This is a genomic window from Paenibacillus sp. GSMTC-2017 (genome assembly GCF_016019935.1).
Lineage (GTDB): Bacteria > Bacillota > Bacilli > Paenibacillales > Paenibacillaceae > Pristimantibacillus.
Genome location: NZ_JAECMT010000005.1, coordinates 346,028 through 390,000 on the forward strand (window position 1 = coordinate 346,028; position 43,973 = coordinate 390,000).

Annotated in this window: 42 protein-coding genes and 1 pseudogene (1 of these 43 cut by a window edge); 31 read left to right on the forward strand and 12 right to left on the reverse strand. The window is 42.1% G+C overall.

The window, feature by feature from the left end:
- On the reverse strand, positions 1-8 hold the beginning of the coding sequence (locus I6N90_RS20535; RefSeq protein WP_197937520.1) for a DUF6022 family protein. 487 nt of this gene lie to the left of the window's left edge; the window shows 8 of its 495 coding nt (coding positions 1-8); it begins with the start codon at positions 6-8; the stop codon falls past the left edge of the window.
- A gap of 160 nt (positions 9-168) precedes the next feature.
- Here I6N90_RS20535 and I6N90_RS20540 point away from each other — a divergent pair, with 160 nt between their 5' ends.
- The 13 genes from I6N90_RS20540 to I6N90_RS20605 all read left to right on the forward strand — a co-directional run bounded on the left by I6N90_RS20540 (position 169) and on the right by I6N90_RS20605 (position 14,494).
- Positions 169-873, forward strand: coding sequence for a MerR family DNA-binding transcriptional regulator (locus tag I6N90_RS20540; protein ID WP_197937521.1), 705 nt, complete (start codon positions 169-171; stop codon positions 871-873).
- A gap of 330 nt (positions 874-1,203) precedes the next feature.
- Positions 1,204-1,929, forward strand: coding sequence for a hypothetical protein (locus I6N90_RS20545; RefSeq protein WP_197937522.1), 726 nt, complete (start codon positions 1,204-1,206; stop codon positions 1,927-1,929).
- Between the two features lie 22 nt (positions 1,930-1,951).
- Positions 1,952-2,353 (forward strand): GntR family transcriptional regulator, encoded by a 402-nt coding sequence (locus I6N90_RS20550; protein WP_197937523.1) that lies wholly within the window; start codon positions 1,952-1,954, stop codon positions 2,351-2,353.
- The gene (locus tag I6N90_RS20555) at positions 2,350-3,297 is read left to right on the forward strand and encodes an ABC transporter ATP-binding protein (RefSeq protein WP_232243192.1); all 948 of its coding nucleotides are present in this window, start codon (positions 2,350-2,352) and stop codon (positions 3,295-3,297) included. Before I6N90_RS20550 ends, I6N90_RS20555 begins: the two co-directional genes overlap by 4 nt.
- Positions 3,294-4,196 (forward strand): ABC transporter ATP-binding protein, encoded by a 903-nt coding sequence (locus I6N90_RS20560; RefSeq protein WP_197937524.1) that lies wholly within the window; start codon positions 3,294-3,296, stop codon positions 4,194-4,196. The genes I6N90_RS20555 and I6N90_RS20560 overlap by 4 nt, the downstream gene beginning before the upstream one ends.
- Positions 4,189-5,502, forward strand: coding sequence for an ABC transporter permease (locus I6N90_RS20565; protein ID WP_197937525.1), 1,314 nt, complete (start codon positions 4,189-4,191; stop codon positions 5,500-5,502). Before I6N90_RS20560 ends, I6N90_RS20565 begins: the two co-directional genes overlap by 8 nt.
- Before the next feature lie 259 nt (positions 5,503-5,761).
- Positions 5,762-6,328 carry a dihydrofolate reductase family protein gene (locus I6N90_RS20570; protein WP_197937526.1) on the forward strand — a complete coding sequence of 189 codons (567 nt, stop codon included), beginning with the start codon at positions 5,762-5,764 and terminating at the stop codon, positions 6,326-6,328.
- Positions 6,329-6,518: 190 nt separating this feature from the next.
- Positions 6,519-6,848, forward strand: a complete 330-nt coding sequence (locus I6N90_RS20575; protein WP_197937527.1) for a PadR family transcriptional regulator — start codon at positions 6,519-6,521, stop codon at positions 6,846-6,848.
- 14 nt (positions 6,849-6,862) lie between these two features.
- Positions 6,863-7,729, forward strand: coding sequence for a pentapeptide repeat-containing protein (locus tag I6N90_RS20580; RefSeq protein ID WP_197937528.1), 867 nt, complete (start codon positions 6,863-6,865; stop codon positions 7,727-7,729).
- A gap of 21 nt (positions 7,730-7,750) precedes the next feature.
- A complete protein-coding gene (locus tag I6N90_RS20585) occupies positions 7,751-8,986 on the forward strand; it encodes a serine hydrolase domain-containing protein (protein ID WP_442950976.1) in 1,236 nt (411 codons plus the stop codon).
- Positions 8,987-9,511: 525 nt separating this feature from the next.
- Positions 9,512-10,324: an alpha/beta fold hydrolase gene (locus tag I6N90_RS20590; protein ID WP_197937530.1), complete on the forward strand. Its 813-nt coding sequence runs from the start codon at positions 9,512-9,514 to the stop codon at positions 10,322-10,324.
- Positions 10,325-10,459: 135 nt separating this feature from the next.
- Positions 10,460-11,890 (forward strand): alpha/beta fold hydrolase, encoded by a 1,431-nt coding sequence (locus tag I6N90_RS20595; RefSeq protein ID WP_197937531.1) that lies wholly within the window; start codon positions 10,460-10,462, stop codon positions 11,888-11,890.
- A gap of 708 nt (positions 11,891-12,598) precedes the next feature.
- Positions 12,599-14,494, forward strand: a complete 1,896-nt coding sequence (locus I6N90_RS20605; RefSeq protein ID WP_197937594.1) for a S8 family serine peptidase — start codon at positions 12,599-12,601, stop codon at positions 14,492-14,494.
- A 149-nt stretch (positions 14,495-14,643) separates the two neighbouring features.
- Here the strand turns inward: I6N90_RS20605 and I6N90_RS20610 are convergent, their stop codons facing one another.
- The 3 genes from I6N90_RS20610 to I6N90_RS20620 are packed head-to-tail and all read right to left on the reverse strand — an operon-like array spanning position 14,644 to position 17,822.
- On the reverse strand, positions 14,644-15,726 hold the full coding sequence (locus I6N90_RS20610; RefSeq protein WP_197937533.1) for an efflux RND transporter periplasmic adaptor subunit: 1,083 nt from the start codon (positions 15,724-15,726) through the stop codon (positions 14,644-14,646).
- A 24-nt stretch (positions 15,727-15,750) separates the two neighbouring features.
- Positions 15,751-17,103 carry an ABC transporter permease gene (locus I6N90_RS20615; protein ID WP_197937534.1) on the reverse strand — a complete coding sequence of 451 codons (1,353 nt, stop codon included), beginning with the start codon at positions 17,101-17,103 and terminating at the stop codon, positions 15,751-15,753.
- Positions 17,100-17,822, reverse strand: coding sequence for an ABC transporter ATP-binding protein (locus I6N90_RS20620; RefSeq protein ID WP_197937535.1), 723 nt, complete (start codon positions 17,820-17,822; stop codon positions 17,100-17,102). Before I6N90_RS20620 ends, I6N90_RS20615 begins: the two co-directional genes overlap by 4 nt.
- Before the next feature lie 151 nt (positions 17,823-17,973).
- Between I6N90_RS20620 and I6N90_RS20625 the strand changes: the two genes are divergently transcribed.
- From I6N90_RS20625 to I6N90_RS20645, 5 genes are all read left to right on the forward strand, one after another.
- Positions 17,974-18,156, forward strand: coding sequence for a hypothetical protein (locus I6N90_RS20625; RefSeq protein ID WP_197937536.1), 183 nt, complete (start codon positions 17,974-17,976; stop codon positions 18,154-18,156).
- Positions 18,157-18,672: 516 nt separating this feature from the next.
- Entirely contained in the window at positions 18,673-19,515 is an 843-nt protein-coding gene (locus I6N90_RS20630; RefSeq protein ID WP_197937537.1) for an ABC transporter ATP-binding protein, read from the forward strand.
- A complete protein-coding gene (locus tag I6N90_RS20635; RefSeq protein WP_232243193.1) occupies positions 19,445-20,215 on the forward strand; it encodes an ABC transporter permease in 771 nt (256 codons plus the stop codon). Before I6N90_RS20630 ends, I6N90_RS20635 begins: the two co-directional genes overlap by 71 nt.
- 90 nt (positions 20,216-20,305) lie before the next feature.
- Positions 20,306-21,337, forward strand: a complete 1,032-nt coding sequence (locus tag I6N90_RS20640) for an ABC transporter substrate-binding protein (protein WP_197937538.1) — start codon at positions 20,306-20,308, stop codon at positions 21,335-21,337.
- A 211-nt stretch (positions 21,338-21,548) separates the two neighbouring features.
- The gene (locus I6N90_RS20645; protein ID WP_197937539.1) at positions 21,549-22,721 is read left to right on the forward strand and encodes a MalY/PatB family protein; all 1,173 of its coding nucleotides are present in this window, start codon (positions 21,549-21,551) and stop codon (positions 22,719-22,721) included.
- A 101-nt stretch (positions 22,722-22,822) separates the two neighbouring features.
- Here the strand turns inward: I6N90_RS20645 and I6N90_RS20650 are convergent, their stop codons facing one another.
- The 5 genes from I6N90_RS20650 to I6N90_RS20670 form a co-directional block, all read right to left on the reverse strand.
- Positions 22,823-23,368 carry a methylated-DNA--[protein]-cysteine S-methyltransferase gene (locus I6N90_RS20650; protein ID WP_197937540.1) on the reverse strand — a complete coding sequence of 182 codons (546 nt, stop codon included), beginning with the start codon at positions 23,366-23,368 and terminating at the stop codon, positions 22,823-22,825.
- Positions 23,365-23,949 carry a bifunctional transcriptional activator/DNA repair enzyme AdaA gene (locus tag I6N90_RS20655; RefSeq protein WP_197937541.1) on the reverse strand — a complete coding sequence of 195 codons (585 nt, stop codon included), beginning with the start codon at positions 23,947-23,949 and terminating at the stop codon, positions 23,365-23,367. Before I6N90_RS20655 ends, I6N90_RS20650 begins: the two co-directional genes overlap by 4 nt.
- A gap of 152 nt (positions 23,950-24,101) precedes the next feature.
- Positions 24,102-25,400, reverse strand: a complete 1,299-nt coding sequence (uraA, locus tag I6N90_RS20660) for a uracil permease (RefSeq protein WP_197937542.1) — start codon at positions 25,398-25,400, stop codon at positions 24,102-24,104.
- 184 nt (positions 25,401-25,584) lie between these two features.
- Positions 25,585-26,136, reverse strand: a complete 552-nt coding sequence (locus I6N90_RS20665; protein ID WP_332262486.1) for a chromate transporter — start codon at positions 26,134-26,136, stop codon at positions 25,585-25,587.
- A gap of 17 nt (positions 26,137-26,153) precedes the next feature.
- Positions 26,154-26,765, reverse strand: coding sequence for a chromate transporter (locus I6N90_RS20670; RefSeq protein WP_197937544.1), 612 nt, complete (start codon positions 26,763-26,765; stop codon positions 26,154-26,156).
- 234 nt (positions 26,766-26,999) lie between these two features.
- Between I6N90_RS20670 and I6N90_RS20675 the strand changes: the two genes are divergently transcribed.
- Positions 27,000-28,205 carry an ROK family protein gene (locus I6N90_RS20675; protein WP_332262487.1) on the forward strand — a complete coding sequence of 402 codons (1,206 nt, stop codon included), beginning with the start codon at positions 27,000-27,002 and terminating at the stop codon, positions 28,203-28,205.
- Between the two features lie 320 nt (positions 28,206-28,525).
- On the opposite strand, the pseudogene I6N90_RS24900 reads toward I6N90_RS20675, so the two are convergent.
- Positions 28,526-29,287, reverse strand: a pseudogene (locus I6N90_RS24900) (cupin domain-containing protein); the annotation flags it as partial.
- A gap of 78 nt (positions 29,288-29,365) precedes the next feature.
- On the reverse strand, positions 29,366-30,271 hold the full coding sequence (locus tag I6N90_RS20685; RefSeq protein ID WP_197937546.1) for a helix-turn-helix transcriptional regulator: 906 nt from the start codon (positions 30,269-30,271) through the stop codon (positions 29,366-29,368).
- A 213-nt stretch (positions 30,272-30,484) separates the two neighbouring features.
- Between I6N90_RS20685 and I6N90_RS20690 the strand changes: the two genes are divergently transcribed.
- The 11 genes from I6N90_RS20690 (at position 30,485) to I6N90_RS20740 (ending at position 42,480) form a co-directional block, all read left to right on the forward strand.
- Positions 30,485-31,330, forward strand: coding sequence for a sugar phosphate isomerase/epimerase family protein (locus I6N90_RS20690; RefSeq protein ID WP_197937547.1), 846 nt, complete (start codon positions 30,485-30,487; stop codon positions 31,328-31,330).
- 34 nt (positions 31,331-31,364) lie between these two features.
- Positions 31,365-32,408: a Gfo/Idh/MocA family protein gene (locus I6N90_RS20695; RefSeq protein ID WP_197937548.1), complete on the forward strand. Its 1,044-nt coding sequence runs from the start codon at positions 31,365-31,367 to the stop codon at positions 32,406-32,408.
- Positions 32,409-32,622: 214 nt separating this feature from the next.
- The gene (locus I6N90_RS20700; RefSeq protein WP_197937549.1) at positions 32,623-33,363 is read left to right on the forward strand and encodes a GTP pyrophosphokinase; all 741 of its coding nucleotides are present in this window, start codon (positions 32,623-32,625) and stop codon (positions 33,361-33,363) included.
- A gap of 183 nt (positions 33,364-33,546) precedes the next feature.
- Positions 33,547-33,927: an ATPase gene (locus I6N90_RS20705; protein WP_197937550.1), complete on the forward strand. Its 381-nt coding sequence runs from the start codon at positions 33,547-33,549 to the stop codon at positions 33,925-33,927.
- A 154-nt stretch (positions 33,928-34,081) separates the two neighbouring features.
- Positions 34,082-34,369 carry an Asp-tRNA(Asn)/Glu-tRNA(Gln) amidotransferase subunit GatC gene (gatC, locus tag I6N90_RS20710; protein ID WP_197937551.1) on the forward strand — a complete coding sequence of 96 codons (288 nt, stop codon included), beginning with the start codon at positions 34,082-34,084 and terminating at the stop codon, positions 34,367-34,369.
- Between the two features lie 35 nt (positions 34,370-34,404).
- Positions 34,405-35,862: an Asp-tRNA(Asn)/Glu-tRNA(Gln) amidotransferase subunit GatA gene (gene gatA, locus I6N90_RS20715; RefSeq protein ID WP_197937552.1), complete on the forward strand. Its 1,458-nt coding sequence runs from the start codon at positions 34,405-34,407 to the stop codon at positions 35,860-35,862.
- 42 nt (positions 35,863-35,904) lie between these two features.
- Positions 35,905-37,344 carry an Asp-tRNA(Asn)/Glu-tRNA(Gln) amidotransferase subunit GatB gene (gene gatB, locus I6N90_RS20720; RefSeq protein ID WP_197937553.1) on the forward strand — a complete coding sequence of 480 codons (1,440 nt, stop codon included), beginning with the start codon at positions 35,905-35,907 and terminating at the stop codon, positions 37,342-37,344.
- Between the two features lie 123 nt (positions 37,345-37,467).
- Positions 37,468-38,211 carry an MgtC/SapB family protein gene (locus tag I6N90_RS20725; protein WP_197937554.1) on the forward strand — a complete coding sequence of 248 codons (744 nt, stop codon included), beginning with the start codon at positions 37,468-37,470 and terminating at the stop codon, positions 38,209-38,211.
- Positions 38,193-40,112, forward strand: coding sequence for a DUF4097 family beta strand repeat-containing protein (locus I6N90_RS20730; RefSeq protein ID WP_197937555.1), 1,920 nt, complete (start codon positions 38,193-38,195; stop codon positions 40,110-40,112). Before I6N90_RS20725 ends, I6N90_RS20730 begins: the two co-directional genes overlap by 19 nt.
- 74 nt (positions 40,113-40,186) lie before the next feature.
- Positions 40,187-40,618, forward strand: a complete 432-nt coding sequence (gene perR, locus I6N90_RS20735; protein WP_197937556.1) for a peroxide-responsive transcriptional repressor PerR — start codon at positions 40,187-40,189, stop codon at positions 40,616-40,618.
- 125 nt (positions 40,619-40,743) lie between these two features.
- Positions 40,744-42,480 carry a glycosyl hydrolase family 18 protein gene (locus tag I6N90_RS20740; protein WP_197937557.1) on the forward strand — a complete coding sequence of 579 codons (1,737 nt, stop codon included), beginning with the start codon at positions 40,744-40,746 and terminating at the stop codon, positions 42,478-42,480.
- Positions 42,481-42,548: 68 nt separating this feature from the next.
- On the opposite strand, the gene I6N90_RS20745 is transcribed toward I6N90_RS20740, so the two are convergent.
- Entirely contained in the window at positions 42,549-42,911 is a 363-nt protein-coding gene (locus tag I6N90_RS20745; protein ID WP_232243214.1) for a YgzB family protein, read from the reverse strand.
- A 155-nt stretch (positions 42,912-43,066) separates the two neighbouring features.
- Here I6N90_RS20745 and I6N90_RS25310 point away from each other — a divergent pair, with 155 nt between their 5' ends.
- Positions 43,067-43,945: a nucleotidyltransferase-like protein gene (locus tag I6N90_RS25310; RefSeq protein WP_197937558.1), complete on the forward strand. Its 879-nt coding sequence runs from the start codon at positions 43,067-43,069 to the stop codon at positions 43,943-43,945.
- Positions 43,946-43,973: the final 28 nt, after the last annotated feature.

A 43,973-nucleotide genomic window follows, 5' to 3' on the forward strand; every position in this document is an offset into this window, starting at 1 on the left:
TCTACCATCCAATTCTCCTCCTCTTTTTAACATTCAAAATAATTGTACTACATTGAAGCCAATTGCAAGGTTTTATGTTAATGTGCTATATAATCGTATTTTTTTGTATAAAAGTTTATATATTAGATTTAATGTTTGAAGGAAATCGAATCAGGGGATGTTTTGAAAATGCGACCGATAGATATTGCAAGAAAACTAAACATCAGTACAAGCACATTAAGAAATTATGAAACACAAGGAATTGTTCCACCTACGGAGCGACTGTCTAGCGGTTATCGCATTTATACAGAAGAACATGTTGCTTACTTTGAATGTATACTAGCGATGGCACCAGGGTTTGGAATGGAAGTAACGTCAGAGGTTTTACGGAAACTTCAGGTCAAAGATATTCATTACGCACTTTGGATCGTTAAAGAAAAGGAAGCCCAACTATATGACGCTCAATTGATGGCTAAGAGGGCCATTGAAAGCTTACAATCTCATGAAAATAATAGTGGGGATAAGTCTTTGAATGAAAAGTGGATGACAATTGGTGAAGTCGCAAGGGAGACCGGTATTCCAAGCTCGACTATTCGTCACTGGGAGAAGGTAGGTCTTATTACGCAGTCGCGCGATCCGAAAAACGGATACCGCAAATTTAACAGTTCTCATGTTCGTAAAATGATGCTTATCCTAACATTGCGTTCCTCGGTATACTCGTCTGATTTGGTTAGTCTTAAAGGAGCCATTAAGACTCTAGATCATAACAATATGGAACAGATGAAAGAGATTGCAATTCATTCACTTGAGTATCTGAACAACATGACCAAATTACAATTACGCGGTATGCATTATCTGTACGTTCTTTGCAAAAGGCTGAGCTTGTTGGACTAGCATGCTCGCACGGTCCCATTACTAGCCCTCAATAAAGCGGCAATATACCTAAAGTTAGAAATGGCAGTACAGTGATAACCTCCCTAGAACCGCTATTTCTTTATTTTGCTCATTTCTCATAAAGCGAGCTGTCTCCTGAAGTAAGTAAACTTACTTTAGGGACAGCTTCTTTTTTTATGAAATATTTTACTGAATTGTATTGACAGTTAGCGGAAGTCTGCATATACTGTGTATATAGATATATACAGTATACAAACAGAGCACAGTATGCACAGTAAAATACGAAGCGGCAATTATGAAAGACTTGATGAATATAGGAGGATCTAGCGTATGAGCACATGGCGGGGAGCTTTCTTTTTTGCCAAAGAGGAATTAAAAAAGGTTCGATGGAAGCATTTACTTACGTTATTCTTTATTGGCTATATGGTCATGTTCATGATGCCAATGTTCACAGATGCAATCAAAGGTGAGAATGGCGAGGCATTTAATTGGGCGATAGATTTCATTACACTTTCAGTGCTTCCAACACTAGGATTTATGTCAACACAATCGATGGGATTTTATTGGAAAACAGATGTATTTACTAAGAAGTTGGTCGTTTGGAGAACAATGCCAATACCAGTTAAACAAATTGCACTCGGAAGGTTTTTGATCTTCATAACGATTTTGCTTCCTGCACTGATCCTATATTTTATTCTCTTTTATGTAATTTTAAAATTTACTATTGATGAAATATCATTGTTGCCGTTTATTTTGTTCGCAATATTTTGGATAGGTTATGCAATAACAATCGGTTTGATTTATCTCTTTTTCGAGCTAACGCAATCCGGGAAAGTTTACTTCTGGTTTTGTATGCTATTAGTAATCGGTTACTTAGCTATCATGGTTGCATATACGTTTACCACTAAGCAGAGTGTAGTCATTATGAGTTATAACACATTCATTCAAGGAAATTGGTGGATCGCACTTATTTCCGTACTCATATCCGTGTTAGTTACTTTGATCATGATTCCGAAAATTACAAAAAAATTAAAAACACGAAGTTATATTAGTTAACTGATTGAAAGCAGGTGAAATGATGCAACTGCCCATACAAATAAATGAGCAAAGTGCAGAGCCGCTCTATCAGCAAATTGAAGTTCAACTTAGAGCTTTAATTGTGAGCGGACAACTGGGTGAAGGCACGTTGCTTCCATCCATTCGAGAGCTTGCTCAAACCGTTAAATGTAGTGTCATCACCGTAAAACGTGTATATAGCGACCTTGAAGGAGAAGGACTGCTTCGTACAAGACAAGGTACGGGAACATATGTAGCCCGTGTTGATAAACAAGAACGGGATCGACATAGACTTGCTACCGTTATTGAAGCGCTGGAGCAAGCAGTTATATCAGGCAAGCGGATGCAATGTTCGGAGGATGAGCTTAAGGAACTGTTTATGGAAGTGGTTAGGAAGCAATATGATCAAGGAGGTAGTACATGATGCATGATATGGATAGTGAAGTAGCGATACAATTCGATGACATTGGACTGCGGAAGCCAAATTTTAAGCTTGGCCCTATAACACTTGATATTCCAAGCGGATTCATTACTGCAATTGTTGGACCTAACGGAAGCGGAAAGAGCACCTTGTTCCGAATGGCACTTGATTTAACGAAGCCGGATCAAGGCTCAATTACTATGCTGGGACACAAAGTAGGTCATGGCGACGATGAAGAAATGAAAGGGAAAATCGGTTATTTAGCGGAAGAACCGTTTCCTCATGAAGACAATATGAAAGCATATGACAAAGCAAGCTTTAATAGTTATTGGTATAAGAACTGGGATGTGAACCGATATCAAGAACTTCTGCACATTTTGCAGATCAATGATAATAGCACATTAGGCAAAATGTCCAAAGGAATGCGACGAAAGTTTGAGCTCGCTCTAACATTATCGCATAGCCCAGAGCTATTATTGCTTGATGAACCTTCATCAGGACTCGATCCACTAGCATGGAAGTCTATGATTGAAATTCTCCATCGCTATATGGAAACTGGGAACCGAACGATTTTAATGACGACACACATCATTGATGAAGTAAAACGTCTTGCGGATTACATCGTATTTATGGCTCAAGGACGTGTACTCGGTGTGTATGAGAAAGATGAATTGTTTAGCAGTTGGTTTACCCTTTATATAAATGGTGATGGATTGACTGCTACAGCCGCAGCTAAGATGCCAGGTCAATGTGGTGTTAAAAATGCAGGAGGAACAACTTACGCTGTAATTACTAACAAAGCATTGGAAGCTGAACTATGGTGCCAGCATGAAGGGCTTGAAATTGTAAGTAGGCAAGCGCTAGAGCTAGACGAAATTATGCAAACGCTACTTCAGCAAGATGGACTTGGAGCAAAAGTACATGAAGCGAGGGGAAATAACAAATGAAACCATTAGTAGTTGAGAAGGTAATGAAGCAATACGGAGACAAAACAGCTGTAAACAACATCAATCTTGAAGTTAGTCAAGGTGAAATCTACGGACTGCTTGGTGCAAACGGAGCAGGAAAAACAACAACAATGAGAATGGTGCTGGGACTTATTTACCCAGATGGCGGTAATATTTTGTACAACGGAAAGCCCTATAGCAATGATATTCTTAGTAAACTAGGCTACTTGCCAGAAGAAAGAGGCATGTATCCAAAAGTTAGTGTAAGCGACCAGATACTCTATTTATCTCAGCTTCGCGGCATGTCGAAAAAGGACGCCGATAAAAATTTGAAATATTGGCTTGAGAGATTTGAAGTCCCTGAATATTACAACAAAAAAGTAGAAGAGCTATCAAAAGGTAATCAACAAAAAATTCAATTTATTGCAGCAGTTAACCATAAACCAAGTATCGTAATTCTTGATGAAGCATTCAGCGGTCTTGACCCTGTCAATGTAGAACTGTTGAAATCAACGGTAAAAGAGTTAAGAGACTCAGGAACTAGCATTTTATTCTCAACTCACCGCATGGAGCATGTAGAGGAGTTATGTCGCAATATTACAATACTACATCGTTCTAACACAGTATTAAAAGGTAGTTTAAAAGAGATCAAAGGTCAATTCCCGAGAGAGAAAGTGCTGTTAAATACAGATAAAGAAATTAGCGGTTTGGATAAGTTAGTTGGCGTTAATAAAGTGACTCGTCTTGAAAATGGTTATGAGATAGCCATTCAGAAGGAAGAAGTAGGCGACGATATTTTACGACTGGCAATGTCGCAAGCTAGAGTTAGTAAATTTGAGATTAAAGAACCAACTTTAAACGAAATCTTTATAAAAACGGTGGGTGATAAGCATGAATAGTTTATGGACAGTAGTAGGGTTTACAATCAAAAACAAAATTAAAGGTAAAGCATTTCTTATTACAACGTTGATCATTGCTATCGTACTTAGTATCGGAGCTAACGTGCCTTATATTATTACTCAATTTGATAAAGGTGAGAAGATTACTAATGTCGGCTATATACAAGTTGCCGGAGGAGAGCTGGCAGCAGGGGCTGTAACGGGAGACAGTTTAAAAGCTTACTTCGAGGGACAAGAGAAATCAACGATCAAGATGATACCTTTCAAAGACCAAGGTAGTGTTGAAGCAAATGAAACGCAGCTTAAAGATGCAATTGAAGCAAAAGACATTAAAGGTTACTTAGATTTTGAAAAGCAAAGTGATAGTGTTTTCCCAAAAATGACTTATAAATCAGAGAAACTAATGGAGTTCTCGATAACTGGTAATCTGCAATTTGCTCTTGAAAAGATTCGGCAAGACGATGTTCTCAAAAATGTAGGCTTAACCCCAGAGCAACAGAATCTTCTTAATGCACCGATTAAGATTGAAACAGTACAGATCTCATCTGCGAGCGGTGGAGGAGAAGCAGGTGGAAAGACACCTGAAGAGCAAGGTGTCAACATGGGTCTTATCTACGTCATACTATTCTTCCTCTTTATGGCTATTATGATCTCTGGTCAATTAATAGCATCTGAGATTACAGCGGAGAAAAGTTCGCGTGTAATGGAAATATTGATTACGAGTGTATCACCACTTAAATCTATGTTTGGCAAAATCTTTGGAATGTTTGTAGTCGTTCTATGCCAAGTGGCCGTATATGCTATCGTCATCTTCATAAACGCATCTTTGCCGCATAACAAAGAAACACTTAAAACGTTCGATATCGATCTGTCCTTAATCGATCCTGCACTACTCATATACGCTGTTTTATTCTTCCTGACAGGTTTCTTCTTATTTGCAACGCTATACGCGGCAGTTGGCTCCATCGTAAGCCGGACTGAGGATTTAGGCCAAGCAACAATGCCAATGACGATTATCTCGCTTGCAGGATTTTATATCGCAATTTTTTCACTATCGAATCCAGACAGTATGTTAGTAAAAGTATCATCTTTTATACCACTGTTCTCACCATTCGTGATGATGCTTCGCCTAGGTTTGACTGATGTTCCACTATGGGAAGTACTCCTTTCCTTCGGTTTGTTACTTGCAATGATCTATATCGCGGTTTACACATCAGCTAAAATCTACCGCACAGGCGTACTCATGTACGGCAAACGCCCGAGCTGGAAAGAAATTCGTAAGGCGATGAAAGCTTATAAGATTTAATAGATAGACTGATTAAGATTGAATTTTTGATAAAATGGAGTAATCTTATAGTAAAATATCGGTATTAGTAAAACCCACTTGCAGTTTTTCATCGCTGCGATTGGGTTTTTTTTGTGAGCATGTGATCTTAATGTCGAAAAGCCCTTTTCTCGTTCGTTGTCTTTATAGCGGTGAAGTTCAGCTGACCCTGGAAGAAGGACATCCAGGAGTAACACAGTGTTCGGAATCGACCGCACGACACGAAAGGACGGTTAAAATAATGGGAAAAATCATCATGCAGCAATTCATTACGATGGATGGTGTCATACAGGCGCCGGGCGATCTTGATGAATTCGAGTATGGAGGCTGGCAGCGGCCATATGTTGGCGAGGAGCACCTGGCTCTCATTGTCGAGCAGGCCTACGCAGCGGAAGCGCTCCTTCTAGGACGTAAAACGTACGAGAGCTTCGCGGCAACATGGCCGTCAGCGACCGGCATGCGAGGGCTGGCCGATCGTATGAACTGCATGCCGAAGTTCGTGGCTTCGAGATCCCTGAGCCATGCGGAGTGGAATGCCACTATTGTCCATGGCGATGCGGCCGAAGAAGCAGCGAAGCTAAAGCAGGAGTTCAGCGGGGACTTGCTTGTTGTAGGCAGCGGCGATCTTGCGCAAACGCTGATGAATCATCATCTCATCGACGAATACCGGCTCTGGGTCCACCCTTTAATCTTAGGTCGCGGACAACGGCTGTTCAGAGAGGGGATCGAGATGGCTGCTATGCGCCTAATGGACTCCAAAACACTAAGCACAGGTGTTGCGATTCACATATACCAGCCCGGCAATTAACAACAAAGCCATCTGAATTCATCCAAAAGAAGAGTCTCCATCATCGCTGTGAAAGCCAGAGAAGGGGATGTCTTTTGCCTATTAAGATAGCGATATGAATGAAATAACCCCCCAAAAAGATACTATAACTAAAATATTACCTTGACAGTCATAGTAGTGTATTGTAGTATTCAATTACGGGGGCGATTAAATGAGTGAGAACAAAATTACTTCCGATCTGTTACGCGGCCATACCGATACGATGATCTTACGGCTCTTAACCGAATCTGACCGCTACGGGTACGAGATCGTCAAGTTGATTGCAGAGCGATCAAGCGGTGGGTATGAGTTAAAGGAAGCAACGATGTACTCCAGCGTCCGGCGGCTTGAAGTGGAAGGCGATATCGAGTGGTACTGGGGCGATGAATCTCAGGGCGGACGGCGTAAATATTTCAGGATTACCGGGAAAGGCAAGCTGACTTACGCCCGGAATAAAACGAACTGGGAGTATGCAAAACGCGTACTCGAAAACTTACTATAAGGAGTGTTGAGGTTATGAATGAGAAATTAAACAACTACTTGAACAGCGTTTTCGCACCGTACGATGGGGTGAAAAGCGTCACCGAATTAAAGGCTGACCTGCTCTCCGATTTGCAGGAGCGGTTCCATGAACTTAAAGCCGAAGGCAAGGACGAGGAAACCGCATTGGAGATGACCATTGACAGTATCGGAGACATTGAGCAAACGGTACGAGAGGTCGCTAACGTCACCCGTTCGCTGGAACGGCAGGTGGTGACAAACTTAAGTGCGAGCAACCTGGCCAAGAGCGACTTTGCGGGAGTTACCGCGCATAACGGGAAATTTACTTCAAGCGCACTGCGTGGATCCGACTTTACGAACGCGGACTTGACTGGCAGTTCGTTTGCCAGCAGTGACGTGCGAGAAGTCCGTTTCGACGGCGCAAACCTGACTGACTGCAACTTGTCCACCCTTGACATTGCGAATGCCAGCTTTAATAAGTCCATCCTTGTTCGCACCAACTTCAGTAAGTCGGGTCTGAACGAAACAAAATTCAAGGATGCAAACCTGACCGACGTCAACCTGACTATGACCGATCTCAGAAAAACCGTTTTTGAAAACTGTACTTTCGACGGGGTGGACTTTACCTCTACCGATCTGACAGGGCTGCGTTTTGATGGCCAAACCTTCATCGGAGTCAAGTTCGACAAGGCGGCACTGAATGACGTTTCGTTCAAAGGCGCGACACTCAGGAATGTTTCGTTCTTGTCTGGCTTTACTTTGTCCAAGAAGTATTACCGTGCCATCAAAACCGTCTGCTTTGACGGAGCGTTCATGGATAAGCTGACCTATGCCACGCTTAAAGGCATAGAGGCCGATTTATCAAATGTTTCAATTCGATAAGGGGGAAACAAAATGAATAAGATGACAACAGAACAAAGTGACAGAGGCTTCTCCGAAACAGGGCTACGCAGAATGCGCGAAGTGCTGGCACAGCATGTCGAGTCTGGGAAGATTCCTGGGCTTGTCGCCTTAGTTAGCCGGAACGGTGAGACACAAGTCGAAGCGCTCGGCACGATGCGCCATGACGGTGGCGCGCCGATGCGCCGGGACACAATCTTCCGAATGGCTTCCACTTCCAAGCCACTCGCGGTCGCGCCAGTGATGATCCTGCTCGACGAGTGCAAGCTACGGTTGGACGACCCGGTAGATCAATGGCTGCCCGAACTCGCCGATCGGAAGGTACTGAAACGGGCCAATGGCCCACTAGATGATACCGTGCCTGCACGACGGCCGATCACCGTACGTGACCTGCTGACCTCCACGTTCGGGCTGGGAGTAGAGATGACATTGCTGGGATCCCCTATCCTGAATGCGATCTTCGCGCAGGGAATATATGACACACCAGGTGTGGAGTTGCCCGAACCGGACGAGTGGATGCGCCGACTAGGCACACTACCGCTTAGCTACCAGCCCGGAGAGCGGTGGCAGTACCACGTCAGCAACGAAGTACTTGGTGTATTAGTTGCTAGGGTCACGGGTAAGACGTTCGAGACGTTCCTGCGCGAACGTATCCTCGATCCGTTAGGGATGAAGGACACCGGCTTCTACGTGCCCGCTAACAAGATTGATAGGTTGCCACCTGCCTACGCACCCGATCCGCAGACTGGGCAATTCATCGTATGGGACGAAGCCACAGGGGGACGTTACAGCCAACCTCCGGCGTTTCAAGCAGGCGGCGGTGGACTGCTATCAACCGTCGACGATTATCACGCATATTTAGGGATGCTGCTGAACGAAGGGATGCATGGGAACGAGAGGATCCTGTCCCGGCCTGCCGTCCAGCTTATGACCACCAACCACCTCACTCCTGAGCAACAATCAGTCCGAGACGCCATGGCCAAAAACAACGTTCATTTGTCGCACGGCCAAGGTCAGCACGGCGGCTGGGGCTTTGGGATGGGGGTGCGCACCTACCGCGGAGATTACGCGCCAATCGGTCAGTTCGGCTGGGACGGCGGTAGCGGTACCTCGACTTACGCCGACCCGGATAACCAGCTCACCGGAATCCTGCTCACCCAAGTAGGGATGACAACCCCGGATTCAGCGCGGCTAATCCACGACTTCTGGACGACGGTCTACCAGGCAATCGAAGACTGACACTGAGCCAGCAGTTCGTTGATCGTTTAAAAATGCCCAGCAATCATATAACGAGGTCTTTAATAAATAATTCCCGATTTAATTACATCTACATAGCGGGTGGTGTCGGCTTCGCTGGTACTACCCTTACACCATAAAATTAAGCCGGAGTACGATCGGGATCATTGAGCAAAATATCTCGTGCAACACTTATTGTGACCTTGAACTTCTTGCAGTTGTTAAAGATTAAGAGTGAGATTTCGAGCTAAGCTATGCCAAAAAAGCAGCCACTTTTATCAGTAGTTGCTTTTTTTACATTCAACTCCATCCAATTACCCCTGATAACAGCTACGTTGATACTACCTCAATATAATTCGCACTGACTGCTAAAGAGACATATGGGTTCACAAGGTATCAAAAAAAAATTTCGAGTGTGTCGAATTTGCCGTTATCGATTCGTCGTCTAATTAGAGGCTTAAATATCCGCCCGCGAGGGAATGGAGAATCTCAAAATAAAATCAGTAATAACTGAAAAGGAGACTTACGATGCACACAGTAACTTCAAAAGATGGTACTAAGATTGCCTATGATAGAGTTGGCCAGGGGCCGTCACTCATTTTGGTAGGGGGAGCGTTCAGCTATCGCAAATTCCCCGGACTGGTGCAGTTGGCAAATTTGTTGTCAGCACATTTCACGGTCTACAATTACGACCGCCGAGGTCGCGGCGATAGCGGAGATATACTGCCTTATGCCATAAATCGCGAGATGGAAGATCTTCAGGCCATGATTGATGAAGCCGGTGGTTCGGCCTATGTTTGGGGATTGTCAGCTGGGGCGGTTCTGGCTCTGCAGACGGCAGCGACGGGGGCCAACATTACAAAACTGGCTCTGCATGAACCACCCTTTGTAGTTGATGCTACGGGTCACAAGCCACCGGAAAATTTCGTCAAGCAGGTTTCAGAGCTTATATCCGCGAATCGTCAGGGCGAGGCTATCAAATATTTTATGACCAAGGGGATGGGGGCGCCTTCATTTGTGGTCAGTTTGATGCGCGTGATGCCAGGCGTGTGGTCCAAGCTTCTGGCTGTTGCCAATACTCTTCCTTACGACGCGGCCATGCTCGATGGATATATGGATGGAAAGGCGCTGCCCGACAAGTTGTGGGATGCGGTTACGATGCCAACTCTCGTGATCGAAGGAACGGAGAGTCCGGTTAGGCTGCGTCATGGTGCCCAAGCACTGGCTAGCGTACTTCCTAATGCAAGACTGCTGAGTAAAAGAGGACTCGGTCATGCCAAACAACTCGACACCAAAAAGATTTCATCGGAGCTTGTAGCATTCTTTATGGGCAATTGTTAAGTTGCAGCATGTAAAGGGCTATGCATATCTCACTTCAAAACAGCAACTAGGATCAAATAATAGATATCAAAATGGACAATGAGAGTTGGGTGTGTTTTCACACCACTAGAATTCAAATAAAAAGGAGCGGGTAAAGTGAAGAAGTTAGTGAGCTTTATTTCTACTATATTATTGGCTTGTACATTATTGAGCGGTTCTGTCTCTGCATTTAACGATCTGAATGCGACTGAAAAAGAAATTATTCTTAATTTGAAGGAACGGGGCATCGTTTCCGGAATAGATAGTAACCATTTTGCTCCGCGCGACAAAATCAACTTTGCTCAAGGCGTAAGCTTAATCGTAAGAGGTATGAATCTGAGTATTGACAACGAGCAATTTGTGGAAAACCCGGAGGCAATCGATTATTTCACGAATGTTCCAAACGATGCATGGTATGCGGAAGCATTTATTATTGCGAAAATGAATGGGCTAGATATCCCGAAAGATGTTGGTCCTAAAGCTGTAATTACCCGGGAACAATACGCGGATATGCTGATTAAAGCAATAGATGTAAAAGGATCATTCCCGGTCGATAAAATGCCGATGATCTTCGAGGACGCAGATCAAATCGACGACAAATACAAAGACAGCGTGCAAAAAATTTATTTGCACAAAATTGCTACTTCAGACGAGAAAAGATTGGCATTTCCGAAGCAGGATATGACACGGGGAGAGGCAGCGGTTTGGTTGCACAATACAATTAATCTTGTGGAGTCGCAACTAGCCCTAACGAAACCAGGCAACTACGCTTCTGTGAATGGCCTCAATATGTATTACGAGATCCACGGTACTGGACAACCATTGATTCTGCTTCATGGCGGTTTGGCCACAATCGACATGATGTTCGGACAGCTTCTGCCAGCCCTTGCGAAGACTCGCCAGGTCATTGCAGTTGAGCTACAGGCCCATGGGCACACCGCAGACATCGATCGTCCGCTCAGCTACGAGCAGATGGCGGATGATACCGCTGCCCTGATCAAGCATCTTGGACTCAAAAATGCCGACGTCTTCGGCTTTTCCATGGGCGGAGGCGTTGCCCTGCAGACAGCCATCCGGCACCCGGATGTGGTGCGCAAGTTAGTGGTCGCCTCGGCACCCTATAAGAGTGATGGATGGTATCCTGATGTTCTCGCGGGAATGGCGTCGATGAATGCCGAAGCTATGGTAGGGTCCCCGATGCATGAAGTCTATGTAAAAGCAGCGCCAAAGCCCGAGGACTGGTCGACGCTGATCGCCAAGATGAAACAATTCCAAACCAAAGCTTACGACTGGACGAAGGACATTTCAGCTATTAAGGCTCCTACGTTAATTTTGATCGGGGATTCCGATAAAGTTCGCCCAGATCACGCTTTAGAAATGTTTCAACTACTCGGCGGTGGTAAAGCGGACGGCTCGATGGGCGGACTCACGAATTCTCAGCTCAGCGTACTCCCGGATACATCACATTATAACATTCTAGCCCGTACCGATCTTCTTCTTCCAATCATTCCACCATTCCTTGACGCTCCCATGCCTAAGGCGGAGTAATAAGCGATGATTAGAATAATTCTTTTGAAGTAAATATAATTCATAATTTGACCTTGACTGCTCTCGCCTAGCCAAACCGGTTTCTGACTAATCACATAGGCCAAATTCGATGGAGAAGCCAAATTCCCCGGATAAACGGGCTTTGGTTGAACTTTAAGGGGGAGATTGCTTATAAACTTAGTCTGCAAAGATACGATTTTATGAAGATGGTTATGTACCTTATTAGCCAAGGTTTACTAGGTGAAGAAGTATCTAAGCAGCTAACTCCTTCAGAAGCCACTTCAAAAAATTAAAGTGCATTATTTCATTACTTTACCGTTATTATTAATTTAAATTAACATGTAAGTAATCAACCCCTGATTCGTCAGATGCACTGATGATTCAGGGGTTTTCATATTTGCTAAGTAGTATGTGAAAGCAAGAAAGCTCGCATTTCCAGTTAAAACCCCACGAGCGATAGGTGCTCCGGCTACGAGTGATAATCTTAACTTCCATATTTATATACAGGATAAGCTATATCTGTAAAACAAGGCGCATATTAAAGCATTCAGTCAATTAATGGATGTCTCTATTTTTGTTCACGCTTACTTCGACTTTGACCCAATTTCTTCCTACTCCTATACTGAAGGAGATTCGTCTGGCAAGCTGGTAGATTAATAGACTAGCAAACTAGAGGATCAAACTTTATAGATTTGAGAGGAGAACTTTATGTACGATTATTCCCGCTTCAAGATCACGTTGTCCATCGCTCTTATTTTGTCTTTATTGTTGTCACTTGGTTCAAGTCTAACTGAGATTAAAGCCGCTGAGGGAAGTGGGGAAGCGAACGCTGACTCACAGATACGCACATCGAATGAGCTACCAGCCTTCGAGGAAGAGCTTGTCGTCAAGCTCCGTGCGGAAGCGCTTGAAGAAAACAATGGCAGCAAACTAGTTCCTCAGGAGACGCTCTCTTCATTGTCCATCATACCTCAATTGTCGTTTGGACGTATGTTTACGCAGGACGTGTTGCCAGTACCTACTAAAAGCGCAGTTGCTTCTGCACAAGCATCTGTATTTGAACGTTACTATTCTTCCAAAATTCCTTCTGGGGCAGATGTCGAGCAACTATTAAAGACGCTGAAGAGCTCACCGCTCGTTGAGACGGCATATGTGACACAGAAACCAGAGAAACCAACTACACTTTCTCCGAACACTACACCTGTTCAACCTACTAACGATCCCCGCTTTAGCTTGCAAAAATATTCAGAAGAAAGTACAGGCATCAATGCGCCTTATGCTTGGCAATTCGAAGGTGGAGATGGCAAAGGTGTTAGCTGGGCAGACGTGGAATGGAGCTGGGCTTTGAATCATGAAGATTTGATCGCACACAACATTCAACAGTTGCCAGGTGGAACGAATATCGGTGATGGTAGCCATGGCACTGCCGTACTTGGTGTTGTATCTGCAGCCGACAATGCGATTGGCAACATAGGTCTTGCGAACAAAGCAAAACCATATGTTTCATCGCTTGTACGCGCTTCGGGTAATTGGAGTATAACGGAAGCAATCTTAACAGCTACTCAGACACTACAAGCAGGGGATGTCATTCTGCTCGAGGTACAAGTTGGCTCTAATAATCGCTGGCTACCTATCGAAAGTCAACAAGCGGAGTTCGATGCGATTCAGTATGCAACGAGCCTTGGCATAGTCGTCGTATCTGCTGGAGGGAACGGAAATGTTGATCTCGATCAATACCTCTCTGGAGATAATAAATATACTTTTAATCCTGACAGCCCAGATTTCAAAGACTCTGGATCCATCCTTGTAGGAGCAGGCTCGTCAACCTTCCCTCACTATAGACTTTCATTCAGCAACCACGGTAATCGTGTTGATGTTCACGGTATCGGGGAAAACGTAGCTACGTTAAATTCTACTGACGTCAGCTCAACTACAGGCTATACCGACTACTTCAGTGGTACATCTTCAGCTTCACCTGTTGTTGTAGGTGCGATCCTTCAACTACAAGGCATTGCAAAAGCAAAGTTCGGCGTACCGTATACACCTGCTGAGATACGTCGCATATTAAGATGGCTGCCTCATCAAACGTCGTCGATTGATCCAGCGAATGACCGAATTGGCGCACTGCCTGATTTGAAAAAAATTATTCAGAGCTTGCCTACACCAGGTAGTGTTCCTACTGATATAGCAGCACCAAGCGCACCTGCCAATCTTGTTACGTCCGTCGTGAATGGAGCAAATCACATTACTTGGAGTGCTGCAACCGACAATGTTGGTTTAATTGGCTATGACGTTTACTTAAATAACAATTTACTCCCTTTCAAAAGAACAACAGGCACATCCGTTACTCTGAGTGACCTGCCGAGTGGTGCATTTAACATTACAGTTAAAGCACGGGATGGATATAATCAGCTATCTTCCGCTAGCAACTCTGTTCATGTGAACAATTCACTTCCAACCTGGAGTGCTTCAACGGTATATCTTGCAGGCAATATTGTTGGTTATCAGGGCGTGAAGTACCAAGCCAAATGGTGGAACCAGAACGAGCGGCCAGACCTGAAGAGCTCGCCTAACGATGTATGGATCAACTTGGGACCCTATTAATCCCAGTTTGCTAGACTTAAACATAACTCGATTATAGAACTGCTAACTACACGTGAGGGTGCCCCAAAAGCCATAGACTTTTGGGGCACCCTCTTTCGGCAGTTATATAGAGATTAAGATATGTTAGTACAATGTTATTGTAAGCAATATTATTGAAGCACAACCTTATCTCCAACCTGTAACCCTTTAACTACCTCTGTTTTATCCGGAGTCTCTTGCCCAATTTCGATATCTTTTCGTTCATAAACGCCGTTGCCTTTGTCGAGCATAACATAATGTTTATCCTGTTCGCGCAAGATTGCAATCGTAGGGACAACAACAACATCTTCTTTACGGCTAATTTCAATATCGCCTTTTAGACTAAGGCCAGCAATTAAATGCTCACTTGCTTCTAAACTAATAACAACTTCAAATTGTGCAGCTTGATCGGCATTTGTTTGATCCGTGGTTGCTTTTGCAAATTTAGAGACGGACATTACTTTTCCCTTAAGAGGAACTTCCTTCATCGCATTCATTTGTACGGCAACAGACATTCCTTCTTTGATACGAAACACGTCGTTTTCACCAACAAATACAATCATCTGAAGTTTGTTCAGGTCAACAACTTTTCCTATGTATTGTTGATCATCTACAATTTGTGGAACTTTGTTAGCAACGTCGAACAAGAAGATTCCGGTCATTGGTGCAGTGAAGCGAGCTTCCTCAATTTTTTTGCGTTTGCGATCTAGTTCCTTTTTTTGAACTTCAGACATAACACTATTAAGCTGAGCTTGTACTTTATCTGCTTCACGTTTAGCGAATGCACGCTTTCGCTCATCTTCGGTCATCTCTATCGTTACTTCCGCAGAGCCAGTAGCACTAGCAAGTTTGCTAAGTTTCTCTTCTAGCGCTACCTTCTTTATTGTAGCTTCTTCTTGAGCGATTTGATCTTGAAGTAATGTTCGATCGAGTTCAAACAGCGTTTGACCTTTTTCGATTTTTTGACCATTTTTAACATACCATTTCTCTACTTTTGCTCCATAGGGCGCATATACTAACTGCTCAAGTTCATAGTTGGATTTTCCTTTAACTTCAACAGAACTAACAATCGTCTCTTTTGTTACATCAAAGGTTATCGCCCCTTCATTCACAACTGGCGCAGGTAAACGGTTTGGATTGGCCATATTGTATAAGAAAAAGCTAATTCCAGCGAGTACGATACATATAACGATCCATTTAATTTTTTTCTTCATAATGCTATCGGCTCCTTTAAGTGGTTAATCTCTACGAATAGCTGTTAGAGCATCTGTACGAGATGCATTAATAGCAGGATAAATACCGGAAAGTACGCCAGTCATTATAGCAAACGTCATTCCAATCGGTATAATGTTAAATGGTATAAAAATAGTAGGAGCACCTGCACTCCCAGATGACATAGATACAATTAATATATTAATGCCCCACACGACCCAATGGGAGAAAAGAACACCGAGCAAGCCGCCAAGCAAACCTAGTAATGCGGCTTCTACTATAAACATGTTTCGAATTTGTGCGAGATTTGCACCTAATACTTTCATTATTCCTATTTGTCTGCGACGTTGATAAGTAGACATGGTCATCGCAACTACAATAGAAATTGATGCGATAATCAGAATGAAAATTCCACCGCCAAGTGCAACAGCTTTTATAATTTTAAACTGTGAAGCAAGTTGTTCCTTTTGATGTAGATTAGTAGATGCAGAAAGTGTTAGTTTTTTTATATTTTTCTCAACTAATGGAACGTCCTTTTGTTCCTTCACCTTAACGATTAATGAGTCATAGAGAACATTGTTTCCGCTAGAATGAACAAGAGCGCTGTTCTTTAACTGTAACAATTGTTCAGCTGTTTCCATTGAAACATAGCCTCTTTTATCAAAGGAGATACTTAACTCGTCTGTTTTATCTGGCTTTTTTAATACGCCTGCGACACGGTAAGGAGAGCTTGTTACTAATTTGTCTTGGTTGTTGTGCATATTAAATTGAATTTGCCGTTGATAAAGTGCGGCAGGAATGCTGTTTAAATTGTTATATTGTTTCATAACATCGTCGTCGTAAGGGTTATTCTCTAACTGTTCGTATATGCTTTGGCGTGTTTTTTCATCAATTAAACCCATAGTAGCCCCGTAGCTTAAGATGATACTTCCTTCAGTATTGGTAACAGAACCTTGTCCAATTGTTTCTCCTAGATTCTCTAGTTGCTCCAAATCTGTTGCGAACAGCTCCAAATTCGCTTTTTTCCCATCTGCAGTCATATATTCCGTATAGCCTATACTCAGCATCGGTACAACAGCTTTTACCTCAGGGAAGTTTGCGATTACTTGCCGCTTCTGATCAGTAAGTTTGCCTCGTTCTAGCTCAGCTGCATCTACATTAGCGCCCTTTACACCTTCGTTTGCTTTGACTGTAACCTCGTCCATCTTAAAAAAAGTGTTCATCTCGGCTTCAATATATTTCTGAGCGGATTCACCTACGCTCATCGCGACAATAATGGCTGCACATCCGATAGAAATGCCGATAGCACATAAGCTTGTTACGACTTTCCTACGTCTAACCTGGTCCCACGACAATCTTGTAAGATCACTTATTTTCACGTTGTAACACCTTCTTCTACGAGAATCTCATTTGTTGAAGGCGTCTGTGGTATTTCTTGTACTAAATTTCCGTCTTTGAGTGTAATAATCCGTTTCGTATGTACGGCAACCTCTCGCTCATGAGTGACGATCATGAAGGTCGTATTCATTTCGCGATTAAGTCGTTTCAGAATGGCTATAATTTCTTCTTCCGTCTTTGTATCGAGATTTCCCGTTGGCTCATCAGCAAAAATAATAGAAGGTTCAGTAATGAGTGACCGAGCAATACTGACACGTTGCTGTTGTCCCCCAGAAAGTTGTGAAGGGAACATGAGCCCTTTGTCGGGAATGCCTACTTGCTCAAGAAGCGACATCGCTTTTTTCTTCCGTTCAGAGGAAGATACGGATTGGAATATGAGCGGCAATTCAATATTTTCGCGTACAGTCAAATTAGAAATTAGCTCGTAAGCTTGAAATATAAAGCCGATATGTTTGCGCCTAAACTCTGCTAGCTGGTTTTCGCTCATCTTCACAATATTGTGTCCTGCAATAAATATATTGCCTTCAGTTGGTTTCATTAAACCAGCCATTAAGTTTAGTAGTGTTGATTTCCCTGAGCCTGAGCTGCCAAGTAGTGCGACCATATCGCCTTTGTTTACATTGAAATCGATGTTACTTAGTACGGGTGTTATTTCAGGGCCGTTTGAAAAGGAATGTGATAATTTGTCTACTCGAAGCATAGATGTTCTCCTCTCTATCTAAATAGTTTCTGTCTATCATACTGGTAAAGATCGGTTTATAAAAAGTTAATACATGGAATTTATGACTAATTCAACGTAAACTAAAAAAGTCATAACAAAAGAAACAACAGATAAGGAGGTGTTATGGAATATGAAAAGAAGTAAAAAAGGTGCGACTTACAGAAGATTTGGTTTCTTTCGTAAAGCCTATAAAATAGAAACGTCATCTTATACGAATGAAGAAGATTATATACCGACAGATTCAATCAGTTCACGAGGTATGGACTTGCTAAAAAAGGATGCAATCGTGTTCTACTATGCCCTCTGTCATTAATCTCCGACCTCATCTATTAATTGACGCTGAAAAGCTCATTGACCCCTGCACTTCACAAGGTATTTTCCGAAATTAAGTGTTATAACCTTCATTGAGCTTTCATTCTAACCGTACCAGTATGCAAAATGGCTTGTTTCTTTATTATCATTGCTTGGATCATCTGATCTAGTAGAAATGTTCGTATTAGAAGCAAGCCACTCTTATTATCCCCCTTAAGCGATAAACGATAATATCCCTCTCAATACTACTCATTCCATATCTAGTCTTTCTAATAATATATGTAATATGAGACAGGTCGATTTTGGTTAGTTACACCATTATTAACTTGTATTTTTTACGCACTTTTTTTCACAAGGTTTCATAATATTAGGTTATTTATTCGATTAATACGATAATCTTTATTGACAATTCATACATATCCGATAAGAATAGAATTTGGATGATAAAGTGTATTAAGGATATTTATATAAAAGGAAAAAGTCTCTTACTTATTGAAATGAAACGGGGTAAGGTACAATGATAGCTTTTGATAAAGTTAGCAAACAATTTAAGCAACGTGATGGGAACGTTTTTAAAGCATTAGATGAAATTAGTTTCACCATTAAAGAGGGTGAATTTGTATCATTGCTTGGTCCGTCCGGTTGCGGTAAATCAACCGTTTTGAACTTAATTGCAGGCTTTGATACGGGATATAGTGGCTCTATTCTAGTAAATGGAGACACCATCAAAGAGCCTGCACCAGATCGAGTAGTCGTATTCCAAGAACATGGCTTATTTCCGTGGCTTACTGTGCTTGAAAATGTAGCATTCGGCTTAAAGCAGAAGGGAATCAGCAAGAAGGAGCGCCAAGAGCTTGCAATGGAGCAAATTCGTGCTGTTCACCTTAGCAAGTTTGCTGATCGTTATCCGAATGAGTTGTCAGGCGGAATGAAGCAGCGTGCTGCTATTGCACGAGCATTAATTATGGATCCTCAAATCCTGCTGATGGACGAGCCTTTTGCAGCTTTAGATGAACAAACAAGACTTGTCCTTCATCAAGAGCTTGAAGACATTTGGATGCGAACAGGGAAGACGATTTTATTTATCACTCATAATATTAGAGAAGCTGTTATGTTATCTGATCGTGTTCTTGTCATGTCAACTCGGCCAGGAACAATTAAGAAAGAATTTGCAGTTCAGGCAGCAAGGCCTAGAGATAGCGCGGACCCATTGCTTCATCATGTAGAAACTTCCATTATGGAATGTCTAGCAGATGAATTGGAAAAAGTAATCAAGGAGGAAATGGACGATGACAGCTACAGCCTTAAGAAGAACACTTTTTCTGATCGGGATTTTGGTGGCATGGGAGGCGGCATATAGAATTATTGGCTGGGAATCTTGGAAGTTTCCATCCTTGTTCCAAACGGTCGAATCTTTCTATAATGGGTTCGCACATGGTCAACTGCTAGAAGCCATCTTAAATTCTTTAAAGAGACTACTAATCGCGTTTACAATTTCTATGACGCTAGGTACACTTCTTGGACTTATGTTCGCAAAGTCAAAAATAATGGATGACACAGTTGGCTTTGTCGTCGTTGCACTGCAAACTGTTCCAAGTATAGCGTGGCTTCCATTTGCTATCATATGGTTTGGTTTTAATGATACATCTGTTATTTTCATAACAGCTCTAGGAGCAACATGGACGATGTCTATCGCAACACGAACAGGAATCAAAAATATTCCACCAATCTATATTCGTGCAGCACAAACATTAGGTACAGGTAACGGATGGCGTATGTTTACTCAAATTCTTATTCCAGGTGCATTTCCACATCTAATGACAGGTATTCGCGTGGCATGGGCGTTTGCTTGGCGTGCACTAGTCGCAGGGGAGTTAATTGCAAATGGAGCGGGACTGGGACAACTTTTGCAAGATGGTAGAGGTTTAGGAGATACAGCACTAATGTTGAACGTTGTCATCATTATTGCTGTCCTTGGTACGATCTCAGATCACTTCTGCTTTAAGAAGTTGGAAGACAAACTACTCGTTCGATATGGGCTTGAAAGTGCAAGCAAATAAAATAATGATTGACAATTTTTATTAATCCGATAGAATTAGTTGGAGAAAGAAAAGAGCTGATAGTTACATTAAGAAGGGTAGGAAATAGAGATGAGAAAATATGTGGGTCTATTACTAACTTTAGTTTTTGTATTAATACTGACAGCATGCGGAGGCAACAACACAGGTGGTTCATCAAATAAAGAGCAAGTCACAGTTAAACTAGGTATTTTCAAAAACGTAACGCACGCGGCTGGTTACATTGCACTTGAGAAGGAGTTCCTCCAAAAGCAACTTGGCGAGCATGTGAAAATAGATGTCCAAGCATTCGATAACGGCTCAGACTTCTCAACAGCGATTGCAACAGGTCAAATCGATCTTGGTTATGTTGGTCCTGGACCTTCCACGAACCAATACCTAAAGAGCAGCAACTTCAGAGTAATCTCTGGTGCGGATAATGGCGGAGCTGTACTCGTAGCAGGCAAAGATTCCGGCGTATCTACAGTTAAAGATTTGGTTGGCAAGACGATTGCTATCCCTACAAAAGGTAGTACTAATGAAATTTCACTTAGACTACTTCTTGAACAAGAGGGCGTAAAAGTTACGACTGATACGTCTGGTGCTCAAATTGTAGCACGCGCTCCTTCGGACACTTTAGTAGCTCTTCGTCAAAATGAAATACACGCAACTCTAATTCCAGAGCCGTGGGGTACACAAATTGAACAAGAAGGTATCGGCAAAGTAATCGTACCTTGGGATCAAATTCCTCCAAACAACGGAGACTACCCACTCGTTATTTTGGTAGCTAGCGATAAATTCATTAAAGAACATAGAGATTTGGCTAAAGGTGCAGTTAAGGCGAATCTTGAAGCGATTGAGTTTATCGGAGCAAATCCAGATGAGTCTTATAAGCTAATCAACAAACGTCTAAGCGAGCTTAGTGGTAAAGGGCTGGATATTGAATTGATTAAAGCGGCTCTTTCTCATATGAGACTAACTTCTGATGTGAGCCAAGAAGCGATTGAAGAAATGGCTAAAGTATCTATCGCAGCAGGTTACATTAAGGATGTTACTGCAGAGTCGCTTGATCTAAGTAAATTCCTTGATCTATCTCTTCTAGAAGAAGTGAAAAGCGGTAAATAATAGCGAGTAGCGTTCACAATCCCCCTCAAGGTTTGCAGTGAAGATAAGTTCATGAACGGTTGAACTTTACACTGTGAGCGAGAGGGGGATTTTTATGACGTATGCTACCCATAAGATATGGGTAATTATAGTTGATTTCATCGCTTCGGAATGTATAAGATAGAATTATACGATATCGTGCAGAACGCACAGGGATAAGAGGAGATTTCCAATGACTATTAATTTTGACGAACTTATTGACCGTAGAAATACTCGATCCTACAAATGGGACCAGTCCGAGAAATTGTTCGGAAGCGCGGATATTCTTCCTCTATGGGTTGCAGATATGGACTTCCCTAGCCCATCCGCTGTACAAGAAGTATTGAAGAAAAGAGCTGATATAAGTGCATATGGTTATGCGGTTCGTGGTGACAGCTACTTCGAATCGATTGTGAACTGGTACTCACGGCGCCACAACTGGAAGATTGAACAGCATTGGATAACAGATTCACCGAGTGTTGTTACTTCTCTTAGTCTCGCTGTAGAACTATTTACAGAGCCAGGTGGGCAGGTTGTATTGCAATCTCCTGTTTATTATCCGTTCTATGATGTTATTGAAAGTAATGATAGAGTTCTAGCGAAAAATCCGCTAGTCATTCGTAATGGTCGTTACGAAATGGATTTAGACCATCTTGAGTCACTTTTCAAAGATGGCGCTAAGCTATTACTTCTTTGCAGCCCACATAACCCGGGTGGCCGCGTATGGGATCGGGAAGAGCTACTCCAGCTAGGTGAACTATGTCTTCGTTATGGAGTAATCGTCGTCTCAGATGAAATCCATTGCGATTTAGTTTTCCCTGGTCACGTCCATACTCCGTTCGCAACATTGTCTCCAGAGATCGCTGACATTACAATAACAACTCTAGCAGCTACTAAAACGTTTAATCTACCAGGACTACAAACGTCATTTATGATTACTTCAAATAATAAGATGAGAGCTAAGCTAGAAAAACGGCTCAGGACGTTAAGCATACATATGGCTCATCACTTTGCCCAAGATGCTGTAGAGGCCGCGTTTAACGAAGGTGAACAATGGCTGGAAGAGTTGCTTACTTATGTGCACGGTAATTTGACGTATACATTAGACTTTTTCCAAGAACATTTGCCACAAATTGAGCCGCTGAAACCGGATGGTACCTATTTGTTATGGTTTGATTGCCGAGCGCTTGGTTTGGATAAAAGAGGGCTACAGGAGCTTATGTTCAAAAAAGCAAAAGTGGCATTTAGTGAAGGTTCTGTATTCGGGTCGGAAGGCGAAGGTTGGCTTCGTATTAACTTAGCATGTCCGAGATTTATTCTAGAGAAGGCACTCACACAATTTGCTGATGCAGTGAAACGTAGATAACATAAGCAAGACAGCTTATCGTTAATAAATATATTAAATGCCTAACCTTCGTATACGACGACGGTTAGGCATTTTTATGTGGGGTGCGTTGCTTTGACTAATTATATGTGAGATTGCAATTGTGATGTTGAATCACTTTGCTCCAGCTCTAAAAGCGTGGACTTCATTTCTAATCCCCCGCGATAGCCCGTCAGAAAACCGCTTTTACCAATAACACGATGGCAAGGAACGATAATTAAGATTGGATTGGCCCCGATAGCAGCTCCAACAGCACGGACAGCGGAAGGTCTGCCAATTTGGGTAGCAATTTCGGAATACGAAGATGTAGCGCCATAAGGAATTGTCATGAGAGCATTCCAAACCTCTAATTGAAACGTAGTGCCACGAAGATCAGATGGTGCAGTGAATGCTGAGCGGTTTCCTGCTAAGTAGTTTGCAAGTTGAGACTTATAAGACTTAAGCTCCTCATCATTTCGAATAGGTTTGACGCCAGGGAAGCGGGTTCCTGCCCATTTAGAGAGTTCATCATACGATTCCTGATTGGAACCAATAAAGCATAGTCCAGTAGAAGTAGCTGCGATATGCAGAGACCAATTGTCTTGTTCGAACAAGCTCCAGTATATAGAGGATTGTTGTTCAGTCATCATTTTACCTCCTTAAAGTGATTTAACCGATATTGTGCAGGTGTATACCCGGTCATCTTTTTGAACATGGTTATAAAATAAGGCGTATTCGCCATCCCAACACTTTCGCCAATGAGACTTATCGTTAAGTCTGTTTCGATAAGTTTAGTTTTAGCGGCTGCAATCCGCAGCTGATTAATGTATGCGGAAGGTGTTACCCCGCTTATCCGCTTAAATGTTCGATGAAGATGAAATGGACTTCCATGTGCGATATCAGCAAGCTTGCCCAGTGTAATGGTGTCCACGAAATGATTATCTATATAGTCTGTTATACGTTTGATCCACTCTTCATCAGGAAGCCTTTGACCGGTTGGTTTGCAACGTTTGCAGGCGCGAAAGTTAGCTCTCTCAGCAGCTAGAGCATTAGGGAATATCGCAATGTTTTCGCGATTTGGCGGTTTAGATTTACAAGATGGGCGACAGAAGATACCAGTCGTCTTAACCGCATAAAAAAATGTACCGTCGCTCGTAGCATCATTTTGTATAATGGCGTGCCATTTAAGTTCCGTCAATTCTAGCAATTCTACATCTTCCGATATCCTCATTTCGTTCACCTCTCTCAACAGTATAACCGCGGATGAAACTATTTGTACGTTATGTTGAATATAAAAGCAAGATAACGAAACTTTTATCTCATATAAAAAAAGACTCGCATAGAGGAATCATTTCCCCCTATAGCGAGTCTATAACATCACGATTAGTGACCAGATGCCTCAGTATCATTCGACAATTTAAGAACTTCGAATACTTTAAACAACAAGCTCAATACAATTGCAACGATCGTCGCAAGCGACATGCCATGGAAGGAAACTTCGCCAAGTGTAAGTTTTACGCCGCTTAGTCCGATAACAAGCACAACGGTTGTCAGGAAGAGATTCGTAGGTTTGCTGTAATCTACTTTAGATTCAACTAACATACGGAATCCTGAAGCTGCAATGACTCCGAATAGAAGCAACGATACGCCGCCCATTACTGGCCCAGGAATAGCTGAGATCAGAGCAGAAAATTTGCCCGAGAAGGATAATAAGATTGCAATTACCGCGGCACCACCGATGACAAAAGTGGAATATACACGAGTAATTGCGAGTACGCCGATATTTTCTCCATAAGTTGTATTAGGTGTTGAGCCAACAAACCCGGATAGAAGTGTAGAAATACCGTTCCCTAGCATAGAGCGATGAAGACCAGGATCTTTGGATAAGTCCTTGCCTACGATATTGCCAGTTACGATCAGATGGCCTATATGCTCTACGATAACAACTAGTGCCGCGGGAGCAATTGCGATAATGGCAGCCCAGTGGAACTCTGGGAACGTAACAGTAGGCAATTGGATGAAGTTAGCTTTATCTAAATTGCTGAAGTCTGTCATCCCCATAAAATAAGCTAACGTATAGCCGAACAGTATACCAAAAAGAATCGGAATAATACGCATAAATCCGCGGAATAGAACAGAACCAAGTACAGTTACAGCGAGTGTAGATACTGAAAGAATAACGACATCCGTATTCATAACCCACGTTTTAGGGTCATCTAAGCTTGTTGGAATCCAACCCGCCATACCAGCGGCTACAGGCATAAGCTCAAGTCCGATAATAGCAACGATTGCCCCCATAGCAGCTGGAGGGAATACAACGTTAATCCATTTCGTTCCAGCTACTTGGATGATGAATCCAACTAGTGTGAAGATAACACCAGCAGCGATAAATCCGCCGAGTGCCGCTGCATAGCCGCCTCCTGATGCTTCACTTGCGATAACTGCTCCAGCAGGACCGAGGAAAGCGAAGCTTGAGCCCAAGTATGCAGGAATTTTACCCTTCGTAACTAAAATGTAGAGTAGTGTACCGATACCGTTCATTAGTAAGCAAATTGCAGGATCGACTTTAAATATGTTTGGAACAAGCACTGTAGAGCCGAACATGGCAAACAAATGTTGTAAGCTGAGGAGAAGACTTTGAATTGCTGGAGGTCTTTCATGAATGCCGATTGTTGTGTTCATAGATATGTTCTCCTTGATTTCGATTAGGACTAGCAAATAGCCCTAGTAGATTCTATCTAGATAGGCAACCTTTGGCAAGCGTTTTTTTCCATAACTTGTTACTCGTAAAAAATAAATAACCAGTAGGAGAGTGACTCCCTACTGGTCTTATTCAAATTACGTTAATATAGATAGTTGCAAAACATCATCCATACAATGCGATGCCAACTAACCCAGAAATGACTATGACTGAAAAGGGATGTTTGCGTAGAAATACGAGTGCGATTAATGAACCGACAAATATTAAAATTTGGCTCCAAGTAAACCACGAAAAAGTGATTGACGAAGTCATACCTGAGTTTTGTGCAAAAACGATCGCTGCATAGGTGATCATTCCAGCTATAGCAGGCCTAAGACCGAAAAAAGATGATTTTACAAGCTCGTTATCTCGGAAACGGAAGAAGAAATGTCCGACTAGAACAATAATAGCAAATGAGGGTAGTATCATTGCGATAGATGCGGTGATTGCTCCTATTGGGCCAGCAACTTGAAACCCAATAGCGACTGCCATATTAGTGGCAATTGGACCAGGGGACATACCGGCGACAGCTACAATATCGGATAGCTGCTCCGCGCTCATCCATTGATGTCGATTAAGCACTTCTTCCTGAATAAGCGGTATCATTGCGTATCCACCTCCAAACGAGACGAATCCGACCATTAAAAAGGTTAAAAATAGCTCGATGAGCATACGCATTCCCCATTATGATGTAGTTAGATCATGTAGTCGTACACAGTCTCTTCTTTGTTGTCTAGCTTCGTTTTTTTACCGAAAAATGTTCGGATTTTAACAACAGCTATACCTGAAAAAGCTCCTAGCACAATTAACCAGAGTGGATGAAAGTGTCCGTTGCTTAGTAGGAGCAAACCTACAGAAACAGCAGCAAGCGAACCAGTGGTGAAATCAATGATGGCTGTTTTGCCAATCTTGATAGCTGCATATACGATCAACGCTACAACGGTAGCACGAATTGATAAGAAAGCGGCTTCGATCTTTGGATGGTCTTTGACCTGAAGGTACGCGAGCGTTAGTCCAATCATTAAGAAAAACGTAGGAAGGAATATCCCGAGTAGTGCTGCTATCGCTCCGTAAGTACCGGCAATGCGATATCCGATAAACATCGCTGAGTTGACAGCGACAGCACCGGGAACAGAGCCTGAAACAGCTGTAATGTTAGCAACATCTTCCGACTGTAGCCAATTCCGCTTCTCAACGATTTCTCGTTCGATGACTGGAATTAATGCATAACCGCCTCCGAAGCTAGCAGGTCCCATTTTTAAAAATGTATAAAAAATCGAGCCTAACAACTTCCACTTCGCGTTCATTACAATTCCTCCTTTCATCCATTTAATTATACCACCTTTATTTCATTTTGGGTTTAAGTTTGGCGAAATTGGATTATAAGATCTTCTTATTAGAGCATATCAGTCACACTTATTTTCATTATTGCTTGTGAAACATGACTTATTTAGAGGAAAAGGTAGCCGCTGGGAATAAAAAAGGTTATAATGATCTAAATGTATTTCCTATGTGATTACTTGGATAAATGGGGAGTTCTTGTGAGCAATCAGAGGTCGAACGGCATGCCGTCACCTAAACAATTGATCTATTTTTATATAGCCGAAAATGGCATCATTTCCAAAGCGGAGTTACTTGCTCATTTTGAAATGACAAGCAGTACGATGACTCGTCTACTTGAAGAGATGGTTTTGGAACGACTTATATTAGCATCGGGCTTTGGTCCATCGAGCGGTGGCAGAAGACCGATCTTATACGAAACGAATCCAGAATACGGGTACTTCTTCGGCTTGGAAATATCGAGGTTTTATTCGACTCTCGGTTTTTTCGATGTGCGAATGAATCCAAAGTCATTAACTCGCTGGCGTATGGATGAAGATATGACACCAGAACGAGTGGTCGATCATGTTGCATCAAGTATGAGAGCGATATTGCGAGATCATCGTATCGATTCGAGCCAAGTAATCGGAGTTGGAGTTGGTGCGGTCGGACCACTTGATCGGGAACGAGGAATTATCGTTAAGCCGTTATACTTCCCTTCGCAAGGCTGGGTTAATGTGCCGATTTGTAGGATGCTTGAGGAGAGAACGGGGTTCACAGCTCATCTTGAGAACGGTGCAAATGCAGCACTAGTAGGAGAGCAGTGGGCGATGCGGCAGTCAAAACCAATGCATATGATGTATGTGCATGCAGGAGTTGGACTTCGTTCGGCAATCATTTCATCAGGTCTAATTGTGCATGGTTCAAAAGATATGGAGGGCGCAATCGGTCAAATGATCATACAGACTGACGGGCCAAGGCTTAATGAAGGTGGCAACTTCGGAGCTTTGGAAGCTTTTGTATCTGTACAAGCGCTCGAGAAGCATGCGCAAGCACAGGCCAAGATGGGAAGAAGTGGTTGGCTTGGTGAGATTAATTTCCCGCCTGATCGCGTTCGATATGACTATCTTCTGCAACAGCTTAGAGGGAACAATGGGCATGTTGAGGAGCTTTTCCAGAAATCAGCTTCATACCTTGGCATCGGACTTGCTAATATGATTAATATGCTTCATCCTGAAATCGTTATTTTAGGAGGAGCCTTAATTAACTCCTATGACAAATTCTATGAGACAGCGATTGAAATCGCCCGCAATAATATATATTACTATCCTGAATACGAGCCGATTTTTTCAAAAGGAGATTTGCGTGAAGATGCTGTAGCAACAGGAGCAGCATTGTCGGTTTGGAAAGCGATGAGGATTGAGTAAAGTAAATGCATCACTTTGATAAATTGCATTTTAATATATATAATGACCATCTATAACGAAGAGGAAGACAACTAACAAAGGATAATACCTTTGCCCGTTGTCTTCCTTTTTTATATAGAACAATCTAATCTACTCTATCTGTGGAAAAGGTAAGGAATCGGGTAAAATGGCTGATAGTCATAAAAGGGTTCAATATCAATGGGGCGATGTGGGTAATTGTATAATCCGCCGTGAGCTGCTTGCCGTTGCTGATAAACGCCGGGCATAATTTGCCCTTGCGCAGACTGACCTTGGCCCGATTGGCTTTGGCTCGCTTGACTATGACCTACCTGACCTGGGTTCATCTGGGCTTGATTTATATGATCATAGTTCGCCTGAGCTTGGTTCATCTGCGCATGATTCATTTGGCCGTAGTTCGGTTGAACATAGTTCGCTTGATTTTGACTCATTTGCCCGTAATTCGGCTGACCCTGATTCATTTGACCATGACCATGGTGCATCTGTCCTTGCTGGGCATATGCATTTGACTGACCTTGAACATTCGTTTTTTTGCAATTGTTTGGTGGGCCAATCAAGACAGTCGAAGTAATCGGTGCTAGTGTGTCTTTTACTTTTTCTTCACTCAGACAGTAGGTATGGGCAAGCACATTAGCAGGCGTTAGGCGCAGTATATCCGATCCTAAGATGACTTCAGGAACTGGAGCGTCAAAGATAGCGAGCAAATGTGTGTTGTCTTCTAATGCAATTTCGTAATGCCACCAGCCCTGAGGAACATTGGCAACTTGACCAACACCAATCGAGAAGCTCAGCAGTTTATTCGTAAATGGATTGAGAATAGATACAACCGCTGCGCCTGCAATGCAATAAACAAGTTCGGATGCATTTTGGTGGTAGTGGGGTTCAACTACATTTCCTGTACTCAAGTAAATATCGAGAAGAGATGTATTAGTTAATGTATTGAGCTGTTTATTAGACAAAACGTTAATATAGTTTGCATCATTCTTTTTGAAAAATAGACTATCCGAAACATCATAAGTGAACTGTACGGTTGGAGCTGTATAGTCCATATAAGAAGTTGCCATTCTAAAGTTCCTGCCCTTCAAAGCTAAAGTTTGTTGAGACAGGAATAGCATATGCGGATGCCTATGATGACGTGATAATTATAGAACTTTGGTCAGCTTTCGATATTCTGATGCAGAAATCCCTTCGTGTTTGCGGAATAACCGACTGAAATAATGAATGCCTGAATATCCAATCTCCTCGCTAATGCACTCGATTGACGATTCGGTTTCACGGAGCAATCTGCGCGCTTCGCGATGTCTAGCAGCATGGACATACTCATTGGGTGGAAGTCCAGCGAGCTTCTTGAACAATTTTGCTGTATGGTCGATACTCAAATTCATTCGTTCTGCTAGAAGAGTATTCGTCCAAGGCTCTGCAGGAGATTTGTCTATCATTTCGATCAATTTTATCAGCTTACTGTCGTGCTGAGAGGCGAGGAATGGAGTGCGAGCATTCGATTGCCGTAATAGGTGGGCTAGAATATTGAGCATATGAGCTCTGCATACAAGCTCATAACCAGGTGGCCGCATCGTAAACTCATGAACGAGTTGCTCCATTAATTGAACACACATAAGTGAAGGTGTATAGACCGGATGCTGAGATAGTGGAGGGAACGTGTCAGACACTGCTTCGTATCCGAATCGGTTATGCTGAACATTGCCTTCGTTTACGACCATATCCGATTCTGTTTGAATGTCGACCTCGTCGAAGAAGTCGAAATGAATGCCAAGAAAACGTGTTTCTGGTTCAGATAACGCTTCATTTTGATGATAGATGCCGGAGGGTAAAAAAATAAGCTGACCTGCTGTTAATGAAAATCGTTCACCAAACATCGTGATAGCCGCTTCTCCATGACTGACATAAAGCAGTTCAAAATCATATATTCTCCGCTCAGGGAGTCTTCCCCGAGGCAACCTCTGAAATTGTGCATAATGAATGCTTGGCGACCACTCGCGGAATAAGGCAGATCGAAAGCGTGGAAAGTTAGCGTCTCTAGTATCCATAATTCCTCCCCTAGTTGTTCTATAGTAAAAAGAAGACGGAATCGTGCAAAAAATCACTTTTACCTCTAAAGAAATTAAATCTAATAATAGTTAATATATGTACTGTAACTGAATTATTGTTTGACTCTATTATAACGGAAACATACAAATCTATACTACTTTCATTTCTCTTTATGCAGCGGTTCCTATTCTAGTAAAGGGAGGGCGATTAGGATGAAAAAAGGAATAAATATTTGGTCGTTTAAAGAGGGTACAGCAATTAAGGAATGTATCCAAATCGCCAAGCAGGCAGGTTTTGACGGTATAGAACTTTCTCTTAATGAAGAGGGGGAACTTGGGCTTGGAGCGTCCGATAAAGATATTTTGAAGATCAAATCGTATGTAGAAGAAGCAGAATTAGAAGTTGCAGGGCTAGCAACAGGACTATATTGGGCCAATTCGATGACCAGTAATGATGAGATAAACCGAAACAGGGCGATAGATATTTGTAAAAAACAGTTGGAAATAGCTTCTGCCTTTGGTGTGGATGCAATTCTCGTAATTCCAGGTACCGTTGGAGTTGATTTTATTCCGGGAGTAGAAGTTGTTGATTATGATCGGGCTTATGACCGGGCAATGGAAGCAATCGGCAAGTTAACACCATACGCTGCTAGCGCGGGAGTTTCAATTGCTATCGAAAATGTATGGAACAAATTTTTGTTGTCTCCATTAGAGCTCCGAACGTTCATAGATGTACATAATTCCAAGTTTGTTGGCTCCTATTTCGATGTTGGAAACGTCGTTTATAGCGGGTATCCAGAGCAATGGATTAGAATTCTTGGCCATCGCATCAAAAAGGTGCACTTCAAAGATTATCGACGCGAAGCGGGAGGATTACATGGCTTTGTTGACTTGCTTGCAGGAGATGTAAATTATCCAGCAGTCATGGAAGCGCTCCGTGAAATTGGATATTCCAATTATGTAACAGCAGAGATGATTCCTTCATACGTTCATCATTCAGAGCAAATAATTTTCAATACGTCTAACGCTATGGATGCCATTTTGGGTCGAACTCATTAAATGATCATGCAACTAATTTAAAGGGGGTATAACGATGTTGAAGATTGGCCTAATCGGCTTCGGATTTATGGGGCGTATGCACGTAGATAATTATATTAGATTAATTAGTGAAGGGGTTCAGATTCAGTTAACTGCAATTTGTGATCTGCGAATTGAGGAACTTAAACTTGGCTCCGCATGGGGAAACATAGTGACAGAACATGATGTGTATGACTTATCTCCATATCATCTCTATGATGATATAGAGGAAATGCTGAAAAATGAAGAACTGGATATCGTAGATATTTCTTTGCCGACACACTTGCATGCGGAACTAGCCATATCATTGCTCCAAAGAGGTATTCATGTACTGTGTGAAAAACCTATTGCAAGGACATCTGATGAAGCATGGCGTATGGTCGAGGCAGCTAGACATTCTTCAAAGACGCTTATGATCGGACATTGTTTGCGGTTCTGGCCAGCTTATGAATATTTGAAAAGTTGTGTTTCTGATGGACGTTATGGAAAAGTGCTTTCGGGACAGTTTTTCCGTGGCGGGGCTTCACCTCAAGGATGGTTTCTAGATGGTGAGCAGAGTGGTGGATGCATGTTAGATATGCATATTCACGATACGGATATCATTAATTGGTTGTTCGGTATGCCAGAGTCGGTATCAACTATAGCACGCAACGTCATTCCTGGGAGCGGCTATGATATCGTTTCAACTAACTATATTTACCCAGATGGTAAAGTGCTCCAAGCTAGTGCAGACTGGACATTGCAAGGCGATAACGGTTTGACGATGATGTTCCGAGTGAATTTTGAAGGTGGAAATCTCGTTTTTGATTATAATCGCTTGAAAGTTTATCCGAATGCTGAACGAGGATTTTTTGCCACACTATCGCGTGATAAGGGCTATTACAGAGAAATTAGTTATTTTATCGAAGCTGTGAGAAATGGAACGAAAGTATCGGTTTGTTCCCCTGAAAGTACAGCTCAGTCACTTGAAATCATTGAAGCAGAAGTTCGTTCTGCAGCTAATCGCGGGGCAATTGAAGTAATCAATGGCAAAATTCAAGAGGTTAAACAGCAGAGTTAATGTAAGCGTGTAGTTAGTAACCTATATAAGGATGGCTTAGCGAAAAGGCTTCTTTCGTTATTGCTGTCCTTTTTTCTCATCATATCGTGCCTTAACAAATATCCTTTTACATTCGATAGATGCAGTGAAATTTGCAATTGCATCTTCATTCGTACTAAGATTAATGAATCACGGGTCTTGATGGATGTGACCGTTCGAATGAAGGAGAATGGGTATGAACAACAACCAAATCGAGCAATTCAAGAAGATGAAAACAGAAGTAACCCGGTTTATGATGATGTATCAATTTGCACTTAATGAGCTTGAGACCAAAATAGAGATATTAAAAGAAGAATTCCAATTTCTACATGACTACAACCCAATTGAACATACAAAGTCTAGAGTCAAGTCACTTGAAAGTATTATGAAAAAAATTGGGCGTAAAGGAATTACGTTTTCACTTGAAGATATAAAACATAACATTAAAGATATAGCAGGTTTACGAATTACTTGTTCCTTTATCGCAGATATTTATCAAATTAGGGATATGCTAAAAAATCAATTTAACCTTCAAATTAACGAAATGAAGGATTATATCGAAAACCCTAAACCAAACGGATATAGAAGTTTGCATCTTCTTGTTGAGGTGCCTGTCGTTATGTCTGATGGCAGAGAGAATGTTTGTGTTGAAATTCAGATTAGAACGATAGCTATGGATTTCTGGGCAAGTCTAGAGCACAAAATATTTTATAAGTACAATCAGGCGGTTCCATCAAGTTTACTTCTTGAGCTAAAAGAAGCATCAGACTCCGCTAATAAACTGGATCAGCAGATGGAGCGATTGAACCGTGAAATAACGGCAATCAAAGAAAATCAAGAAGAGGATTATGGGCAGGAGCTTTCACAGCTACTCATGAACAATCAGCAGTTCAAATTGCCTGCATCTTTGATGAGGTTTGGTAATCAGACCGAATAGTCATAGTAGATGAGTTTCTATGTAGAGTTTTAACGCTTGCTTTAATCGTTGCAAAAACGCATTCTTTACCTATTGTCTCAGACTTTATTACAAGTCTATTGGACATGACTATTAATTTCTAGTAGGATAATAGAAAAGTAGAGTAGAGAAGCAATCAGCGACGAAGAAATAGGGGTTGAGACGATGCTGCAACTAGGATCCAAGGTCATCATTGTGGCCGACCAATATGAGCAGAAGCTTCCTGTTGGGGAATATGGATTTATAATCGCTTATGATAGAAATGCCGATAATGTGTTTGACTACGTAGTAAGAGTTCCTAAAGCGAATCGAAACGTCTTAGTGCCGGATGAAGATGTCGAGCTTGAGGAAACACTTATTCAGCTTGAGGTAGATCGAATTGAACGGGACGCACTCATTGACTACGCACTTGCAACGTTTAACGAGGACTTGTTCAATCGTATTATGAAGGGCGATCAAGAGGAAATAGAAACGGACAATGGGGCTAAAGAGCCGCTTAGTCGGGACGACTTTATAAGACAGGTTAACTTGAAGGCCTGGATATAAAAGCAGTATGAAGCTGTCATGAAGGTTAGAAGAACCTTTAGGGCAGTTTTTTTGTTATTTTTGTTACGAAATGTCGGCTACTGCTTATCGTTGCTGTATATTGCATTTGTAGGCTATAATAGAAAGAATGACTTTTATGAAGGAGAGTACACCGATGAGCATAACGTTGAAGAATGTCGAGCATGTCGCCAATCTTGCGCGGCTTGAGCTAACGGACGCGGAGAAAGCACAGTTTACCGACCAGCTCAATGCAATTTTGAAATATGCTGAAAAGTTAAACGAGCTAGATACTGAGAAAGTTGAGCCAACTACACATGTATTGCCCATTACAAATGTGATGCGTGAGGATGTGCAGAAGGAATCGCTCCTAATTGAGAAGGTGCTTCTTAATGCACCTGATGAAGAAGATGGACACTTTAAAGTACCAGCGGTACTTGAATAATTTAGAATGGTTTTATTTGAAGGGAGGAGCTACTGTTGGCACTGTTTGACTTACGCCTACAGGATGTACATAACAAGCTTAACAACAAAGAAATTTCTGTTACAGAGCTAGTAGATGCATCTTACGCAAGAATTACGGAAACTGAACCGGCGATCAAAGCTTTTATAACATTAAATGAAGATAACGCACGAACGCATGCGGCAGAGCTGGATAAGGAAATTCAAGGTGGCGGAGAACGCGGTTTGTTGTTCGGTTTGCCTGCAGGAATTAAAGATAACATTGTAACTGAAGGATTGTTAACAACTTGTGCTAGTCAATTTTTAAGCAATTACAATCCGATTTACAGTGCAACATCTGCACGTAAGCTTAAGGATGCTGGAGCAATTACAATTGGAAAGCTTAACATGGATGAATTTGCTATGGGCGGCTCTAATGAAAACTCAAGCTACTACCCAACACGCAATCCTTGGAATACAGATTATGTTCCTGGAGGTTCTAGTGGGGGTTCTGCTGCTTCTGTAGCGGCTGGACAAGTCTATTTCTCATTAGGATCAGATACAGGCGGTTCAATCAGACAACCAGCTGCTTATTGCGGCATCGTTGGTCTTAAGCCAACATACGGGCTTGTTTCTCGCTTTGGTCTAGTTGCGTTTGCTTCTTCACTGGATCAGATCGGTCCACTTACAAAAAATGTGGAGGACTCTGCATTCGTATTGCAAGCAATCGCAGGTTATGATGCGAGTGACTCAACATCTGCTAAAGTTGAGATTCCTGACTATACGGCATCTTTAACAGGTGATGTGAAGGGTCTTCGTATTGGCGTACCTAAAGAATATTTGGGTGCTGGAATCGATCCTCGCGTGAAAGAAGCTGTTATGAATGCGCTGAAAGTGTACGAATCACTTGGTGCAACATGGGAAGAAGTATCGCTTCCGCATACGGATTATGCGATTGCTGCTTACTACTTGTTAGCTTCGTCAGAAGCTTCTTCTAATCTAGCTCGGTTCGATGGCGTACGTTACGGCGTGCGTGCTGACAATCCGGACAACCTGATTGATCTATATCGCAAGTCGCGTAGCCAAGGTTTCGGTTCAGAAGTAAAACGCCGCATCATGCTTGGAACATACGCGCTTAGCTCCGGTTACTATGATGCCTACTACTTGAAGGCACAGAAAGTACGGACTTTAATTAAACAAGATTTCGATAATGTGTTTAACCAATTTGATTTGATTATCGGTCCAACGGCACCAACTCCAGCATTCCGAATCGGAGAGCAAGTTGGCGATCCATTGACGATGTATCTTAACGATATTTGTACAATACCAGTAAGCCTTGCAGGCGTACCAGCGATTAGTGTTCCTTGTGGCACGGCGGATGGACTGCCAATTGGCTTACAAATTATCGGCAAGGCGTTCGATGAGTCTACGGTGCTTCGCGCCGCACATGCTTTCGAGGCTCATACCGACCATCATAAGCTGCGTCCGCAGCTATAATCTTTGCGTTCGAGAAGTACGCTTACGAAAGGATCGATAAGAATGTCTGAAGCGAACAAATATGAGACGGTCGTTGGACTGGAAGTGCACGTCGAGCTACATACAAACAGCAAAATCTTTTGTGGTTGCTCCACTGCATTCGGCGCTCCAGCTAACACACATACCTGTCCGGTATGTTTAGGCCATCCCGGCGTACTGCCGGTTCTTAACCGCCAAGCAGTCGAATTTGCAATGAAAGCTTCAATGGCACTTAATTGCCAAATAGCAGATATTAGCAAGTTTGACCGCAAAAATTATTTTTACCCTGATTCACCTAAAGCTTATCAAATATCACAATACGATCGTCCAATTGGTGAAAACGGTTGGATTGATATTGAAGTAAACGGTGAAACGAAGCGGATCGGTATTACACGTCTTCATCTTGAAGAAGATGCTGGAAAGCTAACGCATGTTGATGGTGGTTTTGCATCACTTGTTGACTTTAACCGTGTCGGTACACCACTTGTTGAAATTGTATCAGAACCGGACATCCGCACACCTGAGGAAGCAAAAGCATACCTAGAAAAAATTAAAGCGATTATGCTGTATTGCGAAGTTTCCGATGTGAAGATGGAGCAAGGAAGTCTTCGTTGCGATGCGAATATTAGTCTTCGTCCTTACGGACAAGAGGAGTTCGGAACTCGTGCGGAACTCAAAAACATGAACTCCTTCCGCGGCGTTCAACGTGGTCTTGAGTACGAGCAAATTCGCCAAGCTGAAATTCTTGACAGTGGCGGCACTGTCGTACAAGAAACACGTCGTTTTGATGATGCGCTAGGCAAGTCCTTCTCTATGCGTGGCAAGGAAGAAGCACATGACTATCGTTACTTCCCAGACCCGGATCTTGTGCAACTGCATATTAGCCAGGAATGGAAAGAATCAATTCGCGCAACAATTCCAGAACTTCCAGATGCACGTAAAGCGAGATATATTTCAGAGAACGGATTATCCTCATATGATGCTGAGGTTATTACCGCATCGAAGAAGATGGCAGATTTCTTTGAAGAGAGCTTAAAGCATACGAAAGATGCAAAGGCAGTAGCGAACTGGATTATGGGTGATCTACTAGGATATATGAATACGAATAGTCTTGAACTGTCTGATGTGAAGATTACAGGACAAGGACTAGGCGAGATGATTGGACTTCTAGAGCAAGGAACCATCAGTGGTAAAATCGCTAAAACAGTGTTTAAAGAAATGCTTGAAAGCGGTAAGCTACCAGCTAAAATCGTAGAAGAGCAAGGTCTTGTACAAATTAGCGATGAAGGTGCAATTCTTGCTATAGTGGATGCAATTATTGAGAAAAACCCGCAATCTGTTGAAGATTTCCGAGCTGGTAAGGAAAAGGCAATTGGATTCCTTGTAGGTCAAATCATGAAAGAAACAAGAGGGAAAGCTAATCCAGCTCTTGTTAACAAGTTGCTGCTCGATCGACTTTCATAGGAAGCTACTCACATATAGTAAGGCGTGGATCATCTTGATGGATGCTCCGCGCCTTTTGTTGCATAGAAATAGATATTATTGCAGTTAATAACACGACATCACATTGAAAGGTAAGGATCATATATGGTGATACAGAGTGCGACTAATAACCCGTGGCTTATTAGTGAAGTAGACATTTTAATCCGCTTGTTTTTAGCCTTACTTTTAGGTGGGCTTATTGGACTTGAGCGGGAACAATCCAACCATGCAGCAGGCCTCCGTACGAATATATTAGTCTGCTTGGGTGCTTGTTTGCTGATGCTCCTTTCCATTTATGGCTTCTCTGATTTTGTAGAAGAACCTAATGTTCGTGTTGATCCTGCACGTTTAGCTGCGGCTGTTATTACCGGTGTAGGTTTTCTTGGAGCGGGAACTATTCTTTTTACTGGTAAATCGATCACAGGTCTGACAACTGCTGCTTCTCTATGGGTAGTAGCTGCGATTGGACTTGCAGTTGGAGCGGGCTTCTATTTCGCTTCAGTTTCGGTAACTGTAATGGCTCTGCTAACGCTTTGGTTGTTTAATAAGCTTGAGAAACGTTTTATTACGTCGAAGAAGGAACATATCATTAAAATTCACGCTGTCGATTTATCATTAGTGATGATTAATCTAAATGGCATAATCGATAAACGACATATTGTGATTCGAAAAATGTTCGTAGAAGATGTGGAGTTGAATGAGAAAGTAGGAAGCGGTCATTCTGAGGAACAGGCACTAACACGACTTGTCCTTTACATTACAATGCCGAACCGTAAAGACGAAACGATGATTAAATTGCTTAATGAGTTGAAAAAATTGGAGGGCATACGTTGGGTGAGCTCGGAATAAATAAACGGGGGAAAGTTTGGCTGACGGTATTGCTGGCATTCCTGATACCGGGAATGGGACATATTTATAATGGGCAGCATTCTAAAGGCTTTCTTTTGCTGGCCGGACTACTGCTCGATTATACAGCAATATTCCGGCTTGCAGACTCAGACGGAGGAAGACATTTACTTTTAATTGTCTACTTATGTCTCATGTTGCCCGTATTTTATTTCATAAGCGTGTTTGATGCTCTGCAAAGCATAGAGAAACGAGTGAAAAATCAGCCTTCCATTCGGCTGTATCATGGAATATGTCTAATGGCGGCTGGTTTTATTATGTTAATTCTAATAAAACCGCCGACATTTATGCTGCCATGGATGAACGAACTTGCAGAATGGTCTGTTGGCCCACTTCTTATGATTGTAGCATTTTTGCTCATCAGCCCAATTTGGAGAGGAGCATTTGCGATGTACAAACTGGGGCGAATTACGGCAGGTGTCATTATTATTACAGTTGGGACCTTGTTAATTTGGGATCTTTGGCAAGGTCGTAACGATATCGCACTTTTTGATCAGTGGTGGCCGATTGCATTTATTGTATTAGGTTTTGAAGTTATATTATATAGTACGATTCTTCGGTATAAATCGGCCAAGCTTCGTCTGGACGTAGCAGGTGTTTCTGCGGCGCTTGTCGTCACTTTCTCCGCTTACGCAGTGACGCAATATGCTGATTTCCCTGTTCGTTGGCTCGATCAATTTAACGTTGATTTAAAGGGGAAACGGGATTTTGGAGAAGAAAAGGGTTATCGATATGACAAAAATGTAGTTAAAGTACCATTCGATCAAGGACAAAGCGCTATTCGTATAGTTAACGTGAATGGTGATATAACCATTCGAGCTGACGATGTAAAAGAAATTGAGCTTTACACAACCGTTTGGGTCGATCTTGCAGATGAAGCGGAAGCTAATACGATTGCTGAAAAGTCTACTACTATTGTTTCTCCTGGCGATGAAACAGTTATTGAAGGAAAAGGACAATTGTATGGTGATGATGGGAATCGATTGCCGAAGATGAATTTAGAAATTGTAGTGCCGATCTTCGAGCTGCCTGAGACAGTTTTACCCGAGGAGAATCAGATTAGCACAGACGCTGCAAATCTACCCGATTCCACTATTGCCTCAAGCATTACCAATGAACTGGAATCCGCAATTGCCACTAGTATTGCAATGATCCCTACTCCCGATTCTAATAGCAATATTGGATCTGGTTCTAATCATTCCAATATAAACACTGAGGTTCAAACATTAAAATTAGACATTGAGAGCGGAAACGGTGCTGTCATCGTATCAAGTGTCAATGCACAAGGTGGTATTCGAATTAAAAGCAACATAGGATTGATCAAACTTGAAGATGTTTATGGTTCCATTCAAGTCGCAGGAAACAATGGGAGCATTGATGCATATAATATTGTTGGCGAAACGAAACTTGAAGCGAAAAATGGGAGCATTGTTGCGAAACAAATCTCAGGCGGAGGGTTGTTTGCAAGTACACTAAATGGGGATTTAGATCTCAGTAACATATATGGTGATCTTGATGCTGAGACCAAAAATGGGGAAATCAAAATATCAGAAGTGAATTCGTCCCTCAAGGCGGATACACTTAACGGAAGTATTGAAGTGGATAGTTCCATTGTAGGTGGAAATTGGGATATAGACAGCTCAGTTGGTGAAGTCAAACTAATTATTCCAGAAATAGGGCACTATAGCCTTTACGGTTCTGTAACTTTTGGTAATATAACGACGGATCTTCCCTTTGAACAAAGCCGCAAGACGATTAGAGGTACTATTGGCGACGGGACTTATCGTATTCATATTAATGCGACAAATAGTATATCGATGCAACGTCATATTGTTTCCGATTGAGGCGCTTTCATTGACAAATTCGTGAGCATGACCGTACAATAGTGATATCTAATACACAGAAAGGCGTGAGGGGAATGGCAGCCAGCGTTCATTTGGCACTAGAGCAGTTGAAGATGAATGGCGTCCGGATGACCCCACAACGACACGCCATATTAAGCTACTTGATGGATACGAAGTCCCATCCCACTGCGGATGAGATTTATAAGGCGCTCTCTCCAACATATCCGAGTATGAGCGTAGCGACAATATATAACAATTTGAGATTGTTTGTTGAAGCTGGCTTAGTGCGTGAACTAACCTATGGTGATGACTCCAGTCGATTTGATGCAGACTTATCGGATCATTATCATGCCATCTGCAAAGGTTGCGGTCAAATCGTCGATTTTGGACATCCGCCACTGCTTGAGGTGGAGAAAGTCGCTTCGAGAGAAACAGGCTTTACGGTACAAGGTCATCGGATGGAAATATACGGTCTTTGCACTTCGTGCAACACTATTACGAGTTAATACGTCTAATAAATTGGATATGTGCTACTGAATAACGTGCCGGAAGCGATCATACGCTAATCTGCACGTTTTTATTTTCAGTGAGCTTTATTTAGGACAATGATAATGAGTGGGAGTGTGATAGATTGGAAACGAATTATAGCCGTTCTCCTCGTAGAAGACGAAGAGGAGGATTCGGTAAATTATTGTTACTAATATTCACAGTAGCAGCCATCGTATCGTTTGGATGGTTTGGTTATTTGAAGTTCATTCCGAGTAATGAACAGATAGATCCGAAATATAAGACGGAATACCCTATTGTAATAAAGGGAATAGAAACAACTTTCGGAGCTAAAGTAGAAAGTGATTTGGTGAAGTTGCCACTACCACTGCTAGAAGATATTTTTAGTGAAGACAAGCCTATTCATTATGAGAAGAAATCTGGAACAATCGTTTTTACAAGCACGGATAAGGTGCTTAGACTTAAGACTGATGCATTAACAGGAATTATGAATCAGAAGCCGTACAAACTTACGATTGCAGCAGAAGTTATAGATGATGTTGTCTATATTCCTACTGCTCCTTTGGAGGAATTGTTAGGATTAAGAGTTGAATATAACAAAACGACTAAAATCGTCACACTCCTAAAGGAAGGTGACGTTATCCAACATGCTGATGCCTCTCCTAAGGACGGAGCAGCGATTCGCGTCGCACCATCTATTCGTGAGCCGTATCTACTAAAAGTAAAACAAGGTGATTCCATCAGAGTATGGGAAGATACGAAGGGGTGGCTGCTTGTACAAAGCAGTGACGGTCATATAGGTTATTTGAATAAAAAAGATGTCCAACTAACTACTATTGAGGAAGTTCCTAAACGATCAGTTGATAATGTTAATGTACCTTGGAAAGTGAAGGGTAGCAAAATCAATTTAACTTGGGAAGCTGTTTACAATCGTAGAATTGATCCGACTAAGATTGGTGAGATGCCTGGAGTAAACGTCGTAAGTCCAACGTGGTTTAAACTGCTGGATGAAAAAGGCACGATTGAAGCAAAGGCAGATCCAGCTTATGTAAAATGGGCTCATGAACGTGGTTACCAAGTGTGGGCGTTGTTCGATAATGCATTTAAGCCAGATTTAACAACAGTAGCGCTATCTACGGTAGAGTCTCGGTTTAATATGATTAAACAATTACTTGCATTTGCGCAGATCTATAATTTGCAAGGTATAAATGTTGACTTCGAGAACGTGCACACGAAGGATAAAGAAAATCTCGTACAGTTTATGAAGGAAATGACTCCGTTGCTTCATGAGCAGGGATTGGTAGTATCTATAGATGTTACTCCGAAATCGAATAGCGAGATGTGGTCGGTTTTCTTGGATCGAGCAGCACTTGGCAAAGTTGTCGACTATATGATGGTTATGGCATACGATGAGCATTGGGGAGCTAGTCCGAAATCAGGATCTGTTGCATCATTGCCATGGACAGAACGTTCGATTAAAAAAATTATGGAGGAAGATGGCGTTCCAGCTAACAAAATAGTGCTTAGTATGCCGTTGTACACCCGGGTTTGGACAGAAAAGGCAGATGAGACAGGGGCTGTAAAAGTATCTTCCAAAGCAATAGGGATGGAAAAAGTAAAAACCATTATTGCAGAGAAGCAGCTTAAACCGATCTTTGATGAAGCTGCTGGTCAAAACTATGTGGAGTTTAAAGAAGATGGTGCGCTGAAACGAATTTGGATTGAGGACGATACCTCCATGAAGGCGCGTGTTGAAATCGTTCATAAATATGATCTAGCAGGTGTTGCGACATGGGCACGATCGTTCCAAACACCATCTATCTGGCAAACGATTGATAACACATTAACAAAAAAGCAATAATAACTATATATGTAGATAAATAAAAACCTTCCGAGCCATTTGCTCGGAAGGTTTTTTATTTGGGAAAACTATGCTTTAATTTCTTCAACTGGATGTTCAGTAGCTTGAGCAGGATCAAGAGTAAGCATTGTACGACAAAACATACAACGATCTGTTTTTCCTAACATTTTCGTTTGGCGATTACATTCAGGGCAAACGAGCATTGTTGCGCTAGTCGACATCATTCCAGCCCAGAAATAGACGGCTACACTTATTAGTAGAGCAATCATTCCGAATACCATAAAGATAGCTGCAACGATTTTCCCAGCCTGTCCCCATAAAACGATTCCGGCAGTCCCGAGTATCATTATGCCCATGCCAACCATGGTAAAGACAAGTCCCCAAAGGCGGAATTCATTGATTTTTGCCGATTTGAAAAAGATTCTTTTCATCATTCAAACCCTTCCTGTGACTATTGGCTTATTAAAATGAGACTGAAAATCTACGACAAGAAGCAGGAATGTGTAACCAACTTGTCGAAAAAGAATAAAACTGTAGACTATTATTATAGCTTAATCCAATGCGATAAGCCATATGGAGGAACCCTGTGGAGAATATCAAAGCACATGTTATTAGCGACTATCGGGAGTTGCCTGGTCTGTTGGCCATTGCTATCATCAAGAATCCATATCCATATAATCCGCTCATTGATGGTTTAGACCTACTCGTTCTCCTTGTAACAGAGAAAAGAGTAGAGATTGAGCGTGCTGAGCATGTTCGATTAGATCATGTACGTGCATTAGTCCGAACAATTAGTCAGGATGAATTACATTTATGGATTACTGGTGGTGAAAATCGAAATATTATTGAATGGTTAGTGCGGGGGGAGATATTGTTGGATCGCGACGGTTATCTAGCAAGCGTTCGTGAACGGTTACTGCAATTTCCTGAATCCATGCGCGAGCAAAAGCAATTTATCGAATTCAATGGATTTCTAAGAACGTATCTACAGGCTAAACAGGATTTGCTTGATGGGAATATGCTCGATGCATACAGCAATGTTCTGACTGCTCTTCATCATTGGGCACATATTGTATTAATAGAAGAAGGCAGACATCCAGAGCTAACCGTATGGAAGCAATTAAAGCGAGTACATCCAGGGGTCTATAAGTTATATGAAGAACTAACAGCTAGTCCAGAGACATTAGAGCAGCGTGTGCAGCTTGTTATGCTCGCATGTGAGTTTTCGGTGATGAGCAAGATGAAGAGTAGTTGTTCTATCTTATTAAATATTATGAATAGCCGTGAAGAACCTTGGAGTATTGGAGAGCTTCAATCCCACCCAATCATAACGGAGTTGCAAGTGGAGTTATCATTAGTAGTACATAAACTTGTAAAACGTGCTTATGTACGTGAGGTTGCTGTAATGAAGGATCTGAAGGATACAAGTGCGCTAGAGCTTCGCTACATGGTTGCGAATGCATAGTTAATAGAAGGAAAGCATGCAGAGACTA

Excerpts from the sequence above, each read along its gene's own strand:
- I6N90_RS20540 (WP_197937521.1), top strand. The coding sequence starts at position 169 with ATGCGACCGATAGATATTGCAAGAAAACTAAACATCAGTACAAGCACA.
- I6N90_RS20745 (WP_232243214.1), bottom strand. The coding sequence starts at position 42,911 with ATGAAAAGAATCTTTTTCAAATCGGCAAAAATCAATGAATTCCGCCTT.
- I6N90_RS20725 (WP_197937554.1), top strand. The coding sequence starts at position 37,468 with ATGGTGATACAGAGTGCGACTAATAACCCGTGGCTTATTAGTGAAGTA.
- I6N90_RS20665 (WP_332262486.1), bottom strand. The coding sequence starts at position 26,136 with ATGCGTATGCTCATCGAGCTATTTTTAACCTTTTTAATGGTCGGATTC.
- I6N90_RS20605 (WP_197937594.1), top strand. The coding sequence starts at position 12,599 with ATGTACGATTATTCCCGCTTCAAGATCACGTTGTCCATCGCTCTTATT.
- I6N90_RS20705 (WP_197937550.1), top strand. The coding sequence starts at position 33,547 with ATGCTGCAACTAGGATCCAAGGTCATCATTGTGGCCGACCAATATGAG.
- I6N90_RS20570 (WP_197937526.1), top strand. The coding sequence starts at position 5,762 with ATGGGAAAAATCATCATGCAGCAATTCATTACGATGGATGGTGTCATA.
- I6N90_RS20685 (WP_197937546.1), bottom strand. The coding sequence starts at position 30,271 with ATGGATACTAGAGACGCTAACTTTCCACGCTTTCGATCTGCCTTATTC.
- I6N90_RS20590 (WP_197937530.1), top strand. The coding sequence starts at position 9,512 with ATGCACACAGTAACTTCAAAAGATGGTACTAAGATTGCCTATGATAGA.
- I6N90_RS20695 (WP_197937548.1), top strand. The coding sequence starts at position 31,365 with ATGTTGAAGATTGGCCTAATCGGCTTCGGATTTATGGGGCGTATGCAC.
- gatB (WP_197937553.1), top strand. The coding sequence starts at position 35,905 with ATGTCTGAAGCGAACAAATATGAGACGGTCGTTGGACTGGAAGTGCAC.
- uraA (WP_197937542.1), bottom strand. The coding sequence starts at position 25,400 with ATGAACACAACAATCGGCATTCATGAAAGACCTCCAGCAATTCAAAGT.
- gatC (WP_197937551.1), top strand. The coding sequence starts at position 34,082 with ATGAGCATAACGTTGAAGAATGTCGAGCATGTCGCCAATCTTGCGCGG.
- I6N90_RS20625 (WP_197937536.1), top strand. The coding sequence starts at position 17,974 with ATGAAAAGAAGTAAAAAAGGTGCGACTTACAGAAGATTTGGTTTCTTT.
- I6N90_RS20580 (WP_197937528.1), top strand. The coding sequence starts at position 6,863 with ATGAATGAGAAATTAAACAACTACTTGAACAGCGTTTTCGCACCGTAC.
- I6N90_RS20670 (WP_197937544.1), bottom strand. The coding sequence starts at position 26,765 with ATGAACGCGAAGTGGAAGTTGTTAGGCTCGATTTTTTATACATTTTTA.
- I6N90_RS20640 (WP_197937538.1), top strand. The coding sequence starts at position 20,306 with ATGAGAAAATATGTGGGTCTATTACTAACTTTAGTTTTTGTATTAATA.
- I6N90_RS20610 (WP_197937533.1), bottom strand. The coding sequence starts at position 15,726 with ATGAAGAAAAAAATTAAATGGATCGTTATATGTATCGTACTCGCTGGA.
- I6N90_RS20550 (WP_197937523.1), top strand. The coding sequence starts at position 1,952 with ATGCAACTGCCCATACAAATAAATGAGCAAAGTGCAGAGCCGCTCTAT.
- I6N90_RS20585 (WP_442950976.1), top strand. The coding sequence starts at position 7,751 with ATGACAACAGAACAAAGTGACAGAGGCTTCTCCGAAACAGGGCTACGC.
- I6N90_RS20545 (WP_197937522.1), top strand. The coding sequence starts at position 1,204 with ATGAGCACATGGCGGGGAGCTTTCTTTTTTGCCAAAGAGGAATTAAAA.
- I6N90_RS20635 (WP_232243193.1), top strand. The coding sequence starts at position 19,445 with ATGACAGCTACAGCCTTAAGAAGAACACTTTTTCTGATCGGGATTTTG.
- I6N90_RS20555 (WP_232243192.1), top strand. The coding sequence starts at position 2,350 with ATGATGCATGATATGGATAGTGAAGTAGCGATACAATTCGATGACATT.
- I6N90_RS20650 (WP_197937540.1), bottom strand. The coding sequence starts at position 23,368 with ATGATGACTGAACAACAATCCTCTATATACTGGAGCTTGTTCGAACAA.
- I6N90_RS20565 (WP_197937525.1), top strand. The coding sequence starts at position 4,189 with ATGAATAGTTTATGGACAGTAGTAGGGTTTACAATCAAAAACAAAATT.
- I6N90_RS20560 (WP_197937524.1), top strand. The coding sequence starts at position 3,294 with ATGAAACCATTAGTAGTTGAGAAGGTAATGAAGCAATACGGAGACAAA.
- I6N90_RS20645 (WP_197937539.1), top strand. The coding sequence starts at position 21,549 with ATGACTATTAATTTTGACGAACTTATTGACCGTAGAAATACTCGATCC.
- I6N90_RS20575 (WP_197937527.1), top strand. The coding sequence starts at position 6,519 with ATGAGTGAGAACAAAATTACTTCCGATCTGTTACGCGGCCATACCGAT.
- I6N90_RS20655 (WP_197937541.1), bottom strand. The coding sequence starts at position 23,949 with ATGAGGATATCGGAAGATGTAGAATTGCTAGAATTGACGGAACTTAAA.
- perR (WP_197937556.1), top strand. The coding sequence starts at position 40,187 with ATGGCAGCCAGCGTTCATTTGGCACTAGAGCAGTTGAAGATGAATGGC.
- I6N90_RS20620 (WP_197937535.1), bottom strand. The coding sequence starts at position 17,822 with ATGCTTCGAGTAGACAAATTATCACATTCCTTTTCAAACGGCCCTGAA.
- I6N90_RS20630 (WP_197937537.1), top strand. The coding sequence starts at position 18,673 with ATGATAGCTTTTGATAAAGTTAGCAAACAATTTAAGCAACGTGATGGG.
- I6N90_RS20690 (WP_197937547.1), top strand. The coding sequence starts at position 30,485 with ATGAAAAAAGGAATAAATATTTGGTCGTTTAAAGAGGGTACAGCAATT.
- I6N90_RS20700 (WP_197937549.1), top strand. The coding sequence starts at position 32,623 with ATGAACAACAACCAAATCGAGCAATTCAAGAAGATGAAAACAGAAGTA.